The organism is Idiomarina sp. 017G, from assembly GCF_004362265.1.
Lineage (GTDB): Bacteria > Pseudomonadota > Gammaproteobacteria > Enterobacterales > Alteromonadaceae > Idiomarina > Idiomarina loihiensis.
The window spans coordinates 1-57,671 of the sequence record NZ_SNWT01000007.1; the positions used below are offsets into that span (position 1 = coordinate 1).

At 47.9% G+C, this 57,671-nt stretch carries 47 protein-coding genes (1 of these 47 running past the window's edge); 20 read left to right on the top strand and 27 right to left on the bottom strand.

Going from position 1 to position 57,671, the window contains the following annotated elements; translation table 11 throughout:
• Positions 1–141: 141 nt before the first annotated feature.
• Both DEU30_RS09565 and DEU30_RS09570 read right to left on the bottom strand, forming a co-directional pair.
• On the bottom strand, positions 142–1,980 hold the full coding sequence (locus DEU30_RS09565) for a S8 family peptidase (RefSeq protein WP_114982149.1): 1,839 nt from the start codon (positions 1,978–1,980) through the stop codon (positions 142–144).
• Positions 1,981–2,266: 286 nt separating this feature from the next.
• Positions 2,267–3,277 (bottom strand): 2-oxoglutarate and iron-dependent oxygenase domain-containing protein, encoded by a 1,011-nt coding sequence (locus DEU30_RS09570; protein ID WP_114982148.1) that lies wholly within the window; start codon positions 3,275–3,277, stop codon positions 2,267–2,269.
• A gap of 202 nt (positions 3,278–3,479) precedes the next feature.
• Here DEU30_RS09570 and DEU30_RS09575 point away from each other — a divergent pair, with 202 nt between their 5' ends.
• Both DEU30_RS09575 and DEU30_RS09580 read left to right on the top strand, forming a co-directional pair.
• Complete coding sequence (locus DEU30_RS09575; protein ID WP_034819029.1) at positions 3,480–4,196, top strand: YebC/PmpR family DNA-binding transcriptional regulator; 717 nt, start codon at positions 3,480–3,482, stop codon at positions 4,194–4,196.
• Between the two features lie 73 nt (positions 4,197–4,269).
• Positions 4,270–4,968 carry an OmpW family outer membrane protein gene (locus DEU30_RS09580; protein WP_034819027.1) on the top strand — a complete coding sequence of 233 codons (699 nt, stop codon included), beginning with the start codon at positions 4,270–4,272 and terminating at the stop codon, positions 4,966–4,968.
• Between the two features lie 35 nt (positions 4,969–5,003).
• On the opposite strand, the gene DEU30_RS09585 is transcribed toward DEU30_RS09580, so the two are convergent.
• The 8 genes from DEU30_RS09585 to DEU30_RS09620 form a co-directional block, all read right to left on the bottom strand.
• Positions 5,004–5,525, bottom strand: a complete 522-nt coding sequence (locus DEU30_RS09585; RefSeq protein WP_034819025.1) for a response regulator — start codon at positions 5,523–5,525, stop codon at positions 5,004–5,006.
• Positions 5,518–6,615: an ATP-binding protein gene (locus DEU30_RS09590; protein WP_227016373.1), complete on the bottom strand. Its 1,098-nt coding sequence runs from the start codon at positions 6,613–6,615 to the stop codon at positions 5,518–5,520. Before DEU30_RS09590 ends, DEU30_RS09585 begins: the two co-directional genes overlap by 8 nt.
• A 5-nt stretch (positions 6,616–6,620) precedes the next feature.
• Positions 6,621–8,639: a TonB-dependent copper receptor gene (locus DEU30_RS09595; RefSeq protein ID WP_114982147.1), complete on the bottom strand. Its 2,019-nt coding sequence runs from the start codon at positions 8,637–8,639 to the stop codon at positions 6,621–6,623.
• Positions 8,640–8,735: 96 nt separating this feature from the next.
• Positions 8,736–9,047, bottom strand: coding sequence for a metalloregulator ArsR/SmtB family transcription factor (locus tag DEU30_RS09600; RefSeq protein WP_011233432.1), 312 nt, complete (start codon positions 9,045–9,047; stop codon positions 8,736–8,738).
• Between the two features lie 7 nt (positions 9,048–9,054).
• Entirely contained in the window at positions 9,055–9,273 is a 219-nt protein-coding gene (locus DEU30_RS09605) for a DUF2892 domain-containing protein (protein ID WP_011233433.1), read from the bottom strand.
• Positions 9,274–9,297: 24 nt separating this feature from the next.
• On the bottom strand, positions 9,298–10,503 hold the full coding sequence (locus DEU30_RS09610) for a hypothetical protein (RefSeq protein WP_114982146.1): 1,206 nt from the start codon (positions 10,501–10,503) through the stop codon (positions 9,298–9,300).
• Positions 10,504–10,505: 2 nt separating this feature from the next.
• The gene (locus tag DEU30_RS09615) at positions 10,506–11,306 is read right to left on the bottom strand and encodes an outer membrane lipoprotein-sorting protein (RefSeq protein ID WP_114982145.1); all 801 of its coding nucleotides are present in this window, start codon (positions 11,304–11,306) and stop codon (positions 10,506–10,508) included.
• Positions 11,303–13,819, bottom strand: a complete 2,517-nt coding sequence (locus tag DEU30_RS09620; RefSeq protein WP_114982144.1) for an MMPL family transporter — start codon at positions 13,817–13,819, stop codon at positions 11,303–11,305. Before DEU30_RS09620 ends, DEU30_RS09615 begins: the two co-directional genes overlap by 4 nt.
• Positions 13,820–13,916: 97 nt before the next feature.
• On the opposite strand from DEU30_RS09620, the gene deoD reads away from it, so the two are divergent.
• Both deoD and DEU30_RS09630 read left to right on the top strand, forming a co-directional pair.
• On the top strand, positions 13,917–14,627 hold the full coding sequence (gene deoD / locus DEU30_RS09625; protein WP_114982143.1) for a purine-nucleoside phosphorylase: 711 nt from the start codon (positions 13,917–13,919) through the stop codon (positions 14,625–14,627).
• A 118-nt stretch (positions 14,628–14,745) separates the two neighbouring features.
• The gene (locus DEU30_RS09630) at positions 14,746–17,181 is read left to right on the top strand and encodes a bacteriohemerythrin (protein ID WP_227016372.1); all 2,436 of its coding nucleotides are present in this window, start codon (positions 14,746–14,748) and stop codon (positions 17,179–17,181) included.
• Positions 17,182–17,186: 5 nt separating this feature from the next.
• Here DEU30_RS09630 and DEU30_RS09635 read toward each other — a convergent pair whose 3' ends face one another.
• From DEU30_RS09635 to narL, 7 genes are all read right to left on the bottom strand, one after another.
• Positions 17,187–18,188: a malonyl CoA-ACP transacylase gene (locus DEU30_RS09635; protein WP_114982142.1), complete on the bottom strand. Its 1,002-nt coding sequence runs from the start codon at positions 18,186–18,188 to the stop codon at positions 17,187–17,189.
• Positions 18,185–20,371, bottom strand: coding sequence for a thiamine pyrophosphate-dependent enzyme (locus DEU30_RS09640; RefSeq protein ID WP_114982141.1), 2,187 nt, complete (start codon positions 20,369–20,371; stop codon positions 18,185–18,187). Before DEU30_RS09640 ends, DEU30_RS09635 begins: the two co-directional genes overlap by 4 nt.
• Positions 20,372–20,385: 14 nt before the next feature.
• Complete coding sequence (locus tag DEU30_RS09645) at positions 20,386–21,558, bottom strand: acyl-CoA dehydrogenase (protein WP_110012987.1); 1,173 nt, start codon at positions 21,556–21,558, stop codon at positions 20,386–20,388.
• A gap of 20 nt (positions 21,559–21,578) precedes the next feature.
• Positions 21,579–22,235 carry a helix-turn-helix domain-containing protein gene (locus DEU30_RS09650; protein WP_016341254.1) on the bottom strand — a complete coding sequence of 219 codons (657 nt, stop codon included), beginning with the start codon at positions 22,233–22,235 and terminating at the stop codon, positions 21,579–21,581.
• 118 nt (positions 22,236–22,353) lie between these two features.
• Complete coding sequence (locus DEU30_RS09655) at positions 22,354–22,551, bottom strand: YfhL family 4Fe-4S dicluster ferredoxin (RefSeq protein WP_011233443.1); 198 nt, start codon at positions 22,549–22,551, stop codon at positions 22,354–22,356.
• Entirely contained in the window at positions 22,548–23,846 is a 1,299-nt protein-coding gene (gene yegQ, locus DEU30_RS09660; RefSeq protein ID WP_114982140.1) for a tRNA 5-hydroxyuridine modification protein YegQ, read from the bottom strand. The genes DEU30_RS09655 and yegQ overlap by 4 nt, the downstream gene beginning before the upstream one ends.
• Before the next feature lie 137 nt (positions 23,847–23,983).
• A complete protein-coding gene (gene narL, locus DEU30_RS09665; protein WP_011233445.1) occupies positions 23,984–24,643 on the bottom strand; it encodes a two-component system response regulator NarL in 660 nt (219 codons plus the stop codon).
• A gap of 248 nt (positions 24,644–24,891) precedes the next feature.
• Here narL and DEU30_RS09670 point away from each other — a divergent pair, with 248 nt between their 5' ends.
• Complete coding sequence (locus DEU30_RS09670; RefSeq protein ID WP_227016371.1) at positions 24,892–26,196, top strand: nitrate/nitrite transporter; 1,305 nt, start codon at positions 24,892–24,894, stop codon at positions 26,194–26,196.
• A gap of 21 nt (positions 26,197–26,217) precedes the next feature.
• On the opposite strand, the gene DEU30_RS09675 is transcribed toward DEU30_RS09670, so the two are convergent.
• The 3 genes from DEU30_RS09675 to DEU30_RS09685 all read right to left on the bottom strand — a co-directional run bounded on the left by DEU30_RS09675 (position 26,218) and on the right by DEU30_RS09685 (position 30,679).
• Complete coding sequence (locus DEU30_RS09675; RefSeq protein ID WP_114982139.1) at positions 26,218–28,014, bottom strand: ATP-binding protein; 1,797 nt, start codon at positions 28,012–28,014, stop codon at positions 26,218–26,220.
• Between the two features lie 74 nt (positions 28,015–28,088).
• Complete coding sequence (locus DEU30_RS09680; RefSeq protein WP_114982138.1) at positions 28,089–28,364, bottom strand: hypothetical protein; 276 nt, start codon at positions 28,362–28,364, stop codon at positions 28,089–28,091.
• A 74-nt stretch (positions 28,365–28,438) separates the two neighbouring features.
• Positions 28,439–30,679, bottom strand: a complete 2,241-nt coding sequence (locus DEU30_RS09685) for a nitric-oxide reductase large subunit (protein ID WP_011233449.1) — start codon at positions 30,677–30,679, stop codon at positions 28,439–28,441.
• A gap of 371 nt (positions 30,680–31,050) precedes the next feature.
• Between DEU30_RS09685 and nrdG the strand changes: the two genes are divergently transcribed.
• The 3 genes from nrdG (at position 31,051) to nhaD (ending at position 34,990) form a co-directional block, all read left to right on the top strand.
• On the top strand, positions 31,051–31,524 hold the full coding sequence (gene nrdG / locus DEU30_RS09690) for an anaerobic ribonucleoside-triphosphate reductase activating protein (protein ID WP_114982137.1): 474 nt from the start codon (positions 31,051–31,053) through the stop codon (positions 31,522–31,524).
• Between the two features lie 2 nt (positions 31,525–31,526).
• Positions 31,527–33,365 (top strand): anaerobic ribonucleoside-triphosphate reductase, encoded by a 1,839-nt coding sequence (nrdD, locus tag DEU30_RS09695; protein WP_114982136.1) that lies wholly within the window; start codon positions 31,527–31,529, stop codon positions 33,363–33,365.
• A gap of 191 nt (positions 33,366–33,556) precedes the next feature.
• Complete coding sequence (gene nhaD, locus DEU30_RS09700) at positions 33,557–34,990, top strand: sodium:proton antiporter NhaD (protein WP_110012995.1); 1,434 nt, start codon at positions 33,557–33,559, stop codon at positions 34,988–34,990.
• A 190-nt stretch (positions 34,991–35,180) separates the two neighbouring features.
• Here nhaD and DEU30_RS09705 read toward each other — a convergent pair whose 3' ends face one another.
• Positions 35,181–36,029 carry a hypothetical protein gene (locus DEU30_RS09705; RefSeq protein ID WP_114982135.1) on the bottom strand — a complete coding sequence of 283 codons (849 nt, stop codon included), beginning with the start codon at positions 36,027–36,029 and terminating at the stop codon, positions 35,181–35,183.
• Positions 36,030–36,124: 95 nt separating this feature from the next.
• On the opposite strand from DEU30_RS09705, the gene DEU30_RS09710 reads away from it, so the two are divergent.
• Positions 36,125–37,393 (top strand): hypothetical protein, encoded by a 1,269-nt coding sequence (locus tag DEU30_RS09710; protein WP_114982134.1) that lies wholly within the window; start codon positions 36,125–36,127, stop codon positions 37,391–37,393.
• Positions 37,394–37,701: 308 nt separating this feature from the next.
• Here DEU30_RS09710 and hemN read toward each other — a convergent pair whose 3' ends face one another.
• Complete coding sequence (hemN, locus tag DEU30_RS09715; protein ID WP_114982133.1) at positions 37,702–39,063, bottom strand: oxygen-independent coproporphyrinogen III oxidase; 1,362 nt, start codon at positions 39,061–39,063, stop codon at positions 37,702–37,704.
• A gap of 34 nt (positions 39,064–39,097) precedes the next feature.
• Positions 39,098–39,595 carry an SCP2 sterol-binding domain-containing protein gene (locus DEU30_RS09720; protein ID WP_110012997.1) on the bottom strand — a complete coding sequence of 166 codons (498 nt, stop codon included), beginning with the start codon at positions 39,593–39,595 and terminating at the stop codon, positions 39,098–39,100.
• A gap of 93 nt (positions 39,596–39,688) precedes the next feature.
• Between DEU30_RS09720 and DEU30_RS09725 the strand changes: the two genes are divergently transcribed.
• From DEU30_RS09725 to DEU30_RS09735, 3 genes are all read left to right on the top strand, one after another.
• Complete coding sequence (locus DEU30_RS09725) at positions 39,689–40,681, top strand: peptidase U32 family protein (protein ID WP_114982132.1); 993 nt, start codon at positions 39,689–39,691, stop codon at positions 40,679–40,681.
• A gap of 5 nt (positions 40,682–40,686) precedes the next feature.
• Entirely contained in the window at positions 40,687–41,559 is an 873-nt protein-coding gene (locus tag DEU30_RS09730; RefSeq protein WP_114982150.1) for a U32 family peptidase, read from the top strand.
• A gap of 105 nt (positions 41,560–41,664) precedes the next feature.
• On the top strand, positions 41,665–42,867 hold the full coding sequence (locus DEU30_RS09735) for an NnrS family protein (protein ID WP_114982131.1): 1,203 nt from the start codon (positions 41,665–41,667) through the stop codon (positions 42,865–42,867).
• Here DEU30_RS09735 and DEU30_RS09740 read toward each other — a convergent pair.
• Together DEU30_RS09740 and norR are read right to left on the bottom strand one after the other, a co-directional pair.
• Positions 42,864–43,256, bottom strand: coding sequence for a YbaN family protein (locus DEU30_RS09740; protein WP_114982130.1), 393 nt, complete (start codon positions 43,254–43,256; stop codon positions 42,864–42,866). The genes DEU30_RS09735 and DEU30_RS09740 overlap by 4 nt on opposite strands.
• The gene (gene norR / locus DEU30_RS09745) at positions 43,253–44,797 is read right to left on the bottom strand and encodes a nitric oxide reductase transcriptional regulator NorR (RefSeq protein ID WP_114982129.1); all 1,545 of its coding nucleotides are present in this window, start codon (positions 44,795–44,797) and stop codon (positions 43,253–43,255) included. The genes DEU30_RS09740 and norR overlap by 4 nt, the downstream gene beginning before the upstream one ends.
• Before the next feature lie 158 nt (positions 44,798–44,955).
• On the opposite strand from norR, the gene DEU30_RS09750 reads away from it, so the two are divergent.
• Positions 44,956–45,495 (top strand): hemerythrin domain-containing protein, encoded by a 540-nt coding sequence (locus DEU30_RS09750; RefSeq protein ID WP_110013002.1) that lies wholly within the window; start codon positions 44,956–44,958, stop codon positions 45,493–45,495.
• Here DEU30_RS09750 and DEU30_RS09755 read toward each other — a convergent pair.
• A complete protein-coding gene (locus DEU30_RS09755; RefSeq protein WP_114982128.1) occupies positions 45,489–46,679 on the bottom strand; it encodes a murein transglycosylase domain-containing protein in 1,191 nt (396 codons plus the stop codon). The two genes, DEU30_RS09750 and DEU30_RS09755, sit on opposite strands and share 7 nt — an antisense overlap.
• Positions 46,680–46,786: 107 nt before the next feature.
• On the opposite strand from DEU30_RS09755, the gene DEU30_RS09760 reads away from it, so the two are divergent.
• From DEU30_RS09760 to DEU30_RS09780, 5 genes are read left to right on the top strand one after another with little or no spacing between them, the layout of a single operon-like run.
• The gene (locus tag DEU30_RS09760; protein WP_114982127.1) at positions 46,787–49,450 is read left to right on the top strand and encodes a M14 family zinc carboxypeptidase; all 2,664 of its coding nucleotides are present in this window, start codon (positions 46,787–46,789) and stop codon (positions 49,448–49,450) included.
• A gap of 9 nt (positions 49,451–49,459) precedes the next feature.
• Positions 49,460–50,122 carry a TrkA family potassium uptake protein gene (locus tag DEU30_RS09765; protein ID WP_114982126.1) on the top strand — a complete coding sequence of 221 codons (663 nt, stop codon included), beginning with the start codon at positions 49,460–49,462 and terminating at the stop codon, positions 50,120–50,122.
• Entirely contained in the window at positions 50,119–51,489 is a 1,371-nt protein-coding gene (locus DEU30_RS09770) for a potassium transporter TrkG (RefSeq protein ID WP_011233464.1), read from the top strand. Before DEU30_RS09765 ends, DEU30_RS09770 begins: the two co-directional genes overlap by 4 nt.
• 53 nt (positions 51,490–51,542) lie before the next feature.
• Entirely contained in the window at positions 51,543–53,435 is a 1,893-nt protein-coding gene (locus DEU30_RS09775; RefSeq protein WP_114982125.1) for a methyl-accepting chemotaxis protein, read from the top strand.
• Positions 53,436–53,461: 26 nt separating this feature from the next.
• On the top strand, positions 53,462–53,890 hold the full coding sequence (locus tag DEU30_RS09780; RefSeq protein WP_110013008.1) for a DUF4399 domain-containing protein: 429 nt from the start codon (positions 53,462–53,464) through the stop codon (positions 53,888–53,890).
• Positions 53,891–53,892: 2 nt separating this feature from the next.
• Here DEU30_RS09780 and dinB read toward each other — a convergent pair whose 3' ends face one another.
• On the bottom strand, positions 53,893–54,963 hold the full coding sequence (gene dinB / locus DEU30_RS09785) for a DNA polymerase IV (protein WP_114982124.1): 1,071 nt from the start codon (positions 54,961–54,963) through the stop codon (positions 53,893–53,895).
• Positions 54,964–55,047: 84 nt separating this feature from the next.
• Between dinB and DEU30_RS09790 the strand changes: the two genes are divergently transcribed.
• Both DEU30_RS09790 and DEU30_RS09795 read left to right on the top strand, forming a co-directional pair.
• The gene (locus DEU30_RS09790) at positions 55,048–55,473 is read left to right on the top strand and encodes a cytochrome c5 family protein (RefSeq protein ID WP_011233468.1); all 426 of its coding nucleotides are present in this window, start codon (positions 55,048–55,050) and stop codon (positions 55,471–55,473) included.
• Positions 55,474–55,694: 221 nt separating this feature from the next.
• Positions 55,695–57,671, top strand: the 5' portion of a protein-coding gene (locus tag DEU30_RS09795; RefSeq protein WP_034818980.1) for a diguanylate cyclase. The gene runs 624 nt beyond the window's last position; 1,977 of the gene's 2,601 nt are visible here — the first part of the coding sequence; the start codon lies at positions 55,695–55,697; its stop codon lies beyond the right edge, outside the window.

A 57,671-nucleotide genomic window follows, 5' to 3' on the forward strand; every position in this document is an offset into this window, starting at 1 on the left:
GATATTACCCTCGTTCAATAAAAAGGCGGCCGCAACGTTATCCGATGCGACCGCCTTCTAAACCGACAGCCAGTTAGCTTAACTGACAAGCATTACACCAGTCGGTGCCCTTTTCTATGCTCAATTATACCTGGCGGTTAATTAAGGTTCATAGCGCGCTTCAAGATCGACGCCTGAGTATGCGCTGTAGGCAAAGACACCAATGTGCCAGCGACCTTCCTGAGGGTTGTCGATAGTGCAGACTTCTTCGTTTCCTGCATTATAAGGACGGCAGTCCCAGTTTGACTGAGTCGGCTGGCTGCCCTGACGCAGGTATAGATCCGCATCGCCGCTGCCACCAGTGATGGTTACTGTCAATGTAGACATGCCAGCCGGAACGTCCAGATAGAAGCGGTTCCACTCATTAGTGGACGCTGATAAGTCATCGACAGTGCCACCGCCGCCAGATGAGCCGTCGTCGCCGCCGTTGTCACCGCCGTTTCCGCCACCGGAAGCCAGTGTTACGGCAGCCGCGGCATCGACGATACCAGTACCACAACCGTTGCAACTACCCGGGAAAGAGCGGGCTGAGTTACGCAGAATCTGTTCAATGTCATCTGGTGTTGCTGCAGGATCAGCTGCTTTAATTAAAGCGGCCGCGCCTGCTACGTGAGGTGCTGCCATTGACGTACCCTGGCTGTAGCCGTAGCTATCAGAGCCTGGTGTTGAAGTGCCTGTGTTGTAAGTAGATAGCACACCATTAGGGTCGTTAGCGCTTTGCATTGCACCACCTGGTGCCGCAACATCGACATTCGAACCGTAGTTTGAGTAGTAAGCACGATCACCGTTACGATCAGTAGAGGCTACGTTAACAACACCGTTACAGTTGCCCGGGTTGTAGTTGGTTGAATTGTCGTTGCTGTTACCGGAAGCCACGACTACTGTCGCTCCATTATTGCGAGCGGTGTTGATCGCGTTCTGTGTTGCAGTCGAGCAAGTACCGCTGCCACCCAGGCTCATGTTTAAGACATCGGCCGGGTTAGCGTTAGGGCTTGTTCCCGGAACTGAACCTCCTGATGCCCAAACAATACCGTCCGCAATATCGGCTGTGGTTCCGCCGCAGCGACCCAGAACACGCACGGGTACAATTTGGGCGCCATAAGCAACGCCAGCAACACCGCTGGAATTATTTGTTTCAGCGGCAATGGTTCCGGCAACGTGAGTGCCATGCCAGCTCGAGTCTTGATCCTGAGCCGGGTAGCCATTACCACATGCTCCGGCACTGACCCAGTCGCCCGGATCTTGTGCGTCGCTGTCACGGCCGTCGCCGTCATTAGCGATAAAGCTATCTGAAATCATGTCATAACCGGGTAAAATATTACCGGCCAGATCAGAGTGTGGGCGATAACCGGTATCGAGTACGGCTACAACGACGCCGCTGCCGTCGACTGAGTCCCACGCTGTTGGGACATTCAGTCCACCAACGCTTTCATAATAATGCCACTGGTCGTCATAGTTAGGGTCGTTTGGTGTGGCAAAGTGACGGAGGATTTTATTTTCCTCTACGAATTCAACGTCGCTATCTGCTTTAAGTGACTGAAGGTATTCTTTCGTTTCTTCGGGGCTCAGTCGGCCTTGTGCTTTTACTACGAAATGTTGTTGCAGAGCCATTGAACGCTCAAAGGCGACACTTTTGCCGGTGCGCTTAGAAAGCACCGATGTAAAACCACGCATCTGTTGGGCGACAGCCGCAGCATTTGATGAAGGGTGTTCTGACGACTGTTGTTGCATTTGTTGCACAACTTGAGAGCCATCCTTGAGCTTTACGATAAAGCTGGTTGCTGGTCCATTTGACCGCTCTTTCAGTGATGGCTTTGCGCCATTGTTGCCGTTATCAGATCCGTTCTGCGATAAGGTTTCAGCTGCTACGCTGGTGCCAGCTAACAAGCCTGACAGTGCGATAGCAATTAACGTCTTATGCTGTTTATTTTTTGTCATCATAAGATTCTCTTTGTTGTTTTTCTGTGAATTTAAAATTAGTGATAAACAGCATCACTAGATACGTAACGTTATGTTACATAAGTAGATTCTGTAGAGAATGCTCGAGAAGTAAACCTTGCCAAGAGTGTGGAAATATAATTAATGCTATAATATTTGAGGGGTTGTTACCCCATGTTAACGTCTTGAAAGTCAGCGCTCACGCAAGTTGACGTCATTTTTAAAAATGACGAGTGATTTACACAACTTTACTTATATCGTTTTGTTATATTTTTATAGTAAAAATTAATTAACAGGAGCTGCATTTTTCTTCTGGCGCGTAAAAACGCGCTGATACGTCCGGGTGGGAGCGCTTTCTGCCTTTCATCACGTTTTCGCCAACGTTATGCAGCAAAGGGTTGCCCGGATCGCTGGTTGGCCCCTTAGCGTGTTTTGCTAAATGAGAAGGGAGTTTTAACACAGGAACCGAAGCATTAAGCTGAGCAGCCATGAAAAATGCCGATGAATAACGGGTAACCCCCGCTTTAGGGCTGGTAACACGATGGTTCGTCGCTTTTAAATAACCATTAGAAGCCAGCTCCAGTAATTCGCCAATGTTCACCACAAAGGCACCGGGACGCGGAGCCACTTTGTACCATTGTTGCTCGTATTCCACTTCCAGCCCGCTGTTTTCGTCCTGCAGAACTAAGGTGAGGTAGCCCGGGTCCTTATGTGCACCAACACCCTGACCAGAGGCTTCTGGGCTGCCGGGGTATTTAATAAGCTTAGTATGGCGATAAGGACCGTTGCTGATGGTTTCAGACAATGCGTCAGCCGGTTGCTCCAGACTTTCGCATAACGCCTCTAATAGCTGCAGAGACACTTCGGTTAGCTTGTCCTGCCAGGACAACAATTGTGTTTTCATGGCAGGCAATTGTCGTGGCCACTGGTTCGGTCCTATGAGTTTTTGCCATTCATGGTCTATAGCGGACGCAGCCTGAGCAGGCAGTTCGTCCATGATATCAAATTGCTCACGACGGTCCGGCCGACCTGCCGTTAACTCCGAATAGTTTGCTGAATAGCCACGAAAATGCGGTGAATGAATCATTTGAACCTGTTTCTTTTCTGCATCACTGAGTGCAAAAAAGGTTTTAGCGGTGTCCAGTACCTTCACCTGTTCTGCCAGTGAAATACCGTGGTCTTCCAGGTAGAAGAAGCCAACATCACGCGCCGCTCTGCCAAGGTCAGCAATGAATTGCTGGCGGTCAGAGGCACTGAGATAAAGTTTTCGCATGGATAATACAGGTATCGGGCTTTGCATAATTGACTCAACAGTTTGTTTCTGCCGCTGAGTTTACGTTGCCATGCAGTACTAACTGAAGAATCAAAATCTTCTATGGTAGACAGCTTGGCTATATCAATAATCTGCAATTAAGCTGGCACTTATTTCTGCTAGTACTCGACCCGTAACAGCTGCCTGTGTAAAATCTTTGGGTCTTTAATTAACCAGTGAGAAATTCAGAATGGGTCGCGCCTATCAAAACCGAAAAGATTCAATTGCTAAAACGGCGAATGCAAAGAGCAAAGTCTATAGTCGTTATGGTCGTGAAATTTACGTTTGCGCCAAGCAAGGTGGTGGAGATCCTGATGGCAATCTCGCGCTCCGAGGCCTAATAGATCGGGCGAAAAAAGATCAGGTTCCTGCTCACGTTATCGAAAAAGCGATAGACAAAGCGCAGGGCGGAGCAGGAGAGGATTTTTCTCCGGCGCGTTACGAAGGCTATGGCCCCAGCAACTGTATGGTTATTGTAGAATGCTTAACCGATAACCCGAACCGCACCTTCGGCGATGTCCGTAACTGCTTTACCAAAAGTAAATCAAAAATTGGCGCTCAGGGCAGTGTTGCGCATTCATTTGATCACTGTGCGATTTTTGCCTTCAAGCACGACAATGAAGACGAAGTGCTGGAAGCCATGATGGAAGCTGATGTTGATGTTACCGACGTCGAATTCGAAGATGGTCTGGTTACCGTATTTGCGCCAAATACCGAGTACGCGGCAGCCCGTCAGGCCTTAACTCATGCGTTTCCTGATATTGATTTTGAAGCCGACGAAATTCAGTTTTTACCTCAAGTAACGACCAGTATAGCTGAAGATGATTTACCAATGTTTGAACGTTTGATGGATATGCTGAATGACCTGGATGACGTTCAAAACATTTACCATAATGCCGAACACTAGGTTGATGCAGATCAACTCGGTTATTCAGTAAACCTTATAAACTTCAGGGGTCTTCATTAACAAGGAGTTCCCCATGAAGCTTAAAGCATTATCGTGCGGTGTATTGTTAGGCTTGCTAAGCACTTCTGCATTAGCAAATGATTTTTCTATCAACGTTGGTGCCATCTCTGTCATGCCTGATGACAGCAGTAGTCACTTGAACGTTGTTGAGTCAGTAGCTGGTTTACCAGAGAACAGTACTGGCGCTGGTGTAAACACGAATACTCAGTTAGGTTTAACTTTTGATTATAAGTTAACTGAAAACTGGACGCTTGAACTGGTTGCAGCAACACCGTTCAGCCATGATATTACCGCAACAGGCTCGCTGGCGGGGCTGAAAATAGGTAAAACCAAGCACTTGCCACCAACCTTGCTGGCGCAATATCATTTCGATATCGACAGTGAAATGTTTAAACCTTTCGTCGGTATTGGTGTTAACTACACAGCTTTCTTTGATGAGCAAGTCGACCCACAGTTGCGCTCAACGTTAGGCGACCTAGGTGTTGTTACTGATAATGACGATGTCTCTTTAGCCCTGAAAAACAGCTGGGGCTATGCTCTGCAAGCGGGTGTAAATGTCGATCTGAGTGAAAACTGGGGTCTTCATTTCATGGTTAGCCGCATGGATATCGATACTACGGGTGATGTTCGTGTGAACGGTAATACCATTGAAAGTGTTGATGTTGATATCGACCCTTACGTTGCTATGGCCGGTGTTCGCTATAACTTCTAAAGCCTTTGCGCCGCTCGCCCCCGGGCGGCGCATTTTTAATGTGGCGAGCGTTTCGACAATTTGCGCTGTAACGTACGCCGATGCATTCCCAGTTCTCGTGCTGTCTTAGAAACATTCCCCTGATTATCGGTAAGCACTCTTTGAATATGCTCCCACTCAATTTGAGTTGGCGTTAAACGGTTTATCGAAGCGTCTTCTAACTCCAGTTTCTCATTAGTAAAGCGACGTAGTAATTCACTGGTACCCACGGGTTTCGTTAGGTAGTCCGTTGCGCCGCGCTTCATCGCCTCTACGGTTGTTGCAATACTCGCGTAGCCGGTTAGTACCACTAAGTGACAGGGAGAGTAGCGTTCTTTGAGTGGTTGAATAAGTGCCAATCCATTGTCGTCGCCCAGCATCATATCCAGCAGAATACCGTCAAAATGACCTTCTAGCGCTAGTGCCTGATCACCCGAGTGTGCCATTTGCACCAAAACACCATGATGTTCGAGACGCCTCTGCAAAATGCCGCAGAAACCCTCATCGTCATCAATAATAAGCAGCCGGAATTTATTCATAGGCTGTTACCGGTAAAAGAACCAACGTGAGCGTGCCCTCGGGAGTGGATTTCCAGCTGACCTGACCACCAAGCCGTTCAAGTGTGGCGTGGCTGATAACCGCGCCAATACCCATACCATTTTCACTTAAGGTCATTGATTTGCCTATTTTTCGTTGTTGCGACTGGCTTAACCCATCACCATTATCGAGAATGTGGATGGTGAGCCGAGGATTCGCGTCAACGAACGTCAGGTTGAGTTGCACGGACACGGTCAACTGATGACTACGCTCGCCAGCGCTAATAGCATTAATGACCAGGTTGGCGATAGCCGGAAATAGAGTGCGGTCGGCGCTAATAATGGCGTCTTTCAAGCGCTCGGGACATTGCCAGTTGACCTGAGCATCGGGTCGGGCAATTCGCAGAAGCTGGCGTAACTGAGTAATAATTTCCCCGACAGTGTAGTTGTGCTGGCGCCTGGTGCGCACGTCCTCAGCTGCGTCCCGCCATTGTTCAAGGCTTGCTTCAACTTTGCCCAGGTGCTCACTAAACTCTTGTTTTAGTGACAGCTCAATATCGCATTCCTGAAGTTCTTCGTTGAGTAACCGTAACGACTGCACAGGAGTAGCAACGTCATGAGTTAACTGAGCTGCGGCTGCACCTATGGTCAAAAGCTGTTCGTCGCGCAGCTGGCGCTCACGTGCATTCTGTAATGCTTTTTCTGACTGAAACCATTGCCGCTTTAGGTAGTACATTGATAAAGCAATAATAGCCGCTGCAATCACAAAGCCGCTGACCATACCCATGGCGTGTTTCAGCATCTCGTCGCTTAAGGCATGGGCGGTGTGACTTTGCTGCCCGGGCAAAAGTGAAGGCAATCCTATTTGGGCAACTTGCCCCAGAATGCTTATCAACACCACAATCAAAGCAAAAGTTGGTGGTAACAATAAAAACGCGATGACGATAAATATCAGTAATAACGAAGTGAACGGATTACTGATACCACCATTAAAGGCAACCCAGAGGTTGCCCAGTACTATGTCCAGACATAAGGCTAAGCACAATGGCCAGGCTCTATGAGTAATAAATTTATAGGTCAGTAATGTCAGCATCGGGCTTAAAAGTGGTAGTTGGTCTGCAGCCAGACAGTACGACCCGGCTCATTAACTTTGTCAATTTGCTGGTATCCTGAAATGCTGGCGGCGGAGCGACTCAAGTGCTCTGCATAGGTTTTATCCAGTATATTATCGACTCCTAAACTTAGCTGCCACTTTGGATCAATTTTCCAGTCGATATTTGCCGATAAAACACCATAACCCGGGCTATTACCGATATCATAGCCAATGACATTGCCCTGATTCACTGCTGTGCGCTCTTGTTTATCCACCAGGCGCCAGAGCAAAGAGTAAGTCAGTGCGTTGTGGCGGTAATCAGTGGCAATACGCAGTTCATCAGCAGGTTGCTGCGGCAGATAGTTATCATCGGTTTTATTACTTCCGCGGGTTATGGCCAGTGCTGATGACACCGACCAGGCTTGGGTCAGTTGGTAACTTAAGGTTGTTTCCCCGCCCCAGGTTCGGGCATTAATATTACGGACGGTATCCGGCTGCATCATCATGCCTTTTTGCAAAAGAATAAAGTCATCGACCCGACTGTAGAAAATGGACGCGTCCAGTCGCCATTTATCGGTGTTTATATCGAGACCAATATCCCATTGTTGGTTGGTCTCTGCGTCGGTGTAAAAAGCCGATTCTGACGTTGGTGACTGGCGGCTGTTACCAATGGCCTCCCAGTAGTCCGGGAACCGCTCCGCCTGACCCCAACCCGCATACCAATAACCATTTTTAAGCTGTTTTTCTATACGAAGAAACCCGCTATGAAGGTTCTCACTGCGTGTTTCATTCGCCGTGGGGTTGGATTGAGCCGGAGCTGACATTGGCGTAATGGTGGTGCGCTTGTCTGTCATTTTCCAGTGATCAAGCCGATAACCGCTGACTAACTGCCATTCTTGATCTATAGAGTGGCGGTATTCTGCATAAATGCCATCTTGCTCAATAAAAGCGTCATCAACTCGGTTAAGGCTTTCAAATGGTTGGTTAAACTGATCTTTGCTGGAACGGTTACGGTGAGCCGACTCATTATGTTCAAGTCCAGTTTTGAGTTGCCCGGAAGGGGGTAACTGCCATTCGGAGGCAATTTTAAAACCACGGGAATATCTATCCGGGTTACTGGCGGTTGGGTTGGGCATCATCATCGACGGGGTAAACTCGCGCAAAGAATAGTTGTCCATAACGTGGTCAATGGTATTGAAATAGGTATTAACAGAAAGTTCTTCGAGCGAACGGTTCTCAGGTTGCCATTGGTAATTCAGTGCGACGCTTTCACGGTCAAAGAGCACCCCATCCATACTGCGATCGGCGTAGGCTGCCTCGCCATCGCTGACGCCAAGCTTGAGCATCAGACGATGCTGCCGTGAGGGTGTCCAGGCAAGGTCAATATCGCCACTCCAGCGTTCATACTGGCTGTTAATGCTATTACCCGAGCCATCTTCGTAGTCATCGGCGGTTGCGGCAGATGCGTTCACGCGTACATAGCCTGGTTGCGCTCCCCAGGTTAAATCAGCGGTGGTATTCAGGCGGCCGTACTGCGCTGTGGTGGCATTTAAGTAACCGGTAAACTCGGGTACTTCAAAGAATGTTGCTTCGCGCTCAAAATGAATAGATGCCGCTGAACCGGCGAACAATACGGTTTGTGGGCCCTTAACAATCGTCACGCTGTCATAACTTTGTGGGGTTATGTACGCCGTTGGCGGATCCATGCGGCTGCTACACCCACCCTGCAGCATTTGCCCGTCATTAACTATGGTCAGTCTGCCTGCTCCCATGCCGCGGAATAAAGGGTCAGCAGAGGCTCCACCTTTGCGGGTTGCACTAAATCCAGCAAGGCTTTTTAAAAAATCACCAGCATCGTGAGCAGGCAGCGGTTGTCTGGGTTGTTTCGAATCGACCACCCATTCACTGGGCGACTGCATCGATTCGCCAATAATGACAATTCTTTCCTGAATATCGGTGGTTTCGTTAGCGTAACTGACAATTGGCAAGAGTAAGCAAGTTGCCAGAGGATAAATAGCTTTCATACGACATTGTCCTTTAATAAGGTAATGTCGCTATTATTCTCTATTTTTTAGGTGGTTAGGATGCGACAAAAGGTAGCATCCCTTTAGTAGTACCACTTAAAGCGAAGGGCAGAATTTATCTTTCAATAACGTCATAAAAGCTTCGGTATCCGGGTCTTTTATGGAGTAGTACACGGTTTGCGACTCTTTACGAATGCTGACCAATTGCTGCTGACGCAATACCGCAAGATGTTGTGAAAAAGCTGACGGGCTTAAGTCAAAAAACTGATGAAGCTGACCCACACTTTGTTCACCTAAAGCCAGTCGGCATAAAATTTGTAAACGGTGGGGGTTACCTAAAGAGCGCAGAAAGCTTGCTGCATTCTGCGCCTCTTCCTGATGCATCTCTTGTGATTCAGTTGCACTCATGGTGTCGTTATTTTCCTGATTTTTCTAACTCACGCTCTGTTTTTAATCCTAAGACTTTTCTCATAAAAATGCCTGCAGGACAAAAACCCGTGAAAGATTGTTGAAATAAGTTCGCGCCAATAAATACGGTTAGCCATACCCAGTTAGGGTGAACCCAGTAAGTCAAAGCTACCGATAACAATACCATAAAGCCGGCAAATGCGGTTATAGCTCTTTCGACACTCATCGTAAAACTCCTTCAGTTTTTTTATTAAAATGCATACCGCATACGCAGATACGCGTTGTTGTTTTCAGTGAACTGGCCAAAAAAGGTGTCTGGGCGTTCGCGGAAAAATAGGTTGAAACCACCGCTGAACGACCAGTTATCGTCAATACGGTAGTCGAATGTAGGCCGTAAATAGCCGTCGCTTTGATTCGGTGATACAAAAGCAAACAACGACAGACTCAGGTCATCACGCTCGTCTCGCCAGGTTAAGCGAGTGGTGAATACGGTGCGCGTTTGTGCGTTGCCTTTCTCCAGGTAAGCCTGAAAGCCGCCGGTAAAGCGCGTCCATAATTCTTGCTCGTAACCAACCAGTGCGCGCCAATGATCTTCTGCATCATGACGGTTGTAATTGGCGACTTCGGTATTCATTAATCCGGGTCCTAGGGGCATTCGAACGGAGGCGCCAACCACAGTTAAGCGGCCGAAGGTGGGTTGGAAGTTGTCAGTCACTGCCTCCGGACTTTTGGTAAAGCCGTCGTAACCATAGACGGCGTATTCCACACCTTCGTGATTACGGAACAAGCGCAAAGCGTACTCATCGCGCGTGGGCTCAACAAACTGAATGGACGGATCGTCGCCTGTCAGCTGCTGGGTTAGCGGATTAAAATAAGAAATGCGTTCACCGCGAATGTAATTGTCGTGGTCAAACTCAGGAGACCAGACAAAGTCGACATTGAACCAGTCGAAGTAGCTGGTGATACGCAGTGCGTCAGATGGCGCCTTCAAGTATTCCTGGTCACGTCCGACAAAGAAGGACTGCCAGTCTTTAGGGAACAGATCGTTAAGGAATAAGTAGTCGCCGGTGCCCCAGGTGAGTACCTGACGGCCAACTTTTATATCGGTGTTATCGAAAACCGTAAACTGAGCATTAAGTTCGCGAATTTGACCGTGCCAGGTTTCATCAAAGCCGTCGTACCAGCCGTCGGCTTTTGCTGTCCAGGCAATATCTTGCCAGCGTTCGTCAAAACCCAACTGTAGTCGAGGCTCAGCAATAGACAGACGCTTGTGATAGGGGGAGGATTCAAATCGTCCGCCTATTGCCGCCTCAACATAACCATAGACATCAATACCCTGGTCTTGTTCCGTTCCCCAGTCACTTTCCCATTCGTCATCCCCCCAGGAGTCCTGTGCCGATGCGGCCTGAGCCAAAGTGAAAAGAACAGTAAACGCTAAAATTTTCCGGTATGGCATAATTAGTCTCTCAGTTGTAACCATTCTGCCGGAGGGTTACGTAAGCTGCGCTCACTGAAAATACTGTCCGGTAAGCCAATGTCGTATTGCATAAAGCGGAATTGCATGTCGGTTTTACCGCCATTTTCAAGATCCGATATTCGTGAATGAGTCACAGTTGGGTAGCCTTGAACCGTTTCAATTTCTAGTACTTCCATTTTGCGATAAGCTTCGCCGCTGTCGTTATAGAAGGTGCTTTCTACTGGCAGCATGTGCTCTTTATCAATGACCACTTCGTAGTAGCTAAACTCAACCTTGTCAGAGTCTTTAGGTGTGCCTTTTAGCACGTACTTTGCATCGTCCTCCGACAGAACTTCATAGCTGTCTAAAGCGGTATCGCGACCGGAAACGTCTTCATAGAAAAAGTGCGAACCCACAAAAGAGGTGCGCTTATCGCCGGCAGATATGCGTTTCACTAAATCGAGATCAGGCAAATACAACCAGCGGTCATCGTCGTCGTTGACCTGTTTGACCACACGGAACACCGTGTCACGCACATCGGCAGGGCGTGAGAAAAATATCATCATTTCTTGTACGCCGCCGTCCTGCTGGTCTTTGCGCAAAATGGTGAATTGGCGCATTTGTTGGCGGCCCTGATTATCAGTGATGATCATTCGCGCTGCGCTGCGGCCGTCATCACCAGAGTAATAGGCGTTTAACTCGGCTTGCTCGACAATTTCACGCGCGCTTTTTTCGGCACTAATAGCCTGGCCGCTAACGAATAAAACGGCGGCGGATAAAGCGGTTAAAAATAGGTGTTTCATGATTGATCTCCACGGAATATAAGGCGGCTAAATACGGTCATTACCGCCGGGAGCATAATAAGCGTCACTATGGCGGATATGGCCATAATGCTGGCTAAGAATACGCCTACGGTAATGTAGGGCACTAACGGTGCGAACAGCAGTGGCGTAAAGCCAATGGCAATGACAATGGCATTGCGGGAAATGGCCCGCGCGGGCTCATCAAACATAACTACCAGAGTGTCTTTCCAGTTACCGGCTTGCTTGAATGTAGCGCGGGTGCGTTCAATGAAGTGAATAGCAAAGTCCACCGACAGCCCAAGCGTCAGCGATGACAGCACGGCAATGGGCATGTCGTAGTCTTTACCGACCCAGCCGATAAGTCCGTAAATAAAGGCAATGGTCAGACTCAGCGGTAACATGGCCAGTACACCGAAGACCACTGAGCGGAACAGCAGCACCATCATAATAAACACCACCACAAAAGCACTGATTAAGCTGTCGAGCATGCCTTCGACCATGGCTTCCTGCCACACGACGTTCAGGTAAGCTTTGCCGGCCCAGTCCATTTCAGTGTTTGCAGGCAGAGGATTATCCTGAATATAGCTATCAACAGCTTTGACGACCTGGGTTACGTGTTGGTTGTCACCGCTGGTTAACTGCAACCACATTAAACTGCGTTTGTAGTCCGGCGTAACAAAGTGCCAGAGGTCCTGCGGACGGTGCGATGACTGATACTGCAACAGGGTTTGCGCAACGCCGTTGGCATTGTCCGGCAATTCGTAGTCTTTTTCTTCGCCCGAGCGTAATTCACGGTTAACCGTCTTGACCACGTCGGACAGGCTGTTGGATTTGCCCACCAAGCCTGTCGTTTGCAAGTACGCTTGCATCTCGCTTATGTAAGCTAGTAATTCCGGGCTTTGGAATGCTTTGCTGGCGCTATTCAGCTGTTCGAGCTCTGTCATTAAGCGCTCTAACGGCTCTAATTGGTCGGAACCAACGCTGAAGAGCAGATCATCAATAGCGATAATCCACTGGTTAAAGTTCACTTGTTCTTGCTCAAGCAGAGCGCTTATAGCATCGCGGGATTCTTCAGACAGCGCGTCGTTATTCAGGGCGTCACGAACCGCTGAGCGAGCCTTTTCGGTCGTATCTAAGGTATTTTCAAATACTACATACGCGTTGTACGTCCCGGCAAAGTGGTCGTTTAATACTTCGTCAGCAATACGAACCTCGTGGTCAGGTTTAAACCAACGCACCGGGTTGTCGTTAATGTTTATTTGCTGAATACCGAACCAGGCAAAAGCCAGAACGGCCAGGAAAAAGGCTATCCACAATTTGGCGTGGCTAGCCGCGGTAGCCCCCATTTTTTGCAGCCAACCTTGTTTATGCTCGTCATGAGTCACTTGAGTAAAGCTTTCCAGCGTTGATGGTTTCAGTGCGCAAATATAGGCAGGCACGAAAAGCACCGTAATTAAGAAGGCCAAAAGAATTCCGGAGCCAACGAAAGCGCCGAACACCTGCACCGGTGGAATTGGCGTTAGCATCAGCGAGTAAAAGCCAATAGACGAGGTTATTGAGGTAAATAGCATGGGTGTAAACAGGTGCCTCAGCACGTCTTTTATGGTGTCTTTTGCATTACCTTTTTCACGGTATCGGTCCGAAAACTCGGACATAATGTGCACTGAGTCGACTACCGCAATAGGCATCAGGAAAATAGCGATCATCGACGACATAATGTGTACGGTAAACCCCAGAGCAATGAGTGTTCCCATGGTAATAAGCACTGTCGACATGGCGACTATCATTGCTGCACTTATGAAACGCACATTGCGGAAGAAAAACCAAAGCAGAGCGAAAATTACCGCTGCTGCTAGCGGCGCTGAAATGCCCATTTGTACAAACATTTCATAGCCAAACTGGTCTTCAGCAACGGGTAAACCGGTAATGTGCCAGTCATCACTGGTTTCCAAAGTGGTAATTTTTTCACGCAGTTGCTCCGCCAGAGCATAGCTCTGGTCTTTGCTCTCAATGGGTACATAAATAGCGGCAGACTTGTCGTCGCCGGACACAATGGTGTTATAAAGCAATGGCAGGTCTTTTACTTGTTTCTGGATGTATTGCGCTTCCGCGTTACTTTCTGGCGGTTGTTTCATCATCCATTCAAAACGAATGGTGCCGGGCTCTTCCTGAGTAATATTATCGACATTCGCCAGTGACATCAGGTCGTCACTGATAACTCCGTCCAGTGACTCCGCGTAATTCGACATGGTATGCAGGTCGGTTAAAGTCTTTTGGTTGTAGACGGTGTTCTTATTCACTACGCCAACAACAATCATGTCGTGCATAGCGAAGGTTTCTTTTACCTCATTATGGAAAACTCGCTGCGGGTTATTGTCCGGCAGCATGTTCTCCGGATCGGTATCAATGGTAATAGACGGGATGAACGCAGCGGCAGCAATAGTGATCAGCGTCAACGTCCAAAAGACGCTTCTGCGATAGCCTGTTGCTAATTTCATAATAACATCGATCATATTATTTCTTGATAATCTAATTTAGAATAATTCGAAATATAGTCGATTATTTCTGAGTTGTCATCTATCTTGATGAAAAAATAACAAGGCGACTTCTATGACCACACCACACATTTCGGCAAAAGCCGGTGATTTTGCTGAACTTTGCTTGTTTCCTGGTGACCCGTTAAGGGCAAGACATATTGCTGAAACACATCTGGACAGTGCAGAACTCATAAGTGATACCCGAAATATGCTGGCATTTACCGGGCAATTTCGCGGTACACCCGTGTCGGTGATGGGATCCGGGATGGGGATGCCGTCCTGCGCGCTGTATGCACAGGAACTGTTTCAGTATTTCGGTGTTGAGCGCTTAGTGCGGGTAGGCACTTGCGGTGCCGTATCAGCAAACCTTAATTTGCGTGATCTGGTCGTTGCCCAGGGAGCCTGTACTGACTCTTCAATGAACCAAAAGCTGTTTGGCGGTTATGACTTTGCAGCAATTGCAGATTACAAATTGTTAAGTGAGTTCGTCGGTTATTGTCAGAAGAAGAACCAGCGTGTAGCTGTTGGCAATGTATTTTCTACTGACAGTTTCTACCATCCGGACAAAAAGCTGGAGTCGCGGCTGGAAGCCATGAATGTTCTGGCGCTAGATATGGAGGCAGCGGCTCTTTATGCGGTAGCGGCTATTCATAAGAAACAGGCTTTGGCCGTTATGACGGTTTCTGATGAAATAAGAACGGGCAATGGCTTGTCGGCTAATGAAAGACAGACCGCTTTTACTGAAATGACCGAGATGACATTAGAAAGTTTACTGGTTTATTGATCACGATCAAGCAAAAGCCACTTGGCAACCAACAACCCTGTATTATGTGTGACTAATGCCGATGAATGAGCAGAATAAACCGTTTGTGGTTGTAGATTCTGTCTGTAGTGGAGTGGTTATGAAGTGGCTCGATTGGTTAACTCGCCCTGTCCAAAAGTTATTTAATTTACTGAGTTTTAGACGAAAATTTAGCTTGATTGGTTTTTTACTCTTTATTCCGGTTATTGTACTGAGTTCGTTGATGGTTAATGACTCACTGGAAAAAAGTCATCAGGTTGAACAAAAGCATGAAGCCGCTCAATACTGGCCAGAATTAAGAGGGCTTTTAGAGCATATCGCCATGCACCGGGGAATGACTGGGAGTGAAGCTCAAAAACGTGAGTTTTCCAGTGAGATAAATCGTTCAGTACAAGCCATTAACCACCATTTTAGTGCTCTGGATGAGCTCCAAAGTAAATTCGGCCAAAGTCACTTGCTGCCAGAATCATTATTGCTGGAGTTGCGCCGTAAATGGCAGGGCTTAAGCGGTTCAACGGACACTTTTCATCAGCATACTGAGCTTTTGGAAAAGGTCCAAAGTGCGTTAAAGCTGCTTGGCAAAAACTCCCAACAACTGCTGGAAAATGATTTACCAAGCCTGTTCTTAGCACGTCTTTCGGTTGAAGAGCTGCCGCAGTTAGTTGAGCAGGGAGGTCGCTTAAGGGGATTAGGAGCTCAATGGTTAAGCGGAAAGGAAAGCCCCGAATTACAGCAGGATGTCACCATTTTAAGCTACGTGCTGGAAAACCAGGTTTCCGACTTTGTGGACGTTGTCGAGAGTTTATCCGAAGAAGTTAACGACCAGGGCTTGTTGATGCAGGCTAAGGCAGCCGAACAGCAGTTAAGATTATTTAGCGAAACTGCTTCTAGCAAACTAATGGAACGCAATATGTCGGCCAGTGACTTCTTCCGTGAAGGAACTGCCGCGACAGGGGCGTTATTTGCTTTTTACGACAGCGTTATTCCGGCTTATCACTCGAGACTTGAACAGCGCCTGACAAAATTAGATACGGTGATATGGACCAACGCGGCTTTGATTGTCGGTGTGTTGTTATTGCAGTTACTGTTATTTACCAGCTTATATTTAGGAATTTACCGGGCGGTGTCTGCCAATATTAAAATGGCCAAACAGCTGGCAAATGGCGACTTAAATAGTTTGAGCTCGACAGAGGGGCATGATGAGCTGTCGAAAATAACTCATTACCTGAACTCGGTCGCTATTGAGACCAGTTACTCAGTGGATGCTATACGTAAGTCGAGCGACGGTATGGACAGGCTGGGTAACGGTAATTATCAGGCAATTAAAGAGCTGGCCGAACGGGCAAGAGCTCAGGCTTCGCAAATGCAAAGCGCAGCTGCGGCAGTCGAGCAAATGACCTCGGCGATAAGTGAAGTGTCAGAGTCAACTCAGAAAGCCGCAACAGAAGCTGATAACACCTTGATATCCGCCAAAAATGGGCAGCAGGTTGTTCATACCATGGTGACTGCCATTCAGAGACTTGAGCAAGAAGTGTCCGAATCTCAGCGTGTTATAAAAACATTATCTGAAGATAGCCAGTCTATCTCGAAAATATTACTGACCATTAATGACATTGCCGACCAGACTAATTTGCTGGCGCTGAATGCTGCTATTGAAGCCGCCAGAGCCGGTGAGTCCGGTCGGGGCTTTGCGGTTGTAGCTGATGAAGTCAGACAGTTAGCACAACGGGTACAGGCTTCCACTGGCGAAATACAAAGTGTCATTGGTCGGCTGGAGACCAACACAAACAATGCAGTGCAAACCATGGAGCGCAATAAAACCCTGGCGGGCGAGAATGTTGAACAAGCGAACCGGGCTGCAAGTTCATTATCTGACATTGTCGAAAATGTTGGTGTCATTAACGACCTGAATATTCAGATAGCCTCCACAACGGAAGAGCAGTCTGCGGTAACCATAAATATTCAGGAAAACATTAATTCACTTTCTGAAAGTGCACGAATTGTTGATGAACGCTCGCAAGAAGCGTTAGAAAGCTCAGCTCAATTAACGACTTTAGGCGGCGAAATTAAGTCTCTCGGCGACCGCTATTACATTGAAAAAGACGTGATAGAGCGACGTCTTTCAGAACAAGACGTACTCATTGAATGGTCGCCGAAGCTGGATGTGGGCATTGAAGAAATTAACCGTCAGCACCAGCGCCTAATTTACATTGCTAATGAGCTGTATCGCCTGAAGCTTCGCGATGGTGATCAGCATGCGTTACAGCGTCTGGTGGACTCGTTAATTAACTACACGGCTACGCACTTTAACTACGAAGAGTTGCTAATGGAGCGTAACGGCTATCCTGACTTAGAAAACCACAAGCTTAAGCACCGCGACTTAGTGCAGGATGTGATGCGCTTCAAACACCGGGTTGATAGCCACGAAGACGTGATTGATGAGCTATTGGAGTTCGTAAAAGCCTGGCTCATGAACCACATTATGAAAAGCGATATGGCTTATAAAGGACATCTCAACAGCAAAGGTATTCACTAGGGAATTTATAGCCCCAGGCTAATAACCGGGGCTTCTTCACTTTCTTGTCGCTGGGTAAAGTCATCTTTACTGGAAAGGTTTCGCCAGTTGGCTGCCACCAGGCTCTGTCCAGTGGCGCCACCCAGGCTGTTGCCAGGCCCCAGCAGTAATAATTTATCCGGTGCGAACTCTCTTAAGGCAACTGTAATGGCTTTGGTGTAGTCGTAATACTCGGTCACCTGGTGCCCAAAAGTATAGCGTTGCAGGGCATCCAAATGGCAGCCGGGCGGCTCCCAAATAACACCACGGCCGTCTATGAGTGGCAGTTCGGGTTGCCTGAAATGGTCGCTGTCCCATACGGAAAGAGCCTGCTCTGACGCCTCTTTCATTAACGGCGAATGAAAGGCCGCATGACCGGGCAAAATCATCGGGAAGCGATTATCAACCGGTTCCAGCGTTTTGCTGGCAGCGCCAATGGCATTCTGTGTACCCGCCAGCAGAACATAGCCGCCGTAACGAATGGATAAAAACAGCTCTCCGGCGTGTTGTTCTACCAGTTGACTGACGGCCTTTTCACGAGCTTTGTCCGGTTGCCACTGCTCGTTCATAATTGGGTAAATAAGCTGCGCACCTTCGGCTGTGGCAGTTCGCTTTGCCATGTCGGTGACAATAGACATTGCGTTTTCCGGCTGCCACACACCGGCACAGGCCAGAGCGGTATACCAGCCCATAGAGTTTCCGGTCACTGCCACTATGTCATACTGCTCGGTGTCAACGGCTTTAAAGTCGGCGTAACCGGCAGCAAAAATTAAGGCTGCAGAGTTCTCCGGCTTTAAATGCAAACGGTGATCGAACTTACTTTTCTGGTCGAGTTCCGAAACGCTAATAAAACCTTCGTTTTCGCGGACTTTGTCTAACTGGTTAATGAGATCGCTTTGCTTTGGCAAATGGCGTTCAGTAATAGAGCCTAATTCAGGTTTGTTGTAACCACCACGACCGGGGCAGACGATAACGGCAGTTTGTTTCATTGGCCTAAATGCTCCTGTAAATAGTGGATAATGTCTTCTTTTCCAGGCAGAACTTTATAAGCGGCAGAGCCCAGAGGAATAAAACTGTCTTTGGCGGTAATGCGGTCAACACGCTGCCAGTCGCCTCGGTGTTCGTATAGAGCGGTTACCAGCTCTTCACTTAACGAACCGCGGTTACGGCATTCGTCGACAACCAGAATGTGTTTCGCAGAGCCAACGGCCGCCACAATTTTCTCAATATCCAGTGGGACTAAATAGCGCAAATCAAGAATGCGGATTCGCTTTTCAAGCGCGAGTTCGCTGCACGCCTGCCGACTTAAGTAATAACCGTTGCCATAGGTGATGATAACCACCTCATTGCCTTCACCATAACTGGAAGGTTCGCCGAGAGCCGGTAGTGGCGCGGTAGCTGACGGAAACTCATGCAGCCAGCCTTTATCGCCCTCTGCGAGCAAGTCGCGGGTCATATAAAGCGCAATAGGCTCCAGAAAAATCACTAAGCGTTTTTGGCAGTGGGCCAGCTGAACCGCTTGTCTCATCATGAGCACGGCGTCCTGCCCATTCGACGGGCACATCACAATAACGCCCGGAATATCACGAAATACGGCGAAGGAATTGTCATTGTGAAAATGTCCGCCAAAGCCTTTCTGGTAGGCCAGACCGGCAATACGAATGACCATACCGTTGTGGTACTGACCATTAGAGAAAAAGGGCAGAGTTGCGGCTTCGCCCCGAATTTGGTCTTCGGCATTATGTACATAAGCCAGGAACTGTATTTCTGGTATGGGCAGAAAGCCTTGCTGCGCCATGCCCATGGCTAAGCCAAGAATGCTTTGCTCGTCCAGTAAGGTATTCACCACACGATTTGCGCCAAAGTGATCGAACAAGTGGTGAGTCACGTGGTATACCCCACCTTTTTTGCCAACATCTTCACCAAATACCACGGTGTTCTGGTATCGCGCCAATATTTCGTGCAATGCCCAGTTAATCATTTTGCCTAAGGGTTGAGGCTTCTTAAAGTTGCGCTTATCAAACGCAAATACCGCCTGTTGCTGGGTGCTGGTTAGCGGCTGAGTATCGTCGGCCAGAGTTTTTGGCACAATGGAAGCCATGACTGACTCTGCGCATTCGAGCCTGGGTCGGGCAGAGGCCTCAGTGCCCACCCGACGAATGCGCTGTAACCAGCATTGTGCTTTTTCCGAGAGTTGAATGCCGGTACAAAGTTCTCGCTCAATAACTTGCGCTGCACTTTGCAAAAGCACGTCAGTTTCAAAACTTTGTTCTATCGATTCATTGCTGCGATAGGCAACTTCTGCATCGGCACCGGCATGACCAAAGAAGCGCTGAGTCTTCAAATGTAAAATAGCGGGCTTTCGCGTACGCCTGATATACTCAGCTGCCTGACGGGCTACTGCGTAAGTTTCACTGACATTAGCGCCGTCTGCATAGTAGTAGCGTATTGCTGGGTAGTTTTGTAGCTGCTGGGCAGTCCATCCTCTGGGATTCGAGGTAGAAATACCAATGCCGTTGTCTTCACACACATAGAGAATAGGCATCGGCATGCCCTGATAAGCGCTCCAGCCGGTGGCATTTAGAGTCCCTACGGCGGTGGAGTGGTTTGCTGAGGCGTCGCCAAAGTTACAAAGCACAATGGCATCATCCGGCCACTGGCCAGCTTGCTTTAAGCGTTTACTGAGTCCAATGGCGTAGGCGGTACCCATGGCTTTGGGCAAGTGCGAAGCAATGGTTGAAGTTTGTGGCGGTATATTGAGTGCCCGGCTGCCTAAAACCTTGTGGCGACCGCCTGAAATAGGATCTTCACTGGAGGCGCAAAACGACAGCATGAGGTCATATAACGAGTGCGAGCCTTCTAACTGCTTGGCACGCTGTAGAAAGAATGCGCCGCTGCGATAGTGCAGAAAAGCCGGATCGGTTACCCGTAAAGCCGCTGCAATTGCGGCGTTACCTTCGTGTCCTGCGCTACCAATGGTATAAAAGCTTTTGCCCTGGCGTTGCAGGCGACGCGATTCGATATCAATGAAGCGGCTCAGAACCTGGCTGTGAAAAAGTGCGAATAGATCTGAGTCGTTTAAATTTGAGTGCCGCGATTGCGGCGCAGGCAAGTCTGCCCGCGCCAGTCGCTCAATAAAGTCCTGTTGCCAGCCCTCAATATCGCAACGCATGGTAAGCCTCGCTACTAAAACGCAGGAATGTCGGTCTGTGAACGACCCAGAATTAACGCGTGAATATCGTGTGTACCTTCGTAGGTATTAACCGCTTCTAAATTCATCACATGGCGAATAACGTGATACTCATCGGCAATGCCGTTACCGCCGTGCATATCGCGCGCCTGGCGGGCAATATCCAGTGCTTTGCCACAGCTATTGCGCTTAATTAATGAGATGGCTATTGGGTTGAGTGTACCCTTATCCAGCTCGCGCCCAGCTTGCAGGCAGCCTAATAATCCCAGGCTAATTTCGGTCTGCATGTCCGCCAGTTTTTTCTGTATTAACTGGTTTGCTGCCAGCGGGCGACCAAATTGACTGCGTTCTAACGTATATTGTCGTGCTGCGTGCCAGCAGAACTCTGCTGCGCCGAGCGAGCCCCAGGCAATGCCGTAGCGAGCTTTATTCAGGCAACTAAACGGGCCTTTTAAGCCTTTAACTTCCGGAAAAATGTGGTCTTCAGACACCTCAACGCCATCCATAACAATTTCGCCGGTAATAGACGCACGTAGCGAGAACTTACCGTCGATTTTGGGGGCGCTCAGGCCTTTCATGCCTTTTTCCAGTACAAAACCGCGAATCTCGCCGTCGAGTTTTGCCCAGACGACAAACACATCGGCGATAGGCGAGTTGGTTATCCACATTTTAGAGCCAGACAACACATAACCGTTGTCCGTGCGCTTGGCGGTGGTGCGCATACTGGCGGGGTCAGAGCCGGAATCGGGTTCTGTTAAGCCGAAACACCCAACCCATTCACCGCTGGCTAATTTAGGTAAGTATTTCTTGCGCTGAGCCTCGGTACCAAAGGTGTAAATAGGATGCATAACCAAAGAGGATTGCACACTCATAGCACTGCGGTAGCCGCTGTCGACACGTTCAATTTCTCGCGCAATAAGGCCATAGCTAACATGGTTCACACCGCTGCCGCCATATTCTTCCGGTAAGGTCGCGCCGAGTAGCCCCATCTCACCCAGTTCGTTCATAATCTGGCGATCAAAGTTCTCGTTGCGGTTGGCCTCCAGTACGCGAGGCATCAACTTTTCCTGAGCGTACTGATGAGCGCTTTCCTGAATCATTTTTTCTTCATCTGACAAAGCATTTTGCCAGTTGAGCGGATCGGACCAATTGAAACCAGCGGATGACATGTAACCTCCTGAAAAAAGTACTAAGCGACTCGGCTTTCCAGAGCCGTAAAGTCATTAATAGTGAGAATGGATTGCTCGGTGTTAATCAGCTGCTGTTCTTTCAGGGCAGTGAAAATACGGCTGACAGTTTCAACAGCCAGGCCCAGATAATTAGCAATATCCGTGCGTGTCATTGGCAATCGGTACTCACTGCGGGACAATCCATGTTGATGCATGTGCGTGCTTATTGAAAGTAAAAAGGCCACAACTTTCTGTTCAGCACTGGTATTAACAACGTTTAAGTAATGTTTGCTGCAATTTGCTAAGCGTCGACTCATAAGCTGCAGAAGGTTACTTTCAACTTTAGGAAGTTCCTGCGCAAATAATTTGCTCAGTCTAATTTCACACAGCATAGAGGTTTCCATGGTCTCACAATATGTAGCTGCTGAACCGCTGGCTAAGCTCTCAAGACCGACAATGTCGCCAACCATATGAAAGCTGGTAATTTGCTGCTTACCATTGCTGTCAATGGTGTAGCACTTCACCGAGCCGCTTTTTATTGCGAAAACTGAATTGAGTTTTTGCCCTTCACTAAAAACAACATTACGCTTGTTAAAAAGGTGCGGTTCGCGGCTGCATTTATCAAGAATTTCGACATCGGTTGGCACTAAACCGGCGGGAACGCAAATTGATTGCATGCTGCATTGGCTACATTGAATTGGGGTACGCATAGTCATCTCATCTGCTGAATTATTGATCTGGTTCACTATACAAAACCCTCCAGCAAATTTATCTACCTCTAAAGAGAGATGAGAGTTACCCCTTATCTTGTAGAATATCGACAGCCTCTACCGGACATACCGCGTAGCAGTTCGGTGTATCGTAATAGCCTTCACACTCTACGCACTTATCCTGATTTATCTCGTAAATGCTGTCGCCCATTGAAATCGCTTCGGTTGGGCATTCGGGTTCGCAAACATCGCAGTTAATACAGCCATCGTTAATGACAATCATGCTACTTTCCTCACGGTTGCTTCTTTTATCAGAAAACAAAAGGGAATATCGTTCTTCTCGATGCTAACCGGTGTCTGCAGTTTCACTTGATAACCGGAACCGGGCGCGCGGATCATGGCCTCGTCTTTAAGCGACTCCATGCGTGCCAATTGAAACGGATAATTACCTTTGGGTGTCATCAGCAGCAGTTCATCACCAATAGAAAAGCCATTTTTCACCTCAACCTCATATAAGGTTTTGTCGGCGGTTGCTGCTGCCAGTTGCCCGACCAGAATATGCTCGCCTTCGCTGTGCGAGCGTTCATAATTCTGCAAGTCTTGTGGCGTATGGCGTTGTAAGAAACCTGCGGTAAACCTACGGTTTGCCATACTTTCCAGTTCGCTAAGCAGCTCGTTATTAAAAGGCTTACCGGCCACGGCGTCGTCAATTGCGCGCCGATAAACCTGAGCTGTTCTGGCAATGTAATAGTCTGACTTAGTGCGGCCTTCAATTTTTAAAGAATGCACACCCATCTCAACTAAGTCCTTTACATATTCAACCGCGCGTAAATCCTTCGAGTTCATGATGTAGGAGCCGTGTATGTCCTCATCCAGCAACATTAAATCCTGTGGACGCTTCGGGTCACCAAGCAGTACCGGTTCATATTGACCCACAGCGTTTTCCTTTGCTTCATGCACCTCATACCCCCAGCGACAGGCATTGGTGCAGGCGCCTTGGTTTGGGTCGCGCTTGTTCATATAACCAGATAGCAGGCAGCGCCCGGAGTAGGCCATGCAGAGTGCGCCGTGTACAAATACTTCAACTTCCATATCAGGAACTTGCTTGCGCATTTCAGCAATTTCTTTGAGTCCCAGTTCGCGCGACAAAATAACTCGCTCAATGCCTTGTTGTTGCCAGAACTGAAGTGCAGCCCAGTTGACCGTGTTGGCCTGGACCGATAAGTGCAGAGGTTGGTCGGGAAAGTACTGTTGCAGCAACATAACCACGCCGGGGTCAGACACAATTAAGGCATCGGGCTTCATGTCGACAATGGTGCAAATGTGTTCAACAAAACGGGCCAGCTTGGCGTTGTGCGGCGCAATATTTACCACAACATAAAAACGCTTTCCCTGCTGATGAGCTTCGTTAATGCATTCGCCCAAGTTTTCCAGGGTAAAGCTGTTATTGCGTACCCGCAGGCTATAGCGAGGTTCGCCAGCATAAACGGCATCTGCACCGTAAGCAAAAGCCATACGCATAGCTTCAGGGCTACCGGCAGGACAAAGTAACTCAGGACGGAAATCTGCGGCTGACATAAAACACCTGTATCACCAAATTAACGGTGAAGAATAGCAGAATCAGGGAATTGGCAGCTTGACGCAAATCAAGGAGAGGTAGCGAGGGTAGGTGTTGGCAGATTACCCTCGCGATTACGGGCGATTATTATCGGTCCTTATTGAGGCGCTTTATTACCCTGTAGGTTGACCATCCATACGGCGGCCTCAACCCGGGAGCGTAGCCCCAGTTTCTTCAATAGGTGCTTTACGTGTACTTTAACTGTGCCATCTGAAATATCCAGTTCGCGGGCAATGACCTTATTACTCATGCCTTTGGCAATTAAGCTTAAAATCTCGTGCTCGCGATTGGTTAAGTTACTCAATTGAGAAGTGGTTGACTGCGTTGGTTGGCGCAGTGCGGTCGCCAGTATTTCGGTAATGGCTTCGCTTAAAACCATTTTGCCGGTAACAGCGCGATGAATCTGTTCCAACAGCAGTTCGGGTTCCATGTCTTTTAGCAGGTAACCGTCAGCACCATTGGTAATTGCCGCAACCACATCATCATCAGCATCACTCACTGTTAACATGATGATCCGCGAGGTGACTCCTGAGTCGCGGAGTCTCTTCAGAGTTTCTATGCCATCCATACCCTGCATGTTCAAATCCAGAACGATTAAGTCAGGGTCGTGCTCTACTGCTAGCAGCAAGGCGTCCGGGCCATTACTGGCCTCTGCGACAACGGTCATGTCATCTTCCATCGCAATCAACTGCTTTAATCCTTTGCGCAGTAGTGGATGATCATCCACGAGCATAATGCTGGCCGCTTCGGTTGTCATAGTGTTCTCCCTTATAAATTTAACCTGGTTAGTTTGACATAGCTTGTGCACAAATTCACCGCAGACAAGCATTACTTACACTTCTGAATAAAATTCTACTCCAAAAGAGGTAGCTGCTTACTCCATAATAAACCTAAAACTAACTCTTGATGTGAGTTGTATCCAAACCCTCATAGTTGCAAAGTCCTTACTCTGTGAATATGACAACGAATTGCAATGTTATGGGTAAAGTTTCGCAAGCGAATACAATGAGCGATGTTCGTGATTACCTCGGTTCTCGCGCGCTTTCCCGTGGGTTAACGCTGAGTGTGTTATTGCTTGGTGTCACATTTTGGGCAAGCTGGAGCGTTATCGTTGTATTACTGGCAAAATCAAACCTTAACTTAAGCCCGGTTCAGTTGCTGTCATTAGTCGCTATTGCTGGGGCAAGCGGTGCTGTGTCCAAGTTGTTAGGAACTTTGCTAGTCAATATCCTCGGACGATGGATGCCTACAGTTATTGCCACGCTTATGCTGCTAATGAGTATTATCAGTTTTGTGCAATTTTCAGCTGTGCAGCTGAGCTATCCTATATTGGTTGCTTTAGCTGCGGGGTCAGGCATGGGCTGCATGATGTTTGCGCCTGCATTCGACTTAACCCGCCAGTCAAAGGTCATGATCCCCTTGCCGTTGTCCATGAGCCTGGTTATCGGCATGATGATATTCTCTCTGTTTTTAGCTCAGCTGGTTGTGCCTCTGCTGGCTACCTGGCAGTTAGCTGCGGTAGATTCCGCTCTCATACTCGAGCGCAGCAGTGGTCATTTTTTCGCTCGCATCGAGGCTGGCCAGACTATTTTGCTAAACAATTTCAGTTTTGTCTGGGCGATTCTTTTTGGCCTGACAGCCATTTTGAGCGCCGCGGCTGCTTTATTGTCAAACCACAAACAGTCATTACCCAAAGTCACTTTAAGAAAGCTGCTGGCTCACAATGGGCACGTTTGGTATTGCAGTATTCTGTACAACATGACGTTTGGTAGCTTTATTGGCTTTACTATGGCATTGCCACTGATGCTGGAATTTGTGTTTGGTTACAGCACCTTAATTCTGGTTTGGATGGGGCCTTTTATTGCTCTGTTAGCCAGGCCTTTCGGACGTTGGCTGGCGACTATTTTTGGTGGCGCTCTGATAACGCAAGTGAGTCTGTTGTTGATGATGATATTCGGGGCTTTGGCTGGCCGCTACATGTATTTTGCTCAACATGGTGCCACTGAACTCTACTTTGAGCCTTTCTTCATCAGCATGCTGGGACTGATTTTTACCAGCGCCTTGGGGAACGGTTCAGTCGTTGTCAGTATGACCAAAGTCTTTCCCAGAACTTATACTCACAGAGTGTTAATTTGGGCGGGCACTATCGCTATGCTGGGTGCGGTTTATTTGCCCTTGCGCTTTGCCTGGGCTTTGCAGTCGCAAAACATGGACACCGTTTATATCGACTTCATTGTTTTCTATGTTATCGGGCTCTTGTTAAACGGTTTTGTCTATTTGCGCCGACGCGGCCAGTTCTATAACCCTTAAGAGTGTGGACGGTGTCTTTCACTATTGCAGCAAATAGTCCGGTGTAAAGGTGAAGCAAACTTCCGTGCCGCCGCTTTCCAGTCTTGAGATTTTTATTTCACCACCAAGATTACGACTGCGTTCCTGCATAATGGCTAACCCGTAATGATTAACCTTCTCCGCATTCTCAGGTAAACCGATGCCATCGTCAGTAATTTTAAGTTCCACGTCCTGTCCACTGGGCTGCGATAGGCTAATGTGTACTTCGCTCCCCTGACTATGGTTGACCGCATTCTGACTGGCTTCACGAATAATTTGCAGTAAATGGATTTCTTCATGAGGTACCAGCGGAATGTTGTTAAGACGGTAATCCAGATGGACAACCATATTACTTTGTTCGGTTAACTGTTTAACCGTCGTCTGCAATGCGCTGTAAAGGCCTGAACCATCCACTTTTAAGCGGAAGGTCGTTAGCAACTCCCGCAACTGTCGGTAGGCTGAGTTTAGGCCTTCTCTCAGTTCGCTACTGACATCATCTATCGTGGCGCGATCGTTCTTTTCAATGCCTTTGTGTAGCCGCGTAACCTGAATTTTTAAGTAGGACAAAGCCTGTGCCAGTGAGTCGTGCAGCTCGCGGGCTATAACGGTACGCTCGTGCATTAGTGCCAGCCGGCGCACTTGCTCTTCCTCAGATTTCAGGCTTTGCGATAAGGCCAGCTGGTCAGCTGTAGAGCTCATCAATTGCTGTTGCCAGGTAGCCAGAGGCTGTCCCTGTTCGCAGCGAACAATTAATACACCGTAGTTTTGATCTTCCCGTTTTAGCACAAAGCGATAAACCAGCTTGTCTTCTATTACTGAAGCACCAGGGCCAGCTTTAAGGCAGGTTGCGCAGTCACCGGCCTCACAGGGTTCGTGTGAACTGGGACGCGGTTGCAGTTGCAAAAACGGGCGGTTGCCTTCTTCCGTTAGCAGGCATAACTCAATGTCATTTACTTCACCAATTTCGTAGAGCTTTTCAATAACTTGCTGGTAATTATTGTAGTCATAACTGTGCACGATAATGGAGCGGGCGGTATCGTACAGAAAGGACAACACCTTGTTTTTGCGCGACAGTTCCTGAGTTTGCTGCTCTACCCGGCGTTCAAGACCACCGTAAAAGTAGCTGACGGTTTCCGACATCTTGTTCATTGTGCGGGAGAGCTGGCCTATTTCATCTTCGTTATCGATTTTTGACTTAGCGGTAAAGTCGCCCTGACCCAAACGTTTGGAAACCGCCAGCAGGTGTCGAAGCGGTTGGTTGATTTTTCGTTTTAGCACGGTAAGTAAAAAGAAAAATATGGCAACGATAAAAAATGAGGCTAAAGCCAGCGAGCTACGAACCGTCTCCATTCGTCTTTCTGAATGCTCTTGCAGCTGGCCAACCAGAGTGTCGAGCTGATTCACATAGTTGTCTATGGCGTTACTTTGTTGCTGGGAAAAGCGAGCAAAATCCTGCTCTGCTATTTCTGAGTGTACCCGCTGCCATTCGGTTCTGGCGTCTTTGGCCAGCTGTTGAATGCTACCGCCAGCTTTTACGAAGTGACGATGAAGTAGAGGTTGTTCCCAGAGTGTATCTATTTCCTGCGCCGTTTCGCTGGCCTGAACTTTCTTGCCGCTAGATAGCTGCAGCGCAAACTTATAGGCTTTCATTCGGTGTGAGCCCGCAACGTTAATCAACTCCGCGTCCTGCTCTGATTTTTCCAAAAGCCAGAATGCAGAGAGAGAAGAGGCGCTGGCAACAATTACGATAAGCGCAAGCGATACTCTGAAGACATTAATTATAGAAGCGTTGCGTATCATTCCGGGCGACGTCCTGAGTGAAAGTTCCGGTACATGATATAGCATTTCGAAAGAGGGGAACAAACAAGTGCGGATTAATTCATCAGTTTATTGCGGTGAAGAACTTTCTCGGTTCGGCGCGCTAACTTCTCCATAAAAACTAAGTCCGCTAAGGTTGGTTCTGCCAGTTCGTTGTCCAGGTCGGCCTGCCATTGGCTGACTTCAGCATCCAGCATTTCCATCATTTTTTTAGAGCAGCCACGACAAATACCCTGGCACATATCCGCTTCTTTTAAGCCAAAAGGGATGTGCTTACGAATGACATTGAGTAATTGATACATTGCGGTTTTGGTATCGGGTTTGCGGCTCATACGTCCTCCAGTAAACGCCTCACAAAAGAAAGCCAGGCTTCTGCAACGATTGCAGAAGCCTGGTTTATTAAGGGTTAATCAGACTTATGCTTTAAGCCTTTTACAACTTGCCAGCTAATACCTAACGCACCCACGATGAAGACCATGTCGCCAAGGGTACGGAACCAGCGTAGGTTCTGTAATAGAGGTTGCTGCATAAAGGCTTCACTGCGCGCATACCACAAGCCTTCGCTGGCAGCGGCGTAAAACTGAATGAAGCCGACAGGCAATAAGCTGGTGAAGAGCATTAGTGCTAAGCCAATGTTCATGGTCCAGAACGCCATTTTCATCAGTTTTTCGTCGAATTGCAGGTTCGGACGAATGTAGCGCAGAATCAACAGCACGAAACCAAGCGCCAGGAAACCGTACACACCAAACAAAGCTGCGTGTGCGTGAGTTGGCGTAGTGTTCAAGCCTTGCACATAGTACAGCGAAATAGGTGGGTTGATCATAAAGCCGAGTACACCTGCGCCAAGCATGTTCCAGAAGGCAACTGCAACGAAGCATAGTAATGGCCACTTAATGCGTTGCATCCAGGTTGCGCGTTTTTGCAGGCTGTAGTTTTCCCAGGCTTCGTAGCCCAGTACGATAAGCGGTACCACTTCTAACGCTGAGAAAGTAGCGCCCACGGCCATAACTGGCGTGGTTGTGCCGGCAAAGTACAAGTGGTGGAAAGTACCTGGCACACCACCCAGCATGAACAGTGACGCAGATGCTAACGCAGCCACGGTTGCCATGCGGCGGGAAACTAAGCCCATGCTGTGGAAAATGAAGGCCAGTGACGCCGTTGCGAACACTTCGAAGAAACCTTCTACCCACAGGTGAACAATCCACCAGCGCCAATATTCCATGATAGAAATGTGAGTACGTTCGCCGTAGAAGAAGCCAGCGCCATAGAATAGGCCAATGGCAACAACTGAAGCGGTAAATAATGCCAGTAAGTTCTTATCGCCTTTGACTTTAAATGCACCGACAACACAACGCATCATCAGTACCAGCCAGAAAACGATACCGAGGAACTTACCAATTTGCCATAGGCGACCTAAGTCGACGTATTCGTAGCCCTGGTGACCTAACCAGAAGTTAAGGTGCTCCGGCATAATTTGCGCAATGGCTAACCAGTTACCGATAAAGGTACCAGCAACAACTAACACCAGTGCCCAGAACAGGATATCGACACCCAGTTTCTGATACTTAGGATCTTTACCGCCATTAATAATTGGGGCAAGGAATAAACCAGCAGCCAGGAACCCGGTGGCAATCCAGAACATAGCGGCCTGAATGTGCCAGGTACGGGTTAGTGAGTAGGGGAACCACTCTGAAATATTAATGCCGTAGAATTCCTGTCCTTCGACTGTGTAGTGTGCGGTTAAGCCACCCAGTAAAACTTGTAGCGAGAACAACGCAACCACAATAAACAGGTATTTACCTAAGGCTTTTTGTGACGGCGTGAGCTTAATTTTGGCTATGGGGTCATGCTCTGGAGCAACAGGGTCTTCTTCGTCGTGTTGACGTAAAAACGCCCATGCCCAGATTAAGAAGCCAACACCGGCAATTAAGAGAATAACACTGACAATTGACCAGATAATATTTTCCGCGCTAGGCACGTTATCTATCAAGGTTTCATGTGGCCAGTTGTTGGTATAAGTAATATCTGAGTCAAAACGTTCTGTCGACGCGGCCCATGCTGTCCAGAAGAAAAAGTCGTTCATTACCGCACGACGAGCTTCTGAAGGAAGCGTATTTTCTTTCATGGCGTAGTTAACGCGGGTAGGGCGTAGCTCCGGATCATCGCTAAACAGTTTTGAGTAATACTCGCCGGTTTGCTCAATGGCCTGAATGCGTCGTTCGCTTAGAATAACGGTATCTGAAGCTTTGTCGTAAGTATTGGTCCGATACTCTTCTTTTAGCTCGTACTCTAGTTGGTTTTGCTGCGAGCCCGCTAGCTGTTCGTAGGGTTTACCAAAGACTTCGTTGGCGCGAATGTCCAGCCAGGCCAGAAGTTCGCGGTGTAGCCAGTCAGCTGTCCAGTCGGGCGCCTGATAAGCACCGTGCCCCCAAATTGAACCCAGTTGCATGCCACCAACAGACTGCCAGGCGGTTTGCCCGTCTAAAACAGACTCTTCGGTTGCAATGACTTTGCCATTGGTACTCATGAACTTATCCGGAATAGGCGGAGCTTCCCGGTAAACTTCCGTTCCAAAATACCCTAAAAGTCCAAAGGTAATTGCGAGAACCGCAATTAACGTCCACCAAAGCTTACGATAACCGGCCATAATTGACCTCCTTGATGCTGAACAGCTTCATATTGTTACTCCATAGATTTATGAGCAGAGAATTTTTATTAATTCGCTATGCATTCATCTAATTGCAATATTGAGGCCATATTTTAATTTATTGATAAATAAGGAATTTAATTTTAAAAGGGTATTTATGACTTAAGTTTATTAGGTTGTTTTTACTTTTATGGTTAAAAATACCCGAAAGGTTATTTCTACCCTTTAATGGGTATCTCTTTAAGGCTCCTGTCATTTCTTTCTTCTCGCTTAAATCTTGAGCGGGATCAATGCGCCCGAAACAGACTTAACTATGCTGAAGCACAATATCTAGTGATTATTTTTAAATTAATAACAATATATGGTGTTTTATGCCGGTTTCCCCTACAAGCCTACATTACATTGCGGAGCAAGTTGTCTGGCAAGAAGTGCCGGGAGAAGTTGCCTTAGCCTACACCATTACCGGCTGTCCGGTTGGCTGTAAAGGCTGCCACAGTGTGGATAGCTGGCCGGTGGGAAGCGGGTCGCCTTTAACGCAGGAACATCTGGCACAGCAGCTGCAAAAATACCGTGGGTTAATAACCTGTGTTTTATTTCTGGGCGGTGAATGGCAGCCCACAGCACTACTGAAACTATTAAAGCAAGTACGAAACGAAGGGCTGGAGACCTGCCTGTATACAGGCTATGAAAGCGTCTCTATATCCCTTCGCGAACAACTGACTTACTTAAAAACCGGGCCGTGGATTGCTGCCCGGGGCGGGCTGGAAAGCCCAACCACCAACCAACGCTTTTATGATTTACGGACCCGGCAGTTATTGAACTGCAAGTTTCAAACAGGAGAATAATTATGTTGCGCTTAAACGAGGAACAAGTCACTGGCAAAGTCGATTTCATTCACGAGTATCTGCATGCTCAAAACGCGGCCGATGGCTCGAAAATGGATGCCAACGCCAATGTCACACAAAAGAATATAGCAACGCTTGAAGCCGAGTTAATGAAAGACTTTTTTGTGCAGGTTAACCGTAAGCAAGTCAGCAATAAAATCAGTGAGCTTTTTGGTAACGAGCTGGCAAAAGAATACGTTCGTCAAATTGAAGACCATGAAATTTACGTGCATGACGAAACCAGCCTTAAACCTTACTGTGTTTCGGTCACTATGTACCCGTTCTTACGTGATGGCTTAACCAAGCTGGGCGGTGAATCTCAGGCACCCAAGCACCTGGAATCGTTTTGCGGCACCTTTGTTAACTTTGTTTTTGCGGTGAGCTCGCAGTTTGCCGGAGCCGTTGCCACGGTCGAGTTCTTAACTTACTTTGATTACTTTGCCCGCAAAGACTACGGCGACGACTACTTAAATACCCATCGTCACCAAATTGAAAACCATCTGCAGCACGTGGTGTATGCGCTGAATCAGCCTGCGGCGGCACGCGGCTACCAGAGTGTGTTCTGGAACATCTCAATTTACGATCAGCATTACTTTGACAGCATGTTTGGTGAGTTTGTTTTCCCTGCGGATTTTAGCAAACCAGAGTGGAGCTCGGTGAGCGCGCTACAGGACTTCTTCCTGGACTGGTTTAATAAGGAAAGGGAAAAGACGATTTTGACCTTCCCGGTGGTGACGGTGGCCATGTTAACCGACGAGGGACAATGCAAAGATCAGCTGTTTGCCGAAAAAATTGCCGGGGAAATGGCAAGCGGTAATTCCTTCTTTGTCTACTTGTCCGACAATGCCGACTCGTTAGCGTCCTGTTGCCGGCTACGTAGTGAAATTAGCGACAATACGTTCTCCTACACTTTGGGTGCCGGTGGTGTCGCGACAGGCTCTATTAATGTCATTACCATGAACATGAACCGTTTGGTGCAGGATGCCAGGGATTTAGAGGAAGAAGTCAGCAAAATTCACAAATATCAGGTGGCTTACCGAAAGCTGATGGAAGAATACAAGGAAGCGGGCTTATTAACCGTGTACGACGCGGGCTTTATTACCCTGGACAAGCAATTCCTGACTATAGGCATTAACGGCATGGTTGAAGCGGCGGAATCGCAGGGAATCATTGCAGGTAACAACCAGGCTTATAAAGACTTTGTACAAAGCCATTTAAAAGTGATTTACGACGCCAATAAAGCGGCGAAAAAAGAATACGGTTATATGTTCAACACTGAGTTTGTGCCAGCAGAAAACCTGGGTGTGAAAAACGCTAAGTGGGACAGAGCTGACGGCTATAAAGTGACCCGTGACTGCTACAACTCTTATTTTTATGCGGTAGAAGACGAAGAGGCCAATGCGCTGGATAAACTGGTTCTTCACGGAAAAGAATTGATTGAATACCTGGACGGAGGTTCGGCTCTGCACTTAAACCTGGATGAAAAGCTCAATAGCTCAGGGTATTTGTCGTTACTGAATATTGCGGCAAGAACCGGCTGTAACTATTTCTGCATTAACGTCAAAATTACTATCTGCAATGCCTGCGAGCAGATTGATAAACGCACCTTAGGTGAATGTTCCAGCTGTGGCTCTGAGGACATCGACTACGGCACCCGGGTTATTGGCTACTTGAAACGCGTGTCTGCTTTTAGTGCAGGCCGTCGAAAAGAGCACCATTTGCGTCATTATCACCGCAAGCAGCCAGCCGAGCTAGCTGTGGGTGCGGCACAATCGAATAGGGTATTGCGCCGAGCAAGCTAAACTGGCACAAAATGATTACAGAGAGGGATGAGTTTTCCCTCTTTCTGTAGCTCTCAGAATTCGAGTTTTGTGGTAATCTCCGCGCGAAAATTCCTGCCGGAATAATCAAACACTTTCATTCTTAACCACCAACCAACAAGGAGAGTTGGTGCAGTTTATATTTTGGTTCTGAACTGCACTGAAAAAACGCTATGAAAAAACTACTGTTTACCGTCATTTCGCTGCTGTTTTCGGTATCAGTGCTGGCTGCAGAACCATCTGCTGACCGTATCGATCTCACCTCATCGACCGTTGGTTACGCTGCCATCGTCATTTTTATTCTTGCGTATATTTTGGTGATGGGTGAAGAGAAACTGCACATGAGAAAATCCAAGCCTGTGCTGGTTGCGGCAGGGGTTATCTGGATCCTCATAGGGTTTGTTTATAGTGGCGACAATGCCGTTCTGGCGGAAGAGGCGTTCCGGGAAAACTTATTAAAATTCGCAGAGCTGATGTTGTTTTTGCTGGTGGCAATGACCTACATTAATGCTCTGGAAGAGCGGCGTTTGTTCGATGCGCTCAGCGCCTGGTTGATGAAAAAGGGCTTTACCTATAGAAAGCTCTTCTGGATAACCGGCTTTTTAGCGTTTTTCATTTCGCCTATTGCGGACAACCTGACTACCGCTTTGTTAATGTCGGCTGTGGTCATGAAAGTTGCCGAGGGCAATAAAAAGTTCGTCGCGCTTTGCTGTTCCAGTATTGTTATAGCGGTTAATGCCGCCGGTGCCTTCAGCCCGTTTGGGGACATAACCACGCTTATGGTGTGGCAGTCCGGCAAGGTAGAATTTACCGAGTTCTTACAGCTGTTTGTACCCGCGTTAGTGAACTACTTAATACCCGCAGTTATCATGAGCTTCTTTATTGAGAACAAAAGTCCGACAACATTGCATACCGAAGTCGAGCTTAAGCGCGGAGCCCTGCGCATTACGTTCTTATTCTTGTTAACAGTCGCAACCGCCGTTGCATGCCACATTTGGCTGCATTTACCGCCGGTGCTCGGCATGATGATGGGGCTGGGCTACTTACAGTTCTTCGGTTACTTCCTGCGTATGACCCTGCCGGGATCGCTGGCGCGCAAGCGAGCAATGGCAGAACGCGAAGGCGACCAAAAACGCCTGCAACAACTTGGTGGTGTCGTGCCATTCGACGTATTCAGCCGGGTTTCCCGTGCCGAATGGGACACCTTGCTGTTTTTCTACGGCATTGTGCTGTGCGTTGGCGGTTTAGGCTTTATGGGTTATTTAGGTTTACTGTCCGAGTCTCTTTACGGTGGTTTAGACCCAACCATAGCAAACAGTATTCTAGGCGTGGTCTCCGCTCTTGTGGATAACATCCCTGTGATGTTCGCAGTACTGTCCATGGACCCTGAAATGTCCACCGGACACTGGCTGCTAATAACCCTGGCCTGTTGTACCGGCGGCAGCCTGCTCTCTATCGGTTCCGCATCAGGCGTCGCCTTAATGGGACAAGCCAGAGGTTACTACACCTTTATGTCGCACCTGAAATGGACACCGGTAATAGCCATAGGCTACGCAGCCAGCATCCTGCTACACCTATGGCTAAACCAAGCCACCTTCCTCAGCTAGCGGGGAAGGGGAAAGGCTCTCTCGGGAAAGGACTGTTGCGCTCAGAGAGACGCCGTAAACCCATCCCTGGGGGCTTGGGTGGCGCCATCCTTGGCGCCACACACTCTCTGAGCCGGGAACCTCAACCACTCGACGTCCTGACGTTTTTTCCCTGCTGTGACAGTTTATTTACCTTTCACATTGGTGTTTTTTAAGGTAACTCGGGTGTAATAAAGTAATGGATTTTTTCACCCTCAAAGATAACTGGGAAGCTAGGCTCGCCATTATCTAATACCGTGAACTCAGCCGGGAACGCAGCATAGCCATCAAAGTAACGGGCACTGTCAAAAAGGGCATGTCTAATTGGCTTATTACCAAAGTTTAGATGAACATTATATGCCCAATATTCCTTACCGTCTTTTCTGATAATATTTAGCTTGCCGATGTGAGTAGATACGGAGCAAGCTAAACCGCTTTGTGCCTTTGGACCAATCCATAATTTTTTTGTGCGTTCTTTTGGCACCTTTGATAAATCAAAAGCCCGTCCCGATTTTTCGCAGACCTCACCTTCGAAGGATATCAAGGTAGCGTCGGTGTGGTCATAGTATACGTTACTGATCGTGTATGATTTTATATTAAGTCCATCAACGTGACTTAATGATATATCTAACTTATCGATAAACAGCTTAATAACGTTGTCATATGTTTTGGGCGGTAACTGGGTTGTTTTTTCCTCTAGCCAAATATATCTGGGGCGAATCCATTGGCTGCTATTATCATTAAGAAATAGACCTGGCATGCCAAACACCATAAGGCCAAGTGCATCGTTTAGGTTTTGACCAGCCGCGGTTTGGGAAAAGCTTTTACCTTTAGGACGCTCGGTATCATACATTTTATGATCATCTACAACTCCTTCTATTATATTTAGTGCTGTGCTCCGATCATAATTCCACTTGTAAACATCATTGGTTACGCGTAATTGAGGTGGACGTTCAACGGTGTTGATGCAGCCTGTTAGAAAGGTACCGCTGAGTACAAGCATCGCCAAAAGCTTTTTCATTTTAGCTCTCCTAGCCATTTTATTATTGTTTTAAAAGTTTCCTAGACTCAACTTTAGTGCCATTAAACCATATTGAAATAAAACGCGGTATGTGTATGATTCAGCTTTTTTGTTTCAATGATGTTGAGAGTGTAATAGTGAACGTATCGAAGTATCTCTTTCCCCTTTTAATTCCTGCCGTTCTTAGTGGCTGTTTAAATACCCCTAAATCTACGACTCCAAAGTATGAACCAACTGCTGAGCAGCGTGCAGCGGTTATGAAAGCAAGGAATGCTTTTATTCAGCGTATTGCGGGTGTTAAAAACCGGCAGCAGGCAAAGCAAGCTGAACCAACAGTAACGTTAGAAACTATTAGTCCTTCCGAGTTAAACGAGAACTACGAAAAACTTATTTCTAATGGTAAATCAGCTAACTTCAGCATCGAAAATAAGGAGCTGTTTATCGATGGCCAATCATACCTAGATATGGAAGGTACTCTGGTACTTGCTGGTTTCGATAATGAATCGGGTAAATTCTCATATATTATTGAAGTAGGTAATGAAGAGTATGTCGCAAAAACTATGCGGGTGGGGTCAAATGAAGATCCACTGACGTTTGCGAAAATTACTAAAAGTGGCGATCGCATGGTGATGAAAACAGTGACCGGGGAAACTATTACTGGAGAACGTGTTATCCCGACGTCGACCGGTTTCATAATGCCGCGAAGTAATGGTCTTATTGAAGTACCTATTACTGACAAAGCTAGACCTATCGGACTCCCTAAGGGGTATGTTGCTGCTGCAATGCAACGCGGAGATATCGGTTCCACTAATATTATTTTGTTGGAGAAGCTAAAAGAAGCCGACAATGAAGGTGGTCTTTTTGATTTCAGCGAAATAACCGGCGCATTCGGTCTGACAGAAGACGATGACTATTTGTTTTTTGATCTTGAAACAGGCAAATCAACAGTGTTGAACGTGAGTCGTGAAGGCAAAAACGAGCAGCACATGTACAACTGCAGACGCCAAAATGACTATGTGAATAAATGCAGTGGAATGGTTAAATATGAGTCCCTTTATACGAAGCTCGGAACGAAGAACACACAGCATTATTTTTGGTCAATAGACTGGCTAAGTACGGCTCAAGGTCCAATAGGGGTGATTAATACAGGAACAACCGTTGAGGTGATTGACTTAACGAACGACAAACAATTTGTATTATTCGAACGGTTAATGGGAGTAAATGAATTTAATTTACTGCCAACTCAGGATGATCGTTTGGGTATGTCAGTAAAGTTAGGGTTTTCCACTGAGGAAATCGATGATTTGCTAGCACACTTAAAAACTGTCCCTGCAGAAAAAGTTAAAAGTACTACTACATTATAAGATCACTTCTGATACTCAAGCCCGCCAAATGGGCTTGAGTAGTTTGGTTCAAATTGCCTCCCTGTCAGCTTAACTTTATAGATAAGCCTCTCTCGGCGGCAATCTTTCATACAACCTCCTAATTAATCTGATAAGGCGGGCTGGGAAAGGCGTTGATAGAGGTAACCCGGTCGCGGCACGCGCCGGATAGCTGGTAAGAAAGTGTGTGGCGCCAAGGATGGCGCCACCCAAGCCCCCAGGGATGGGTTTACGGCGTCTTTCTTACCAGCTCTCCAAGCGTAACCGAGGCCGGGTTACCGCCCCAGCCGCTAAACGACTTTGGAGTAGCGGTTTTGGCCGTGGTCCAGGTATTCGTCGAAACAGGCGCAGATGCTGCGAACCCAGAGGCGACCTAAGTCGGTGACCCGGAGCTTTTTGTCGGAGACGTCGACTAGACCGTCTTCAATGAATGGTTTTAGTAGTGGTATGGCTTCGGCGAAATGAGCCCAAAAATCGTCGAGATCCCATTGTGCTTTAAAGGCTTCTATATCGAGTTCAAAGTGGCAAATAACCTGAGAAATTAATGCGGCACGCAGCTTATCTTCGTCGTTTAACGCCATGCTTTTTATTATGGGCTTTTGTTCGTTATCTATCATTTTGTAGTAGGCAGGAAGCTCTTTTTCGTGTTGCCACAGCACACCGTTTACCTGGCTAATGGATGATACACCTAAGCCCAGCAGTGCGTCCTGACCGTCGGTGGTGTAGCCCTGGAAGTTACGCTGCAAACGTCCTTCGCGCTGAGCTATGGCAAGGCCATCGTCTTTTTTTGCAAAATGGTCCATGCCGATAAATTGATAACCGGCGTCGTTAAGCTGAGTAATGGCTTGTTCCAGCAGACTCAGCTTAACCGATGGCTGCGGAATGGATTCTTCCGGTATTTTCTTCTGCCCGGCAAAACGTTGAGGTAAATGCGCATAGCTAAATACCGAGATGCGGTCAGGGTCCATTTCAATGACTTGCTCAATAGACTTCTTAAAGGTTTCCGGGCGCTGGTAAGGCAGGCCGTAAATAAGGTCTAAGTTAATTGACTCAAAGCCTAGCTCTTTACTGAGCTTTAGCTGATGCGCAATAAGCTCAATATCCTGCACGCGATTGATCGCAATTTGAACTTTCTTGTCGAAGTCCTGCACCCCGTAGCTGACACGGTTAAAACCTAAATCGCGTAAATGGCGAAGTTTTTCGTCGCTGCAGCTGCGTGGGTCAATCTCTATGCTGACTTCAGGGTTGTCCGCGAAGGTAAAATGCTGATGAACCAGTTCCATTAGGCGGGTCAGTTGCTGCTCAGTCAAAAAGGTTGGGGTGCCACCGCCTAAATGAATCTGACGGATCTTCTTGTCCTTTACCATAGGCTGGTACATCGCCATTTCGCGGGCGAGGTAATCCAGATACCTATCTGCTTTATTCTGGTGGCGGGTAATTACTTTATTGCAACCACAGTAATAACAAAGCTTGTGGCAGAAAGGTAAGTGCAAATACAGACACAGTCCGTCATTTGCATTTTTCAGCGCGGTTTCTATGCGGCTTTCTGAAAATTGTTCGGAAAGCATTAACGCTGTGGGATAAGACGTATAACGAGGTCCATTAATGTTGTATTTTTCTATTAACTCTTTATCCCAGGTAACTGTACTCATAACCACCTCTTGACCCCAGTCAAAAACTATTTAATTAACTTGTCTGTATTGTTTCACCTTTTTCTTTATAAATAAAATCACTAAACCGGTCTCCTATTAAATATAAGGTCCTTGGTAGCTTTTGATTTACCTCAATGGTGTCTAAGAAGTTTTTTAAATGTAACCCTAATTCGGTATTGCCTTTTACCATTAGTTTCCGATTAAAGAATAAAGTGTCGGGGTCAACCTTTCCGTAAATCAGTAAAAGCAGTGCGTCACCGTCTGCTGAGAGCTGTACGTCGGGTTCAAATGGGCTCTTGAGGGATTTTAGTTGGTTTCCTTTTAACGTCAAAAATAGAGATAAATCAATGTCTTTAACCTTTATCTCTATTATGTTTCCAGAAATAAAATTAAGCTCCCCTGATGAGATTTCTTCCTTAAATAAAATATTTAATAACTTTTCAGACCCGAAGTTAATAAATTTCGATGGAATTAATTTGTTTATTGGTCGAATTATATTAGGTATAGAAGATACCCAGTTGGTGGTATTCATATTTTGCTCCGTTTACAACAACAAAATAAAAGTTGTGAGCACTATAATGAATTAACAATTAGGGTGCTACAAAATATTAAATAGAGGTTTTAAATGGAACTGCTTTGTCCGGCCGGAAGTATCCCTGCATTAAAAGCGGCTATAGAAAATGGTGCCGATGCGGTCTATGTGGGGTTAAAGGATGAAACCAATGCACGTCATTTCGCTGGTCTGAATTTAAATCAGATGAAGCTAGCAGAAGCAGCGGACTATGTGCACAAGCATGGTCGTAAACTGCACGTTGCCATTAATACCTTTGCGCATGCCAACAGTTGGGAGAAATGGCGTCGGGCAGTTGATGATGCTGTTCTGGCCAGTGCTGATGTACTGATTATTGCAGACCTCGCGGTTTTGGCTTACGCGGCTGAAAGGTACCCCAAAGTTGAAAGGCACTTGTCGGTGCAGGCATCTGCAACCAACGCCGGAGCCATCCGCTTTTATCAGCAGTTTGGCGTGTCGCGGGTGGTCTTGCCGCGTGTGTTGTCTATGCAGCAAGTCAGAGCCCTGGCGCGCACAACTGACGTCGAGCTGGAAGTCTTTGCTTTCGGTAGCCTCTGCATTATGGCGGAGGGGCGTTGTTATCTTAGCTCTTATTTAACCGGCGAGTCTCCTAATACCGCTGGAGCCTGCTCACCTGCGGCTTTTGTGGAGTGGGACGAACAGGACAATAAACTGGAGTCACGGCTTAACGGCGTGCTTATCGACCGTTTTGATGAAAACGAAAAAGCGGGTTATCCCACTCTATGCAAAGGGCGTTTTTCGGTTGACGACGAAACTTACAACGTACTGGAAGAACCGACCAGCCTGAATACCTTAAGTTTGTTGCCGCAACTGTATAAAGAAGGCATTGCCTCGTTAAAAATTGAAGGGCGGCAGCGCAGCCCGGCTTATGTGTCGCAAATTACCAGAGTCTGGCGTCAGGCTATCGATGCCGTTATGACCGACCCGGACGCCTTTGAAGTGGAAGATAACTGGAATTCGGTTCTGGCCTCACTTTCTGAAGGCAGTCAAACGACGCTGGGCGCGTACCACCGGAAATGGAAGTAACCAATATGAAGTTTTCTCTAGGACCTATTCTGTATTTTTGGCCGAAACAACAGGTTTTTGATTTTTATCAGCAAGCTGCCGAGTCGGATGTTGAACACGTGTATCTTGGTGAAACCGTCTGCAGTAAGCGTCGTGAGTTAAAGCTGGATGACTATCTGGCGATAGCGCATATGCTAAGAGAAGCCGGGAAAAAAGTAACGCTGTCGACAATGACCTTGTTGGAAGCTCCTGCGGAGCTCCGGGAGCTGGGTAAATATTGCGATAATGGCGAGTTTGATGTTGAAGCCAATGATGTCAGTGCTATTGGGGTGCTGCAGGAGCAGGGGTTGAACTTTACCGCAGGGCCGGCCATTAATATTTATAATCACCAGAGTCTGCGCCGTTTAATTGATATGGGTATGACACGTTGGGTGGTTCCATTTGAACTTTCCCGCGACTGGCTGCAGGACGTGTTACAGCACAACCTTATCGACACCGTGAGGGACTGCTTTGACGTGGAAGTTTTTTCCTTTGGTCATATACCCTTGGCCTGGTCTGGTCGCTGCTTTACTGCCCGCTCGGAGAACCGCCCGAAAGATCAGTGCGAGCTATGTTGCATAAAGTACCCGGAAGGCCGGGAAGTGAAAAGTCAGGAAGGTCAGCAGGTGTTTGTGCTTAATGGTATTCAGACGCAATCGGGTACACGTTATAACCTGATAAACCAGCTGCCGGGTATGAATGGCCTGGTCGATATTGTGCGTATTAGTCCGCAACCCGAGGGGACTTTCGACTGGCTACAACGCTTCCGCAGTAATATCAATGGGGAACACCCCGTGACCCTGACGAGCAAAGAGAACAATGGCTATTGGTTGCAACTGGCGGGGCTAGCGACAGGCTAGAATCTCTAAATAGGTATTAACTGACTTTTAGTGGTAGAGCGTCGATCTTCGTCAAAATAAAAGGTATATTAAAAATGTATCTTTTATTAATAAGCGGTGACAGTGATGCAAATCACAGACAGACAAAAAGAAGAGCAGTTAACTCCTATTCTGCGGCAGGCGTTTCGGCCTCTGTTCCTTTTGGGGGCAGGGTTTAGCGCCATAGCGATGCTGCTGTGGGGGGTAGCACTTAGCGGAAAGCTCAGTTTGCCTGTATACGGCAACATTATGTTCTGGCACAGCCATGAAATGATATTTGGCTTCGTTATTGCCATAGTCCTGGGGTTTTTATTAACTGCGGTGCAGAACTGGACCGGACTTAGAGCACCACATGGCAAGACTCTGCTTAGTCTGACCGTTTTATGGGCAGCCGCCAGGTTAATGTTGCTGTTGGGCGGTGAACTGCCGTGGTGGTTGGTTGCAGGCGTGGATGTCAGTCTGTTACCTGTCGCCGCGTTGCTGTTCGGGCGTATGGTGTTAAAAGTAAATCAGACCCGGAATTTATTCTTTGTGCCCATTTTGCTGTTGCTGACGGTATGCAACTTGCTTATGCATTACGGCTTACACTTTGGTCACTATCATATTCAGGTGCTTGGCGCTTACAACGCAGTATTTCTGGTGACCTTGTTAATGGCCATTATTGGCGGACGAGTGCTGCCAATGTTTACTGCCAACGGGACTCAAACACCTAAAGTAACGCCAATAGTCTGGCTTGATCGCATAGCTTTAGGCAGCTTGTGGCTTATCTTCGCTGTGCACTTTCTGAATCTGCACACGCTGTTACCTAACCAGATAATGGTCGTTCTATTTGGTGTTTCAGCGGTGGCAACCGGGATAAGAGTTGCGCGCTGGAAAATCTGGATAACCTGGAGAGTACCGCTGCTTTGGTCACTGCATTTAGCTTATTGGTTTATCCCCATTGGTCTGGCGTTATTTGCATTGCGTTATGCGGGTTTCGACCTGACGCAGAGTCTGCCGCTGCACTCCTTAACCGCAGGAGCTATGGGAAATATGATCCTCAGCATGATAGCGCGCGTTTCGTTGGGTCATAGTGGGCGTCCGTTGCAACCAAAACTGATAATGACCGGTGCATTTTTACTGGTGTTAATAGCCGCTTTAACCCGGGTCTTCTTAATGTGGCTGGCTCCTGATTTAGCCAGCCAGTGGTTAATGTTCAGTGCTATAGCCTGGACTCTGGCTTATGGTATTTATGTGGTGGTTTATTTTAAGGTGCTGACAACACCCCGCGCCGACGGTAACCCGGGTTAAGTTTCTTCCGGAGAGTGGTCGGGGCGCGCAGCCAGCCAGCACCCGACCACAACCAGCACAACACCGACAATTGCTTTTAGCCACACCGGAACTTGCGGAACAAATAACCATAGCACCAGGTACCCGGTTGCCATCATAACTAAGGCTATGATTTTAGAGCGGCGTTTAACCACTCGGTGCTCGCGCCAGGCTCGTATGTCCGGGCCGTATTTGGGGTGGTTAAGCAACCAGGTTTCAAGCCGGGGCCAGCCTTTACTAGCAGCCCACAATGCCGCAATGAGAAAAGGTACTGTGGGCATTACCGGCAGGGCAATGCCGATAAGTCCAAGTAATACAAAAAATAGCGCCAGAGCGCGCCACAATAATCGAATTAACAGCTCCCGCGTCACGACTTCATTCCTAATCGACTGGCCATTTTGTGCAGGTTACTGGCATCCAGCTGCAGGTCTTTAGCGGCCTGACTCCAACTGTTGTTATGGCGGCCTAAAGCCGCTTCTATCATCTTACGCTGAGTATAATTTACCGCTTCTTTCATCGACACGTTAGCCTGAGGTAAGCTGGTTCCAGCAGAATTTTTTCCAGAGTCGGTGGTGGCTGACAAAGGCAGTTGCACATCCAGATCCAGCATGTCGGGTTCAATGGTGGCAATATCGGTTTTTTCCACACCGTGGCTAAGCAGCTTAATAGCGGCCCGGCTGATAACATGTTCCAGTTCACGCACATTACCCGGCCACTGGTACTGTTGTATAGCAAGCTCAGCCTCCGGCGATAAGCGTAAAGCCCGCAACCCCAGACGAGCCCGGTTTAGCTCGAGAAAATGCCCGGCCAGAATAGACACATCGTCACCGCGCTCGCGTAATGGCGGAATTGGCAAAGGATAAACCGAAAGGCGGTGGTATAAATCAGCACGGAATGTTTCATTACTGACTTGCTGGCGTAGGTTGCGGTTGGTGGCGGCAATAAGGCGAACATCTACTTTGCGGTATTTGTCAGAGCCTAAACGCTGAATTTCACCATTTTGCAGTACTCGCAGTAACTTGGCCTGTATGGATAAGGGCAGCTCGCCAACTTCATCCAGAAACAGCGTACCGCCGTGAGCGACTTCAAAGCGTCCTGAACGGTCGCTGGTTGCGCCGGAAAACGCCCCTTTTACATGACCAAAAAGCTCGCTTTCTGCAAGTGATTCGGGTAGAGCCGCGCAATTTACATAAATAAGGGGTTTGTCGCTGCGCTGTGAGAGTATGTGCAGTTCACGGGCAAACAGCTCTTTACCGACACCAGTCTCGCCCAGTAGCAGTACGGGCAAATCGGCACTGGCAACCACTCGTAGTTCTTTCAGCACACTTTCAATAGCTTTGCTGTGCCCGATAATTTCCGACTCGTTTCTTTCTGTGGTTCCGGATTTTGGCATGGTGCGCTGCTGGCCTTGTCGCAGAGCCCTGACGTTTTGCTCCAGCTGGCCAATGCGAACGGCGGTCTCAACGAACAAGCTAAACTTTTGCAGTTCAATCATTGAGTTGTCGGTAAATGTACCGGGTTGCAGTGCGTCTAAGGTCAGTACACCCCAACACTTATTCTCCAGGTACAAACTAATACCCATGCAGTCGTGAACGGGCAGCGCATTACCTGGCTGCTCAGCGAGCAGTCCGTCGTAGGGGTCTGGTAATGACGAATCGTGCTCAAAACGTACGGGGTTACGAGATGCCAGCAATGCCGCTAACCGGGGGTGCTGTGCTACAACAAACCGACGACCCAGCGCTTCGCGTACCAGTCCCTGAATAGCAACTGGTTGCAGCACTTCATTATCCAGCTTTAATAAAACCACTGCGCCACAGTTGAAGTGACTGCGTAAGGTGTTGACCAAATTTTGTAAACGAACCGCTGCAGGCTGCTCGGTAAGCAGGTCTGCTAATAGACTTTCTTGCAACATGGTTAAATTGACTGCCCAGGTTAAAAATACCCTTATTGGTTGGGTTGATAGTACCGTGGCACCCCGGAGAGTCAATAATCCTAACGGGGTAGGAGCTGGCCTGTTTGTTGCAATCCTGACCGGAGTAAGAAACTTTATTTAGCAAACAGGAGTGACCCATGAGTACTTTCGATGACCGTTTACAGACTGCCGAGCAACAATGGCAGGACGCTTCACCCAAGCATTTGATAGAGCATATTTATCTGCGTTTTCATCAGCGCCATCGCGAACAGCTTCCTGAGTTAAAGCAATTGGCCATGCGCGTTGAAGCCGTTCATGGTGATCACCCCGAAGCCCCGGTTGGTCTGACTGAACACCTGGATAACCTGATGCAGGAGCTGGAAAGCCACATGACAAAAGAAGAACAAATTCTTTTTCCTTTGCTGTCACGTGGTGTTTATCCCGGCGGGCCAATTTCAGTAATGGAAAGCGAACACGTTCAGCATGAAGGTGAACTTAATAGAATTGACGAACTGACCAATAACTTAACGCTACCGGAAGGCGCCTGTGGTACCTGGACAGCGCTTTATAAAGGCTTAAAAGAGCTGCAGGATGACTTGCATGAGCATATTCACCTGGAAAACAACCTGCTTTTTGTTGAAAAGAAAGCATCGGCACCTGAGCACGGTAAAGACTTTTGTTGTGGTTCGTGTCAGTAACCCTGCTTAAAGTACATCACCTTTTCTAAATATCGGCGGCTCTCCGACAACGGATGCTTAGACGTTAGGTCCCGGTAAACAATGCCGGGCTGACTTCGGTTTATAATTTGGACCGCGTTGCTGCGGTTGGAAGAAAAGGTTTTCAGCACGTTACCGGCGCCACCATTGTATGCTGACACAATAGCGTATTCGCGACTGCGCGGATGTTGCACACCTTTTAGGTACTGGGTGTTCAAAATGTGCAAATAGGCACTGCCAATATCAATGTTCTGAGCCGGATCGAACAATTGTTGAGACGTGGGCTGTCCGGGAATTTTACGAACACGCTCAAACACATCACGTCCGGCGGTTGACGCCACTACCTGCATTAAGCCGTAAGCGTTAGCGTGGCTGACTGCATAAGGGTTAAAGCTGCTTTCGGTTTCAATAATGGCATAGATAAGCTCAGGCTCAAGGTTATAGCGTCGCGCTGCGGCTATAACGTAGTCGGCATACTGGTGTTTGCGCAACTCCTGGTGTTCGTCGACTAAAGCAATTTGAACCTCATACACCTGATTGTTTTTAGCGCGCCGGGTGCGCAGCTGGTTTTTCACCAAGTACTCGGCAAAGCGATTCGCCCGCCATTCGTATTCGACGACCACATTGTCCTGGTCAACAACTTGCCCGCGCAAAAACGGTTTTCCCGTTTGCTCAGGCTCTTTATCGGTAAAAATATCAACCGCGGTGAGGTCGGTTGGCGTTAACAACGTACGCACAATAGCGGCTTTGAGTTGTTCCCGGGTTTTGGCCGGATCATTGCTGTCATGCAATGTCGCAACTGTCAGCAGGCCCTGCTCAAAATCGACAACGGCTTTGGCATGAAAGTTATCGCTGTATTTAACGTACTTTTTCTCACTGGGAACTGTGTTTTCCTCGTCACCCCAAATGGCTTCAGCAACAGCGCGCAAGTCGCGCAAGGCCTCGCGTAAATCCTCAATGTCGCTAATAAGCTGTTGCGGGTTGCTGCGATAGCTGTGCAAACGCTCACGCGCCATAGATTCCACCACAGCGGTTGGGTCGTTACCGCTAAGCACGCCGGAATTGACCACGCGTTTTACGTTATCAGGTGTTATTTGGCATCCTGCCAAAATTAGCGTTGTGGCTATAGCCGCCAGCAGCGTGGTTAATTGAGTCTTTTTATTCATAGTGCCTAAATTGAGCTTCACTTCCCTTGTTCAAGCTTTTACATTAGAGAGACATAAAAAGAAACCCTAAGCACAGTTAAAAAGTGCATAAAACAACAGGAATGAAGATGCGCAGTCTCAAATTTGCGGCGCTGATAGCCGCCTCATGGTTAGTCATGCCGACTCAAGCACAACAACTCTCGGGCGAGAGTTCGTTACTCCCCGAAGCGAACTACAGTAATTCAGAAGTCACCGTAGAGCAGGTTTTGGGTTACCCCATGGGCACCAAAATTACCAGCCCGGCGGATATGAGCCGCTATTTTGAAGCATTGCAGCAGGCTTATCCCAAACAAGTAAAATTGCTTGAGTACGGCAAAAGCTGGGAAGGGCGTACGCTTTATTACGCGGTTATTTCCAGTGAAGACAATATGGCTGACTTTGACGGTTTTATGAAGGGCATGCAGGCCTTAGCCGACCCGCGCAAAACCGACAGCGATAAGGCTGAGCAGTTAATTGACGAATTGCCCGGTAGCATCTGGCTGTCCTATGGCGTTCACGGCAATGAAATTTCGTCACCGGAAGCCGCTATGGTAACCGCCTATCATTTGCTGCATGACCAGCGTGAGCAGACCCAACGCTGGTTAGATAACACCATGGTATTCATTGACCCACTGCAAAACCCGGACGGGCGTGCCCGCTTTGTGGATCGTTATTACATGAGTGTTGGGCTTGAGCACTCAGGCGATCGCCGCAGTGCGGAGCACAACGAACCCTGGCCTAACGGACGCACGAACCACTACCTGTTTGATATGAACCGCGACTGGATAGCACTGACTCAGCCTGAAATTAGCGGGCAAATAGATGCCTTATTAAAATACTATCCGCTGGTGTTTGTTGATCTGCATGAGATGGGTGGCGATTCCACTTATTACTTCACCCCAGAGGCTCGGCCTTATAATCCACTGATTACCGAGTCACAACGCGAAACGCTGAACTGGATTGGTAAAAATAACGGCCAGTGGTTCGACGAAAAGGGCTTTGATTATTTTACCCGCGAAATTTTCGATGCGTTTTACCCGGGCTACGGTGCCAGTTGGCCGCTGTATCAGGGCTCAGTTGCAATGACCTACGAGATGGCTTCAGCGCGCGGGCATTTGTTTGACCGTACAGACGGTGACGTACTGACCTACGCTGACGGTGTTCAGCAGCATTTTATAGCGTCTATCTCGACGATTCAGACAGTTTCTGAGCGTCGCGAAGCCTTATTGCAGAAGTTCTGGGAATACCGCAAGTCAGCGGTTGAAGCGGGCGAAGACGGTGATGTCCGTTCTATTATTCTGCCCGCTAAGGACGCCCCGGCCGCCGCACGTAAACTGGCTTCTTTACTGGTTGAACAGGGCGCAGAAGTGAAGCAGGCGAAAAAGGCGTTTGATGTGTGCGGTACTGATTATGAAGCTGGTGCTTATATCATTGATATGGCACAACCTGCACACCGCATGATACGCACCTTAATGGATAAGCAAGTGGATATGGCGGATGACTTCCTGGCAGAGCAGGAGCAGCGCCGTAACAATAACCTGCCGGACCAAATTTACGACGTAACCGGTTGGTCACTGCCGTTGATGTTCAATGTCGACAGCCACACCTGTGATGACTTGCCTGACGTCGCCACAGCCTTTGTAGAAGAGGGGCGCATTGAGCCTGGCAAAGTGATTAACCCGGACGCCAAAGTGGCTTTTTTGGTTCGCTGGGGTGACATGAATGCAGGACGTTTCCTAACTGCTGCGTTGCGTGAAGGTCTGGAGGTTCGCCAAAGCGAATTAGCCTTTACCCACGAAAGCGCCGGTGAATTCCCCAGCGGCTCATTGATTTTAACCCGAGCTGACAACCCCGGTGGCTTGCAGACTAAATTACAAAAGCTCGCTGAGGCGTCAGGCGCAACCGTTGAAGGTGTTGATACAAGCTGGATGACAGAAGGACCTAATTTTGGTTCGCACAACGTAAGCAAACTGGAAGCACCGAACATTGCTATTGCCTGGGATGAGCCGGTTAGCCCTTACAGTGCAGGGCATACCCGCTTTGTGATTGAACGTCAGATGGGGTACCCGGTAACGGCTATTCGTACCATGCAGTTACTGCAAAATGACCTTGATGGCCTGGATGTTCTGATATTACCGGAAGGTGCTTATTCTGGCGTATTTAACGACAAAAGCGTTGAAAAGATTCAACGGTGGGTGTCGGATGGCGGTGTGTTGCTGACCTTAGGCAGCGCTTCTGCCTGGGCGGTTGAAACTGGTCTGCTTAATACCCAGCTGGAACGCAAAGTGCCGGAAGAGGGCGTTACTGAGCCTGACGAAGAAATTAAAGTTGACGGTAAAGTGATTGAAAGCCGCGAGCAATTCTTAACGGAAATAAAACCGCACGGCGCTGATCCCGACTGGGTGCCCGGTGCGTTATTAAATGCCAAAGTGGATACAAAACACTGGTTAAGCGCCGGCGTTAAACCGCAGGTTGTGAGTATTTATAACGGCAATGACGTATTTACCCCCATTGATATTGATCACGGTCGCAACATTGCGTGGTTTGCTGGCGCGGATAGCCTGTTAGCCAGTGGCTTTTTATGGGACGATATAGCTCAGCAATTACCTTATAAGCCACTGCTAATGTGGCAGCCAAGCGGTAAAGGCATGATTATCAGCTTTACTCAGGAACCCACGTACCGTGCCTATATGGACGGCTTAAATACCTTGCTGATGAACGCCTTGTTCCTGGCACCGGCAAAAGCACAATAGGAGTCTGACATGGCAGAATTTGGTGTCATAGGGTTGGGGCGTTTTGGTGCCCGAACTTCAAAAGAACTGCTCGATCTCGGACATCGTGTCATAGGCGTTGATTCAGACGAAAAAGCCGTTGAAGCAATGGCAGATGTGTTAACGCATTCTGCCATTGCCGATGTGACTGATGAAAAAGCATTGGAAGAACTCGACTTAACTAACTGCGAGGTGGTTCTGGTTGCTATTGGGGAAGATCTGCAAGCCAGTTTATTGTGTGTTCTACACCTTAAAACTATTGGTGTGAAAGAAATTTGGGCCAAAGCGACCTCTAAATCCCACCATCAAATTTTATCGAAACTGGGTGTAAAGCGTATTATTCACCCGGAAGAAGAAATGGGAATAAGGGTAGCGCAGTCGCTGAATTATCCTATGGTGAACGAGTATATGTCGTTGGGTCATAACTGGTTCTGTGTGGAAATTAGTATTGGTGAGTATTTAAAAGGAAAAACTCTCGAAGACATTATGCCGGACGAAAGTGAGTTTTTTCATGTATTGTTAATAAAGCGTCGCGATGAGGTGACTGTGACTCCCTCTTTATCAATGACGCTTGAGGGTAACGAAACCTTGGTGATGGCCGGCAGTTTGAAAGCGTTAAAATCTGTTGCTCCTAAACTAAAAGAACCTTCATGAAACAGTGGGCTCCTTCAATAGCCTGGTTGTATCGTCGTCCCGGGCGTAAAAGGCGTAGAGCTTTTAAAGCCAGCCCTCCGGTTATTCTTTCCGGTGGCTTTGCCTGTCTGATTTTATTAGGTACTTTGTTACTAAAGTTACCCTTCTCAACTGAGCAACCAATAACCTGGCTGGAAAGCTTATTTACGGCGACCTCTGCCGTTACCGTGACTGGGCTGGTCGTTGTCGATACGGGGGCTACTTATACACCGTTTGGAATGAGCGTTTTGGCTCTGTTGATTCAGGCGGGCGGGTTAGGCTTCATGACATTTGCGGTATTGGCTGCTATTTCGATAGGCGGCCATGTCGGGATTCAGCATCAGGTACTGGCAAAAGAGGCTATGCAGCAAACCAGTCTTGCCAGCATTGGGCGTACGGCAAAAGCGGTGGTATCGTTGGCACTGATTGTTGAGGCTATAGCGGTGGTTGGTCTGACAATAACCTGGTGGCAGGAAAAAGGTTTCGTCGATGCCTTTGCTGAAAGTATATTTTACGCCATATCCGCTTTTAACAGCGCAGGCTTTGTGCTGTCGCCCAACGGAATTGTGGATTACGCCGACAGCATTCCGGTTAATCTTATTATCAGTATTTTATTTGTCATTGGCGGCTTGGGCTTTTCGGTTATTACCAACATATACGAAAAGCGCCGTTGGTATAAGTTCTCGGTTTATACCCGCGCTATTTTGTGGGCGACATTAATTATTAATGTTTTATCCGTTGCTATTATCTGGCTGCTGGAAATGAATAACCCGGCCACCTTTGCCAATTTAAGCTTTGGTGACCAGGCGATGGCAGCCTGGTTTCAGGCTACTACGCCTCGCTCCGCAGGTTTTAATACGGTTGATACCGGGGCAATGACAGAAGCCAGCGCAGTTTATACTATGTTGCTGATGCTAATTGGCGGCGGCTCAATGAGTACGGCCGGAGGCATCAAGCTGGGGACTTTTATTGTCTTACTGGTCGCCACTTATGCTTTTCTCCGCCGTCGAGAGTATGTCACTTTGTTGAACCGCACGGTACCTCAGGAGCTGGTTATGAAAGCTCTTGCGGTCACTTTGGTTACCCTTACTTTGATGTTCCTCGGAATCTTTATCCTAATGATTTTGAATCCGCTGCCGTTTATAGATATAACCTTTGAAGTTTTGTCGGCTTCGGCGACGGTCGGGTTATCGCGGGGAATTACTGCAGAAGTGACCGGGGCAAGTCAGTTAGTTCTGGTGTTTTTAATGTTCGCGGGGCGGGTTGGGCCATTAACGTTGGCCTATTTTTTGGCGACACCAAGAAAACGGCATATACGCTTTCCGGAAACCGATATTCAAGTGGGATAATCTGCTGACAAACGAATGAGCCTATAAGAACAATAACAAGAGAAACTCTCAAGATGCTGAAGAAATTAAAGTTCACGCAAAAGGTCATTATTGTTGCGTCGTTGATACTGGTGCTTGTGCTGGGTGTCTTCACGCTGACCAACTTTTTGCAGATGTCGAATCAAACCCGCAGTAATTTACAGCATCAAATGCAGGCTTTGTCTGACTCAGTATCAAACAATATTTCGCAGTGGTTTGATGATCGCATGAGCATTGTTCAGGCAACCGCCGATGCTTACCGTGTTGATGATTCCACAGACCGTGCTTTAGAGCGGGTTCAACAGTCCAAAGCCGCCGGTAAGTTCAAAAATGTGTATTACGGTTTGCTCGACGGTACTTTTCTGCTCGATGATCCCAGCATCGACCTGCCGGACGATTACGATGCCCGCAGCCGTCCCTGGTACCAGCTGGCGGTTGATGAAGGGCAGCCAACCTATACCGCGCCTTATATAGATGTCACAACCAATGAATTGACCATTACTGCGGTGGTACCCATGCGTCGCGATGGCCGGCTGGTGGGAGTTGCCGGTGGCGATATGATGCTGGATGAGATTTCTAACATTGTTAACGACATCGATTTTATGGGTCTGGGTTATGCCTTCTTAGTTAGCGGTGATCGAAATATTCTGGCACACCCCAACAAAGACTGGATTGAAAAATCTGTGAACGATTACGCTGGTCAGTCAGTTGCTTTTAGTTCTGATTTTTCCGAATACCGTATTGATGGAGCGGACCGCCTCGTGTCATTCCATAAAATAAAAGGTATTCAGGGAGTTGAATGGTATCTGGGAGTGGTTATTGACCGCGAACAGGCCTACAGCAACGTTTCCTCCTTTGCCTGGACCGCTATTGTTTACCTGATTATTGGCATTGTGGCAGTAGTGGTGTCATTAACCTGGTTATTGCGCTTATTACTGAAACCTTTGCGTCGTTTAAATGAGGCCGTAACCGATATGGCCCGCGGCGAGGGCGATTTAACGCAGCGGCTGCCGGTTGAGTCGGACGATGAGTTTGGCCTTGTTTCACGCCGTATGAACGAGTTTATTGAGAAAATCCAGCAAGCCTTGCTGGAAGTGAATGCGGCCGCACAACAAGTGGAAGGCAACATTCGCAGCATGGTTAAAGCGAGTGACGATTCAATGGACATTGGCAGCGAACAGGCCGGAAAAGCCAGTTCTGTTGCAACGGCGGTGAATGAACTGGGCGCGAGTGCTCATGAAATTGCCGAAAATGCTGCAAAAGCCTCTGAACAGGCAAGTTCAGGTACCGAAAAAGCGTCATCAGCGAGAGACTCTTTGCAACATAACCGCCAGCAAATTCAGCACTTGTCGGAACGTATGGATGCCTCCAGCCAGGCAATTCATACCCTGGATGAAGACACCCAGAACATTGGCAAGATCATTGAAGTTATTAAAGGCATAACTGAGCAAACCAACTTGCTGGCTCTAAATGCGGCTATAGAAGCGGCACGAGCAGGGGAAGCCGGTCGTGGTTTTGCGGTCGTAGCGGATGAAGTGCGCAGCCTGGCTCAGCGTACTTCGTCGTCGGCGGGTGAAATTGAAACCATGATAGAGCGGGTCAGAGCCGGAACACGCAGTGTTGTTCAGGTTATTCAGGAAAGTCAGGAAATAAGCAGTGCCTGTGTGTTAAGCGCGGAAGAGTCTGCTGAGCACATGTCTGAAATTAACGCCATTATTGTTACCATCGACGACGTGAATCATTCAGTCGCGTCAGCAACCGAACAACAGACTTCAGTGATCCAAACGCTCGATCGTGACATTATGGATATAAGCAGTATGAACGATCAGAGCGTAGACAATCTAAATAATACTAAGCGAGCTTGCCGTGAGCTGAATACGGCATTTGAACGCTTGGAACAATTGGTAACACAGTTTAAACTGAATTGATCGAAATCAACTATTGGAGCAAACCTATGAACAAAGCATGGATGATTGGCGCCATAGCACTACTTGGTGGACCTGTTCTGGCAACAACAGCTCAGGCAGTAGAACGTACAGAAGCATCAGAGCAAGCACAGGCTTATATTATTTCTCCGCAAAACGGGGAAGTGGTTGGTAAAACCTTTAAAGTCAAGTTTGGCTTAAGCGGTATGGGCGTAGCGCCGGCAGGTGTCGATGTGAAGAATACCGGACATCACCACTTGTTGGTCGATAAAGACGAACTGCCAGCTATGGACAAGCCTATGGGCGGTGACGTGACCCATTTCGGTGGTGGCCAGACAGAAACTACCGTGACTTTAGAGCCGGGTGAACATACGCTACAAATTATCTTAGGCGATAAGAACCACGTACCGCATAACCCGGCCGTGGTATCAGAAAAAATCACTATTACAGTGAAATAAGACTAATCCAGCTCGAGTTCGAGTTGTAATTGCTCGTTGGGGTCAGGCAATGTTGCACTGATCCCCAACAGCCTTACCCCTTTCCCTTTTCCACGCTGCCAGGCTTCATCTAATAACTGATAAAACAGGCTGGGTGAAATAAACTGGGCACTACGGGAGACCGTTGTTTGTGTGAAGTCCGAGAACTTCAGCTTTAGTGTCTGGCTACGAATGGGCTGCTCACGCCAGTGAGTAATTTTCATTCGTTGACGCAGTTTCGGTAATAAATTGTCCTGAACATAAGCCTGAGCTGTCGATTCCAGTCGCATATCCGTTGCCAGGGTTTGTTCAACCCCGACACTTTTGCGAATGCGCTCTGTAACAACTTCGCGGCGATCCCGCCCATGGCAGCGCTCAAATAGTACATACCCGGCTTTATCACCAAGAATGGTCTGTAATTGCTGCAGTTCGATATTCTGGATGTCTTTTCCTGTGGTGAGTCCATAGTTAGTGAGCACTTGCTGACTTTTAGGTCCGACACCGGGAATTTGCTTGAGGTTTAATGCCGCAATGTAGTCGAGAACTTCTGCCGGGCGAACCACAAACTGACCATCGGGTTTGCGCTCTTCGCTGGCAATTTTGGCTACCATTTTCTGGTTTGAAATGCCGGCAGAGCCGGTTATCCCCAGCGTTTTAATTTGTTCTCGAACAAAGTCCATGGCCAAAGTCGCGCTGCCTTTAAAGCCTTCCAAATGAGTTAAGTCCAGATAAAACTCGTCAATAGAAGCAGGTTCAATGCGGGGTGTGAGTTCATGCAGAATATCCAGAACCTTATTGGACAGTTCGCGGTAGTAGTTGCCGTCAGGTCTTATAAAGGTTAATTGCGGGCACAAACGGCGGGCATGACTACCCGGCATCGCGCTTTTAACGCCAAACTGACGGGCCAGATAATTTGCCGTTGCAACGACCCCTCGTTCACCGCCGCCACCGACAGCAAAAGGGCGTGTTTTCAGGCTTGGATCGCGCAATTCTTCAGCCGAAGCAAAGAACGCATCCAAATCCAGCAAAGCTATTTTGCGAGCAATTTCAGCCAAGTGTTTATCCTTTGCACATTTGTGGTTATAATCGCATCCACTAACTGGGCGTGCAAGAACACCAGCCATTTGTAGGAGAAACCAGTGAAAGCTATGAATTCATTTTTCGTTAAGAGCGTTTTAGGCACTATTTCAATGCTGTTTGCGCTGAGTATTAGTGCGGCATCAGTGCAGGATGATATGTCACGTGAAGCGATTGCAGAGCGTATTAAGCCTTTGGGAAAACATTATGTGGCTGGTGAAAGCAGTGCTGCTGAAGAAAGCAGTGGACCGCGTTCAGGCCAGCAAGTTTATGATAAGTACTGCACAGCCTGCCATACCAGTGGTGTTATGGGAGCTCCAAAAAGAAACAACGCTGCCGACTGGCAACCACGTTTAGACCAGGGCATGGAAACGGTATTGAAGCACGCAGTTGAAGGTTTTAATGCCATGCCGCCTAAAGGAACCTGTAGCGACTGCTCAGAAGAAGAAATTCAAGCTGCAATAAATTACATGACTGAAGAAATTTAGTTTTATTTGCATCTTCAGTAACAAAAGGCCACCACCCGGTGGTCTTTTTTGTGTCAATCGACGTTAATTCGCTCTCTTAACTTCCTTCGCTAATTAATTTTTAACCAGATCTTTTCTATTTTTTGACACAGGTCTATACTGTACGACTGTTACTAAACGCAACAAGTGTTAACAAAATGTATTTCGCGGCAAGGAGTGTCAGTGTCTAAGGGTGAACCTGAATGACAGACCGTACGCATAGCGAGGAACAGCTTCAGAATATAAAAACTGAAAATGAACGCTTGCACAAAGTCATCGCCCGACTAAAGGGGTTGACCCAAAAGTATCGGTCTGCTGAAGTCGTACAAAAAGCGCTGTTCCGAATATCGGAACTGGCGGCTTCTGCGCGCGAAATGGACAACTTTTATCAGTCTCTGCACGAAATTATCGGCGAGCTGATGTACGCCCGTAATTTTTATATTTGCCTTTACGAACCTCAGGAAGAGCTGGTCGATTTTGTTTATTTTGTCGATGAAATTGATCAGGACACCTTATTTGAACGCATTCCTATAGAGCAATTGAAGAAAGGCTTAACGGGTTATGTTTTGCGAAAAGGCCAGTCTTTGCTTTGCCCGCCGGAAGTGTACCAACGCTTAATTGATAACGCCGAAATAGAAGGCTTAGGGGCAGAACATCAGGACTGGTTAGGTGTTCCGTTAAAACGTGGTGACGTGACCATAGGTGTTATGGTGGTGCAGAGCTACAGCGCTGACGTTCGTTATGACGCCTCAGATGAAGATTTGCTTACCTTTGTATCGCAACACGTGGTGAATGCGCTCGAGCGTTTAAAGCAGCGCGACTTAATGCAAAGCGAAATAGAGCACCAGACAGCTGAACTACGCCATGCGAATGAAAGCTTAATGAGCGAGATTACCATTCGTGAAAGGGCTGAGCAGCAAACCTCGGTGCTCTTTGCTATTTCCGAGCTGACCAATACCTCTGACGATATGAACGCCTTTTATCGGCAGTTGCACAGGCAAATCGGTAAATTGATTCATGCCGACAACTTCTTTGTCGCGCTTTTATCAGACGATAAAAAGTTTATACATTTTCCCTACCATGTGGATGAAACAGGCGCTAAAGCCGAACGCCGACGAGCCGGTAAAGGTTTAACCGAATACGTTATTAAAATGCGTGAACCGGCCTTTATCGACGCCCCTGTACGTCAAAAACTTCTGAAGAAAAACGAGATAGAGCTGGGCTATGGTGGTATGAAGCTGGCTAAGCAATGGCTCGGTAGCCCCTTAATGATGAACGGGCAGGTGTTTGGGGTTATTGCGGTCCAGACCTACGACGGTGACTTCTTATACCATAGTGATGATTTAGAACTACTGAACTTTGTTTCGCAGCACGTTGCCGTGGCCATTGACAGAAAACGCTCAGCGGAAGAAATTCAGCGAGTAAACCAGTTCCTTGAAAAGAAAGTGGCGGAGCGTACCGAAGAGCTGGTGTCCGAAATAGAACGACGGAAAAAAACCGAATCCAGCTTATTCCACGCAGCGCACCACGATAACCTGACCGGCTTACCTAACCGCATATTGTTCAATGAACGTTTGCAGCAGGCCGTGGCACATAAACGACGGCACCCTGAGCACCATTTTGCGGTGCTATTTGTTGACCTGGACCGCTTTAAAAATATAAACGACACGCTTGGGCACTCTGCCGGCGATGAGTTCTTGCTGGAAGTCAGCAAGCGTATTGGTGACTGCGTACGTGACAACGACATGGTGGCGCGTTTAGGCGGTGATGAATTCGTTATTCTGCTGGATACCATTACCAGTATTGATGACGCTAAAGACGTTGCCAAGCGCATGATCCAGCAAATGAGTGAACCTTTCCATCTGAACGGACAAGAGCATTACTCCGGCGCCAGTATCGGTATTGCCGAGTGTCTGGAAGAGACCGATTCGGCTGAACGGCTGTTACGCGACGCAGATGCCGCCATGTACCAGGCTAAAGGTATGGGGCGCGGGCGCTACGTATTATTTGATGACAGCATGCATGAAAACTTAGTGGACAGTGTTCGTAAAGAAACGGCGCTGCGCCATGCGAAAGTTGAGAAAGATTTCGCTGTCAGTTTTCAGCCAATAGTGAATTTAACAACAGGCGAGGTCAAAGCTGTAGAAGCTAAATTGGTGTGGGAAGACCCGCGCTACAGC

What these genes read in the sequence shown, in the direction of transcription:
- DEU30_RS09565 (WP_114982149.1), bottom strand. Translation starts at nt 1,980, where the DNA reads ATGATGACAAAAAATAAACAGCATAAGACGTTAATTGCTATCGCACTG.
- DEU30_RS09570 (WP_114982148.1), bottom strand. Translation starts at nt 3,277, where the DNA reads ATGCAAAGCCCGATACCTGTATTATCCATGCGAAAACTTTATCTCAGT.
- DEU30_RS09575 (WP_034819029.1), top strand. Translation starts at nt 3,480, where the DNA reads ATGGGTCGCGCCTATCAAAACCGAAAAGATTCAATTGCTAAAACGGCG.
- DEU30_RS09580 (WP_034819027.1), top strand. Translation starts at nt 4,270, where the DNA reads ATGAAGCTTAAAGCATTATCGTGCGGTGTATTGTTAGGCTTGCTAAGC.
- DEU30_RS09585 (WP_034819025.1), bottom strand. Translation starts at nt 5,525, where the DNA reads ATGAATAAATTCCGGCTGCTTATTATTGATGACGATGAGGGTTTCTGC.
- DEU30_RS09590 (WP_227016373.1), bottom strand. Translation starts at nt 6,615, where the DNA reads ATGCTGACATTACTGACCTATAAATTTATTACTCATAGAGCCTGGCCA.
- DEU30_RS09595 (WP_114982147.1), bottom strand. Translation starts at nt 8,639, where the DNA reads ATGAAAGCTATTTATCCTCTGGCAACTTGCTTACTCTTGCCAATTGTC.
- DEU30_RS09600 (WP_011233432.1), bottom strand. Translation starts at nt 9,047, where the DNA reads ATGAGTGCAACTGAATCACAAGAGATGCATCAGGAAGAGGCGCAGAAT.
- DEU30_RS09605 (WP_011233433.1), bottom strand. Translation starts at nt 9,273, where the DNA reads ATGAGTGTCGAAAGAGCTATAACCGCATTTGCCGGCTTTATGGTATTG.
- DEU30_RS09610 (WP_114982146.1), bottom strand. Translation starts at nt 10,503, where the DNA reads ATGCCATACCGGAAAATTTTAGCGTTTACTGTTCTTTTCACTTTGGCT.
- DEU30_RS09615 (WP_114982145.1), bottom strand. Translation starts at nt 11,306, where the DNA reads ATGAAACACCTATTTTTAACCGCTTTATCCGCCGCCGTTTTATTCGTT.
- DEU30_RS09620 (WP_114982144.1), bottom strand. Translation starts at nt 13,819, where the DNA reads ATGATCGATGTTATTATGAAATTAGCAACAGGCTATCGCAGAAGCGTC.
- deoD (WP_114982143.1), top strand. Translation starts at nt 13,917, where the DNA reads ATGACCACACCACACATTTCGGCAAAAGCCGGTGATTTTGCTGAACTT.
- DEU30_RS09630 (WP_227016372.1), top strand. Translation starts at nt 14,746, where the DNA reads ATGAAGTGGCTCGATTGGTTAACTCGCCCTGTCCAAAAGTTATTTAAT.
- DEU30_RS09635 (WP_114982142.1), bottom strand. Translation starts at nt 18,188, where the DNA reads ATGAAACAAACTGCCGTTATCGTCTGCCCCGGTCGTGGTGGTTACAAC.
- DEU30_RS09640 (WP_114982141.1), bottom strand. Translation starts at nt 20,371, where the DNA reads ATGCGTTGCGATATTGAGGGCTGGCAACAGGACTTTATTGAGCGACTG.
- DEU30_RS09645 (WP_110012987.1), bottom strand. Translation starts at nt 21,558, where the DNA reads ATGTCATCCGCTGGTTTCAATTGGTCCGATCCGCTCAACTGGCAAAAT.
- DEU30_RS09650 (WP_016341254.1), bottom strand. Translation starts at nt 22,235, where the DNA reads ATGCAATCAATTTGCGTTCCCGCCGGTTTAGTGCCAACCGATGTCGAA.
- DEU30_RS09655 (WP_011233443.1), bottom strand. Translation starts at nt 22,551, where the DNA reads ATGATTGTCATTAACGATGGCTGTATTAACTGCGATGTTTGCGAACCC.
- yegQ (WP_114982140.1), bottom strand. Translation starts at nt 23,846, where the DNA reads ATGTCAGCCGCAGATTTCCGTCCTGAGTTACTTTGTCCTGCCGGTAGC.
- narL (WP_011233445.1), bottom strand. Translation starts at nt 24,643, where the DNA reads ATGACAACCGAAGCGGCCAGCATTATGCTCGTGGATGATCATCCACTA.
- DEU30_RS09670 (WP_227016371.1), top strand. Translation starts at nt 24,892, where the DNA reads ATGAGCGATGTTCGTGATTACCTCGGTTCTCGCGCGCTTTCCCGTGGG.
- DEU30_RS09675 (WP_114982139.1), bottom strand. Translation starts at nt 28,014, where the DNA reads ATGATACGCAACGCTTCTATAATTAATGTCTTCAGAGTATCGCTTGCG.
- DEU30_RS09680 (WP_114982138.1), bottom strand. Translation starts at nt 28,364, where the DNA reads ATGAGCCGCAAACCCGATACCAAAACCGCAATGTATCAATTACTCAAT.
- DEU30_RS09685 (WP_011233449.1), bottom strand. Translation starts at nt 30,679, where the DNA reads ATGGCCGGTTATCGTAAGCTTTGGTGGACGTTAATTGCGGTTCTCGCA.
- nrdG (WP_114982137.1), top strand. Translation starts at nt 31,051, where the DNA reads ATGCCGGTTTCCCCTACAAGCCTACATTACATTGCGGAGCAAGTTGTC.
- nrdD (WP_114982136.1), top strand. Translation starts at nt 31,527, where the DNA reads ATGTTGCGCTTAAACGAGGAACAAGTCACTGGCAAAGTCGATTTCATT.
- nhaD (WP_110012995.1), top strand. Translation starts at nt 33,557, where the DNA reads ATGAAAAAACTACTGTTTACCGTCATTTCGCTGCTGTTTTCGGTATCA.
- DEU30_RS09705 (WP_114982135.1), bottom strand. Translation starts at nt 36,029, where the DNA reads ATGAAAAAGCTTTTGGCGATGCTTGTACTCAGCGGTACCTTTCTAACA.
- DEU30_RS09710 (WP_114982134.1), top strand. Translation starts at nt 36,125, where the DNA reads ATGATTCAGCTTTTTTGTTTCAATGATGTTGAGAGTGTAATAGTGAAC.
- hemN (WP_114982133.1), bottom strand. Translation starts at nt 39,063, where the DNA reads ATGAGTACAGTTACCTGGGATAAAGAGTTAATAGAAAAATACAACATT.
- DEU30_RS09720 (WP_110012997.1), bottom strand. Translation starts at nt 39,595, where the DNA reads ATGAATACCACCAACTGGGTATCTTCTATACCTAATATAATTCGACCA.
- DEU30_RS09725 (WP_114982132.1), top strand. Translation starts at nt 39,689, where the DNA reads ATGGAACTGCTTTGTCCGGCCGGAAGTATCCCTGCATTAAAAGCGGCT.
- DEU30_RS09730 (WP_114982150.1), top strand. Translation starts at nt 40,687, where the DNA reads ATGAAGTTTTCTCTAGGACCTATTCTGTATTTTTGGCCGAAACAACAG.
- DEU30_RS09735 (WP_114982131.1), top strand. Translation starts at nt 41,665, where the DNA reads ATGCAAATCACAGACAGACAAAAAGAAGAGCAGTTAACTCCTATTCTG.
- norR (WP_114982129.1), bottom strand. Translation starts at nt 44,797, where the DNA reads ATGTTGCAAGAAAGTCTATTAGCAGACCTGCTTACCGAGCAGCCTGCA.
- DEU30_RS09750 (WP_110013002.1), top strand. Translation starts at nt 44,956, where the DNA reads ATGAGTACTTTCGATGACCGTTTACAGACTGCCGAGCAACAATGGCAG.
- DEU30_RS09755 (WP_114982128.1), bottom strand. Translation starts at nt 46,679, where the DNA reads ATGAATAAAAAGACTCAATTAACCACGCTGCTGGCGGCTATAGCCACA.
- DEU30_RS09760 (WP_114982127.1), top strand. Translation starts at nt 46,787, where the DNA reads ATGCGCAGTCTCAAATTTGCGGCGCTGATAGCCGCCTCATGGTTAGTC.
- DEU30_RS09765 (WP_114982126.1), top strand. Translation starts at nt 49,460, where the DNA reads ATGGCAGAATTTGGTGTCATAGGGTTGGGGCGTTTTGGTGCCCGAACT.
- DEU30_RS09770 (WP_011233464.1), top strand. Translation starts at nt 50,119, where the DNA reads ATGAAACAGTGGGCTCCTTCAATAGCCTGGTTGTATCGTCGTCCCGGG.
- DEU30_RS09775 (WP_114982125.1), top strand. Translation starts at nt 51,543, where the DNA reads ATGCTGAAGAAATTAAAGTTCACGCAAAAGGTCATTATTGTTGCGTCG.
- DEU30_RS09780 (WP_110013008.1), top strand. Translation starts at nt 53,462, where the DNA reads ATGAACAAAGCATGGATGATTGGCGCCATAGCACTACTTGGTGGACCT.